General features: G+C 71.9%; 55 protein-coding genes (2 of these 55 cut by a window edge). 30 read left to right on the forward strand and 25 right to left on the reverse strand.

Annotated elements, in window-relative coordinates; all coding sequences use genetic code 11:
- From GWK15_RS19020 to GWK15_RS19050, 7 genes are all read left to right on the forward strand, one after another.
- Positions 1-309, forward strand: the end of a protein-coding gene (locus tag GWK15_RS19020; protein ID WP_168042962.1) for an O-fucosyltransferase family protein. The gene continues 600 nt to the left of window position 1, outside the view; 309 of the gene's 909 nt are visible here — the last part of the coding sequence; its start codon lies beyond the left edge, outside the window; the stop codon is at positions 307-309.
- Positions 310-436: 127 nt separating this feature from the next.
- The gene (locus GWK15_RS19025; protein ID WP_209442302.1) at positions 437-2,998 is read left to right on the forward strand and encodes an arylsulfatase; all 2,562 of its coding nucleotides are present in this window, start codon (positions 437-439) and stop codon (positions 2,996-2,998) included.
- 105 nt (positions 2,999-3,103) lie between these two features.
- Positions 3,104-3,643 (forward strand): hypothetical protein, encoded by a 540-nt coding sequence (locus GWK15_RS19030; RefSeq protein WP_168042963.1) that lies wholly within the window; start codon positions 3,104-3,106, stop codon positions 3,641-3,643.
- 35 nt (positions 3,644-3,678) lie between these two features.
- Positions 3,679-4,536, forward strand: a complete 858-nt coding sequence (locus GWK15_RS19035; protein WP_168042964.1) for a hypothetical protein — start codon at positions 3,679-3,681, stop codon at positions 4,534-4,536.
- A gap of 103 nt (positions 4,537-4,639) precedes the next feature.
- Complete coding sequence (locus tag GWK15_RS19040; protein ID WP_168042965.1) at positions 4,640-7,018, forward strand: tetratricopeptide repeat protein; 2,379 nt, start codon at positions 4,640-4,642, stop codon at positions 7,016-7,018.
- Positions 7,019-7,104: 86 nt separating this feature from the next.
- Positions 7,105-7,452, forward strand: a complete 348-nt coding sequence (locus tag GWK15_RS19045) for a hypothetical protein (protein ID WP_168042966.1) — start codon at positions 7,105-7,107, stop codon at positions 7,450-7,452.
- A gap of 16 nt (positions 7,453-7,468) precedes the next feature.
- Entirely contained in the window at positions 7,469-7,903 is a 435-nt protein-coding gene (locus tag GWK15_RS19050) for a hypothetical protein (protein ID WP_168042967.1), read from the forward strand.
- Positions 7,904-7,925: 22 nt separating this feature from the next.
- On the opposite strand, the gene GWK15_RS19055 is transcribed toward GWK15_RS19050, so the two are convergent.
- From GWK15_RS19055 to GWK15_RS19065, 3 genes are all read right to left on the reverse strand, one after another.
- On the reverse strand, positions 7,926-8,387 hold the full coding sequence (locus GWK15_RS19055) for a hypothetical protein (RefSeq protein WP_209442303.1): 462 nt from the start codon (positions 8,385-8,387) through the stop codon (positions 7,926-7,928).
- 16 nt (positions 8,388-8,403) lie between these two features.
- Complete coding sequence (locus GWK15_RS19060) at positions 8,404-9,813, reverse strand: patatin-like phospholipase family protein (protein ID WP_168042968.1); 1,410 nt, start codon at positions 9,811-9,813, stop codon at positions 8,404-8,406.
- Positions 9,814-9,977: 164 nt separating this feature from the next.
- Positions 9,978-10,502, reverse strand: coding sequence for a hypothetical protein (locus tag GWK15_RS19065; protein ID WP_168042969.1), 525 nt, complete (start codon positions 10,500-10,502; stop codon positions 9,978-9,980).
- 324 nt (positions 10,503-10,826) lie between these two features.
- On the opposite strand from GWK15_RS19065, the gene GWK15_RS19070 reads away from it, so the two are divergent.
- Positions 10,827-11,777 carry an AraC family transcriptional regulator gene (locus GWK15_RS19070; RefSeq protein WP_168042970.1) on the forward strand — a complete coding sequence of 317 codons (951 nt, stop codon included), beginning with the start codon at positions 10,827-10,829 and terminating at the stop codon, positions 11,775-11,777.
- 158 nt (positions 11,778-11,935) lie between these two features.
- On the opposite strand, the gene GWK15_RS19075 is transcribed toward GWK15_RS19070, so the two are convergent.
- The 5 genes from GWK15_RS19075 to GWK15_RS19095 all read right to left on the reverse strand — a co-directional run bounded on the left by GWK15_RS19075 (position 11,936) and on the right by GWK15_RS19095 (position 17,946).
- Positions 11,936-13,771, reverse strand: a complete 1,836-nt coding sequence (locus GWK15_RS19075) for a trigger factor (RefSeq protein WP_168042971.1) — start codon at positions 13,769-13,771, stop codon at positions 11,936-11,938.
- Positions 13,772-13,808: 37 nt separating this feature from the next.
- Positions 13,809-14,657, reverse strand: coding sequence for a sulfotransferase domain-containing protein (locus tag GWK15_RS19080; RefSeq protein WP_168042972.1), 849 nt, complete (start codon positions 14,655-14,657; stop codon positions 13,809-13,811).
- Positions 14,658-14,795: 138 nt separating this feature from the next.
- Complete coding sequence (ggt, locus tag GWK15_RS19085; RefSeq protein WP_168042973.1) at positions 14,796-16,484, reverse strand: gamma-glutamyltransferase; 1,689 nt, start codon at positions 16,482-16,484, stop codon at positions 14,796-14,798.
- 17 nt (positions 16,485-16,501) lie between these two features.
- Positions 16,502-16,807 carry a hypothetical protein gene (locus GWK15_RS19090; protein WP_168042974.1) on the reverse strand — a complete coding sequence of 102 codons (306 nt, stop codon included), beginning with the start codon at positions 16,805-16,807 and terminating at the stop codon, positions 16,502-16,504.
- Positions 16,807-17,946: a toll/interleukin-1 receptor domain-containing protein gene (locus tag GWK15_RS19095; RefSeq protein WP_168042975.1), complete on the reverse strand. Its 1,140-nt coding sequence runs from the start codon at positions 17,944-17,946 to the stop codon at positions 16,807-16,809. Before GWK15_RS19095 ends, GWK15_RS19090 begins: the two co-directional genes overlap by 1 nt.
- Positions 17,947-18,067: 121 nt before the next feature.
- On the opposite strand from GWK15_RS19095, the gene GWK15_RS19100 reads away from it, so the two are divergent.
- From GWK15_RS19100 to GWK15_RS19115, 4 genes are all read left to right on the forward strand, one after another.
- Complete coding sequence (locus GWK15_RS19100; RefSeq protein ID WP_168042976.1) at positions 18,068-19,789, forward strand: tetratricopeptide repeat-containing protein; 1,722 nt, start codon at positions 18,068-18,070, stop codon at positions 19,787-19,789.
- The gene (locus GWK15_RS19105; protein ID WP_168042977.1) at positions 19,786-20,505 is read left to right on the forward strand and encodes a Crp/Fnr family transcriptional regulator; all 720 of its coding nucleotides are present in this window, start codon (positions 19,786-19,788) and stop codon (positions 20,503-20,505) included. Before GWK15_RS19100 ends, GWK15_RS19105 begins: the two co-directional genes overlap by 4 nt.
- An 8-nt stretch (positions 20,506-20,513) precedes the next feature.
- Complete coding sequence (locus tag GWK15_RS19110; RefSeq protein ID WP_168042978.1) at positions 20,514-21,254, forward strand: M35 family metallo-endopeptidase; 741 nt, start codon at positions 20,514-20,516, stop codon at positions 21,252-21,254.
- A gap of 145 nt (positions 21,255-21,399) precedes the next feature.
- Positions 21,400-22,068 carry a M35 family metallo-endopeptidase gene (locus GWK15_RS19115; RefSeq protein WP_168042979.1) on the forward strand — a complete coding sequence of 223 codons (669 nt, stop codon included), beginning with the start codon at positions 21,400-21,402 and terminating at the stop codon, positions 22,066-22,068.
- Between the two features lie 6 nt (positions 22,069-22,074).
- Here GWK15_RS19115 and GWK15_RS19120 read toward each other — a convergent pair whose 3' ends face one another.
- The 4 genes from GWK15_RS19120 to GWK15_RS19135 all read right to left on the reverse strand — a co-directional run bounded on the left by GWK15_RS19120 (position 22,075) and on the right by GWK15_RS19135 (position 25,538).
- Positions 22,075-23,229: an MFS transporter gene (locus tag GWK15_RS19120; protein WP_168042980.1), complete on the reverse strand. Its 1,155-nt coding sequence runs from the start codon at positions 23,227-23,229 to the stop codon at positions 22,075-22,077.
- A gap of 52 nt (positions 23,230-23,281) precedes the next feature.
- Positions 23,282-24,343 (reverse strand): NAD(P)-dependent oxidoreductase, encoded by a 1,062-nt coding sequence (locus GWK15_RS19125; RefSeq protein WP_168042981.1) that lies wholly within the window; start codon positions 24,341-24,343, stop codon positions 23,282-23,284.
- A 67-nt stretch (positions 24,344-24,410) separates the two neighbouring features.
- Positions 24,411-24,731, reverse strand: coding sequence for a c-type cytochrome (locus GWK15_RS19130; RefSeq protein ID WP_168042982.1), 321 nt, complete (start codon positions 24,729-24,731; stop codon positions 24,411-24,413).
- Between the two features lie 57 nt (positions 24,732-24,788).
- Entirely contained in the window at positions 24,789-25,538 is a 750-nt protein-coding gene (locus GWK15_RS19135) for an SDR family NAD(P)-dependent oxidoreductase (protein ID WP_168042983.1), read from the reverse strand.
- Between the two features lie 91 nt (positions 25,539-25,629).
- On the opposite strand from GWK15_RS19135, the gene GWK15_RS19140 reads away from it, so the two are divergent.
- Genes GWK15_RS19140 through GWK15_RS19160 form a run of 5 tightly spaced genes read left to right on the forward strand, consistent with a single transcriptional unit; the run spans position 25,630 to position 30,549 of the window.
- Positions 25,630-26,397 (forward strand): SDR family NAD(P)-dependent oxidoreductase, encoded by a 768-nt coding sequence (locus tag GWK15_RS19140; RefSeq protein WP_168042984.1) that lies wholly within the window; start codon positions 25,630-25,632, stop codon positions 26,395-26,397.
- Positions 26,398-26,408: 11 nt separating this feature from the next.
- Positions 26,409-27,620: an acyl-CoA dehydrogenase family protein gene (locus GWK15_RS19145; RefSeq protein ID WP_168042985.1), complete on the forward strand. Its 1,212-nt coding sequence runs from the start codon at positions 26,409-26,411 to the stop codon at positions 27,618-27,620.
- The gene (locus GWK15_RS19150) at positions 27,613-28,599 is read left to right on the forward strand and encodes a phosphotransferase family protein (RefSeq protein ID WP_168042986.1); all 987 of its coding nucleotides are present in this window, start codon (positions 27,613-27,615) and stop codon (positions 28,597-28,599) included. The genes GWK15_RS19145 and GWK15_RS19150 overlap by 8 nt, the downstream gene beginning before the upstream one ends.
- Positions 28,589-28,933 (forward strand): DUF6285 domain-containing protein, encoded by a 345-nt coding sequence (locus tag GWK15_RS19155; protein WP_168042987.1) that lies wholly within the window; start codon positions 28,589-28,591, stop codon positions 28,931-28,933. The genes GWK15_RS19150 and GWK15_RS19155 overlap by 11 nt, the downstream gene beginning before the upstream one ends.
- Before the next feature lie 5 nt (positions 28,934-28,938).
- Entirely contained in the window at positions 28,939-30,549 is a 1,611-nt protein-coding gene (locus GWK15_RS19160; RefSeq protein WP_168042988.1) for a long-chain-fatty-acid--CoA ligase, read from the forward strand.
- Between the two features lies 1 nt (position 30,550).
- Here the strand turns inward: GWK15_RS19160 and GWK15_RS19165 are convergent, their stop codons facing one another.
- Entirely contained in the window at positions 30,551-31,273 is a 723-nt protein-coding gene (locus GWK15_RS19165) for a lysozyme inhibitor LprI family protein (protein WP_168042989.1), read from the reverse strand.
- A 120-nt stretch (positions 31,274-31,393) separates the two neighbouring features.
- Between GWK15_RS19165 and GWK15_RS19170 the strand changes: the two genes are divergently transcribed.
- Positions 31,394-32,602: a CaiB/BaiF CoA transferase family protein gene (locus GWK15_RS19170; RefSeq protein WP_168042990.1), complete on the forward strand. Its 1,209-nt coding sequence runs from the start codon at positions 31,394-31,396 to the stop codon at positions 32,600-32,602.
- Between the two features lie 12 nt (positions 32,603-32,614).
- Here the strand turns inward: GWK15_RS19170 and GWK15_RS19175 are convergent, their stop codons facing one another.
- Positions 32,615-33,835, reverse strand: coding sequence for an ABC transporter substrate-binding protein (locus GWK15_RS19175; RefSeq protein WP_168042991.1), 1,221 nt, complete (start codon positions 33,833-33,835; stop codon positions 32,615-32,617).
- 63 nt (positions 33,836-33,898) lie between these two features.
- Positions 33,899-34,666: a substrate-binding domain-containing protein gene (locus GWK15_RS19180; protein WP_168042992.1), complete on the reverse strand. Its 768-nt coding sequence runs from the start codon at positions 34,664-34,666 to the stop codon at positions 33,899-33,901.
- Positions 34,667-34,744: 78 nt separating this feature from the next.
- Between GWK15_RS19180 and GWK15_RS19185 the strand changes: the two genes are divergently transcribed.
- Positions 34,745-35,533, forward strand: coding sequence for an aldolase (locus tag GWK15_RS19185; RefSeq protein WP_168042993.1), 789 nt, complete (start codon positions 34,745-34,747; stop codon positions 35,531-35,533).
- Entirely contained in the window at positions 35,530-36,417 is an 888-nt protein-coding gene (locus GWK15_RS19190; RefSeq protein WP_209442304.1) for a DMT family transporter, read from the forward strand. The genes GWK15_RS19185 and GWK15_RS19190 overlap by 4 nt, the downstream gene beginning before the upstream one ends.
- 106 nt (positions 36,418-36,523) lie before the next feature.
- Here the strand turns inward: GWK15_RS19190 and panC are convergent, their stop codons facing one another.
- On the reverse strand, positions 36,524-37,369 hold the full coding sequence (gene panC / locus GWK15_RS19195) for a pantoate--beta-alanine ligase (protein ID WP_168042994.1): 846 nt from the start codon (positions 37,367-37,369) through the stop codon (positions 36,524-36,526).
- Positions 37,370-37,431: 62 nt separating this feature from the next.
- On the opposite strand from panC, the gene GWK15_RS19200 reads away from it, so the two are divergent.
- The 3 genes from GWK15_RS19200 to GWK15_RS19210 are packed head-to-tail and all read left to right on the forward strand — an operon-like array spanning position 37,432 to position 40,225.
- Positions 37,432-38,625, forward strand: a complete 1,194-nt coding sequence (locus GWK15_RS19200) for a class I SAM-dependent rRNA methyltransferase (RefSeq protein WP_245211753.1) — start codon at positions 37,432-37,434, stop codon at positions 38,623-38,625.
- Entirely contained in the window at positions 38,622-39,074 is a 453-nt protein-coding gene (locus GWK15_RS26065) for a DUF3293 domain-containing protein (protein WP_168042996.1), read from the forward strand. Before GWK15_RS19200 ends, GWK15_RS26065 begins: the two co-directional genes overlap by 4 nt.
- Positions 39,071-40,225 carry an MFS transporter gene (locus GWK15_RS19210; RefSeq protein ID WP_168042997.1) on the forward strand — a complete coding sequence of 385 codons (1,155 nt, stop codon included), beginning with the start codon at positions 39,071-39,073 and terminating at the stop codon, positions 40,223-40,225. The genes GWK15_RS26065 and GWK15_RS19210 overlap by 4 nt, the downstream gene beginning before the upstream one ends.
- Here the strand turns inward: GWK15_RS19210 and GWK15_RS19215 are convergent.
- The 6 genes from GWK15_RS19215 to GWK15_RS19240 form a co-directional block, all read right to left on the reverse strand.
- Entirely contained in the window at positions 40,222-40,965 is a 744-nt protein-coding gene (locus GWK15_RS19215) for an SIR2 family NAD-dependent protein deacylase (RefSeq protein ID WP_209442305.1), read from the reverse strand. The two genes, GWK15_RS19210 and GWK15_RS19215, sit on opposite strands and share 4 nt — an antisense overlap.
- Positions 40,966-41,114: 149 nt before the next feature.
- Positions 41,115-41,879, reverse strand: coding sequence for a methyltransferase domain-containing protein (locus GWK15_RS19220; RefSeq protein ID WP_168042998.1), 765 nt, complete (start codon positions 41,877-41,879; stop codon positions 41,115-41,117).
- On the reverse strand, positions 41,879-42,949 hold the full coding sequence (locus tag GWK15_RS19225; RefSeq protein WP_338147288.1) for a patatin-like phospholipase family protein: 1,071 nt from the start codon (positions 42,947-42,949) through the stop codon (positions 41,879-41,881). The genes GWK15_RS19220 and GWK15_RS19225 overlap by 1 nt, the downstream gene beginning before the upstream one ends.
- Positions 42,946-43,740, reverse strand: a complete 795-nt coding sequence (locus GWK15_RS19230) for a 3-hydroxybutyrate dehydrogenase (protein WP_168042999.1) — start codon at positions 43,738-43,740, stop codon at positions 42,946-42,948. The genes GWK15_RS19225 and GWK15_RS19230 overlap by 4 nt, the downstream gene beginning before the upstream one ends.
- A gap of 35 nt (positions 43,741-43,775) precedes the next feature.
- The gene (locus GWK15_RS19235) at positions 43,776-45,203 is read right to left on the reverse strand and encodes a dihydrolipoyl dehydrogenase family protein (protein ID WP_168043000.1); all 1,428 of its coding nucleotides are present in this window, start codon (positions 45,201-45,203) and stop codon (positions 43,776-43,778) included.
- Entirely contained in the window at positions 45,196-45,903 is a 708-nt protein-coding gene (locus tag GWK15_RS19240) for a TVP38/TMEM64 family protein (protein WP_168043001.1), read from the reverse strand. The genes GWK15_RS19235 and GWK15_RS19240 overlap by 8 nt, the downstream gene beginning before the upstream one ends.
- A gap of 191 nt (positions 45,904-46,094) precedes the next feature.
- Here GWK15_RS19240 and rpmH point away from each other — a divergent pair, with 191 nt between their 5' ends.
- Genes rpmH through yihA form a run of 5 tightly spaced genes read left to right on the forward strand, consistent with a single transcriptional unit; the run spans position 46,095 to position 49,371 of the window.
- Positions 46,095-46,229: a 50S ribosomal protein L34 gene (rpmH, locus tag GWK15_RS19245; RefSeq protein WP_076454639.1), complete on the forward strand. Its 135-nt coding sequence runs from the start codon at positions 46,095-46,097 to the stop codon at positions 46,227-46,229.
- A gap of 25 nt (positions 46,230-46,254) precedes the next feature.
- A complete protein-coding gene (rnpA, locus tag GWK15_RS19250) occupies positions 46,255-46,629 on the forward strand; it encodes a ribonuclease P protein component (RefSeq protein WP_168043002.1) in 375 nt (124 codons plus the stop codon).
- Complete coding sequence (gene yidD / locus GWK15_RS19255; protein ID WP_168043003.1) at positions 46,626-46,865, forward strand: membrane protein insertion efficiency factor YidD; 240 nt, start codon at positions 46,626-46,628, stop codon at positions 46,863-46,865. The genes rnpA and yidD overlap by 4 nt, the downstream gene beginning before the upstream one ends.
- An 11-nt stretch (positions 46,866-46,876) precedes the next feature.
- Positions 46,877-48,661, forward strand: coding sequence for a membrane protein insertase YidC (yidC, locus tag GWK15_RS19260; protein ID WP_168043004.1), 1,785 nt, complete (start codon positions 46,877-46,879; stop codon positions 48,659-48,661).
- A gap of 53 nt (positions 48,662-48,714) precedes the next feature.
- The gene (gene yihA / locus GWK15_RS19265; RefSeq protein WP_168043005.1) at positions 48,715-49,371 is read left to right on the forward strand and encodes a ribosome biogenesis GTP-binding protein YihA/YsxC; all 657 of its coding nucleotides are present in this window, start codon (positions 48,715-48,717) and stop codon (positions 49,369-49,371) included.
- Positions 49,372-49,610: 239 nt separating this feature from the next.
- Here yihA and GWK15_RS19270 read toward each other — a convergent pair whose 3' ends face one another.
- Positions 49,611-50,915, reverse strand: a complete 1,305-nt coding sequence (locus tag GWK15_RS19270) for an LLM class flavin-dependent oxidoreductase (RefSeq protein WP_211844100.1) — start codon at positions 50,913-50,915, stop codon at positions 49,611-49,613.
- A gap of 226 nt (positions 50,916-51,141) precedes the next feature.
- On the opposite strand from GWK15_RS19270, the gene argB reads away from it, so the two are divergent.
- Positions 51,142-52,032, forward strand: a complete 891-nt coding sequence (argB, locus tag GWK15_RS19275) for an acetylglutamate kinase (protein ID WP_168043006.1) — start codon at positions 51,142-51,144, stop codon at positions 52,030-52,032.
- A 6-nt stretch (positions 52,033-52,038) separates the two neighbouring features.
- Here argB and GWK15_RS19280 read toward each other — a convergent pair whose 3' ends face one another.
- Positions 52,039-53,247 (reverse strand): DUF2336 domain-containing protein, encoded by a 1,209-nt coding sequence (locus GWK15_RS19280; RefSeq protein ID WP_168043007.1) that lies wholly within the window; start codon positions 53,245-53,247, stop codon positions 52,039-52,041.
- On the reverse strand, positions 53,244-54,644 hold the full coding sequence (locus tag GWK15_RS19285; protein ID WP_168043008.1) for a GGDEF domain-containing protein: 1,401 nt from the start codon (positions 54,642-54,644) through the stop codon (positions 53,244-53,246). The genes GWK15_RS19280 and GWK15_RS19285 overlap by 4 nt, the downstream gene beginning before the upstream one ends.
- Before the next feature lie 78 nt (positions 54,645-54,722).
- Here GWK15_RS19285 and dapD point away from each other — a divergent pair, with 78 nt between their 5' ends.
- Positions 54,723-55,124: the start of a 2,3,4,5-tetrahydropyridine-2,6-dicarboxylate N-succinyltransferase gene (gene dapD / locus GWK15_RS19290; protein ID WP_168043009.1), read on the forward strand. It continues 435 nt past the right edge of the window; only the first 402 of its 837 coding nucleotides appear in the window; its start codon is at positions 54,723-54,725; its stop codon lies off the right edge, out of view.

Here is a 55,124-nt window from a genome sequence, read left to right on the forward strand (position 1 = left end):
ATCATCGAGGAGTTCCGCCAGCGCTACGGCCGGCGTGTCCATGCCGGCGTCAGCAAGGGGTTCAACCGCGGCAGCGTGGCCGACCTCCAGCAGGCCTATGCCGACATGGTCCTGATGTCGCGCTGCCGCGCCATCCTCGGCGGGCTCAGTGCCTTCAATCGCGCCGCCGCTGCGCTCGGGGGCCAGCCGCTCTTCAACATCGTCCGCTCGGCACACCCGTCCCAGACGCCCGCGGCCCGCGCCGTCGCCGAACTCGAAGCGCTGGGCGACAGCGACCTTCTGGGCCGATTCGCGTCGGACCACATCTGATCCGGCTGCGAAAAAAGGATAGCGAATGTCTGCATGCTCTCGTCATTCTTCCAACTAGGGTTAACGGCCCGGCGCACTGACTGACGATCAGCGCGTCGTCGCGGGCGGATTACGAGGGGGAAGACGGATGACGATGCGACGCCTGCCGGCCATGCTGGCTGTCCCCCTCCTTGCCGCAGGCGTTTGCATCGGCGCTTCCGCCCAGGCCCAGCAGATCCGCGGCACACCCGGTGCCCCGAGCGCGGTGATGACGCCGGATGGCACTCACCTGCCCGCGCCCACGCCGCCCTTCACCGGCAGCATCATGCCGAATTCCGTGGACAGCACGGCCGCCTGGCCGCCGCAGGTCATGCCGCCCGAGGGCGCGCCCAACGTCCTGCTGATCCTCACCGACGACGTCGGCTTCGGCGCGCCGGGCACCTTCGGCGGCGTGATCCCGACCCCCACGCTCGACCGCGTGGCCGCCGCCGGCTTGCGCTACACGCAGTTCCACACCACGGCGCTGTGCTCGCCCACCCGGGCTGCGCTGCTGACCGGGCGCAACCACCACAATGTCGGCTTCGGCAACATCTCGGAGCTCTCGGCTGGCTACCCAGGCTACAACTCGATCATCCCGCCCGAGGCGCAGACGGTCGCCGCGACGCTGCAGCGCAACGGCTACGCCACCGCCTGGTTCGGCAAGAACCACAACGTGCCGCCGTGGGAAGCGTCCGCCGCCGGGCCCTTCACCAACTGGCCCATCGGCATGGGCTTCGACTATTTCTACGGCTTCGTCGGCGGCGACACCTCCCAGTGGCAGCCGGGCAACCTGTTCCGCAACACCACGCCGATCCACCCCTATCTCGGCCAGCAGGGCTTCAACCTGATCACCGCGATGGCCGACGACGCCATCACCCACATCAGGACGCAGACCGAGATCGCGCCCAACCGCCCCTGGTTCGTCCACTACGCGCCGGGCGGAACCCATGCGCCGCACCACCCGACGCCCGAATGGATCGCCCGGATCGAGGCGATGAACCTGTTCAACGACGGCTGGGAACGGTTGCGCGAGCGCATCTTCGAGAACCAGAAGCGCCTCGGCGTGATTCCGGCCAATGCGGTGCTGCCCCCCTGGCCGGACTTCCTGCCGCGCTGGGACAGCCTGAGCGACGCCGAGAAGCGGCTCTTCATCCGCCAGGTCACGGTCTATGCCGCCTACCTGGCCTATGCCGACGCCGAGATCGGGCGCGTCATCGCCGAGGTCGAGCGGCTCGGCCAGCGCGACAACACGCTGATCATCTACATCAGCGGCGACAACGGCAGCAGCGCCGAGGGCTCGCTGAACGGCACGCCGAACGAGGTGATGTACTTCAATGGCGTCGCACTCACCGCCGAACAGCAGATGCCCTTCATCCCGGCCTGGGGCAGCGACCGCACCTACAACCACATGGCGGTGCCGTGGACCTGGGCCTTTGGCACGCCCTATCGTTGGACGAAGCAGGTCGCCTCCCATTTCGGCGGCACGCGCAACGGCATGGCGATGTCCTGGCCGCGCCGCATCACGGACCGCGGCGGCATCCGCCAGCAGTTCCACCACGTGATCGACATCGTGCCGACCATCCTCGAGGCCGCGGGCATCGAGCAGCCTCAGGCGATCAACGGCATCGCGCAGCGCCCGCTGGATGGCGTGAGCATGCTCTATACCGTCCCGCGCGAGGCAGCCGCCGTCGCGTCCCGCCGCACGACCCAGTACTTCGAGATCCTGGGCAACCGCGCGATCTACCATGACGGCTGGATCGCCAGCACGACGCCGCCCGCGCCGCCCTGGGAAGGCACCGCGCCCCGCCCGGCGGATGCGATGAACGGCTTCCGCTGGGAACTGTACAACCTGGCCGACGACCCGACGCAGGTCCGCGACCTCGCCGCCGACCAGCCGCAGCGCCTGCGGGCGATGCAGGACCTCTTCACCATGGAGGCGACGCGCAACCAGGTCTTCCCGCTGAACGCCAACGGGCTGTCGGGCATGCTGGTCTCGCGCCCCGGCCCGGCGGCCGGCCGGCGCCAGTTCGTCTACACCGGCCCGTCCTGCTGCACGCAGGGCAATGCGGCGCCGAACATCCTCAACCGGTCCTACCGGATCACCGCCGAGATCGAGGTGCCCGCGGGCGGCGCGAACGGCGTGCTGGTCACGCAGGGCGGCCGCTTCGCCGGCTGGGGCCTGTACCTGCGCGAGGGGCGCCCGGTCTTCACCATGAACCTGCTCGACATCCAGCGGGTGAAGTGGGAGGCGCCGCAGGCCCTGCCGCCCGGCCGCCACACCGTCGTGTTCGACTTCGCGCTGAACATGCAGGGACCGATCCCCTTCGGCCACGGCGGGACCGGGACGCTCTCGGTGAACGGACAGCAGGTGGCGCAGCAATCTATCCCGCGCAGCACGCCCTTCACCTTCGCTTGGGACGAGACTTTCGACGTCGGGCAGGACACCGGCACGCCGGTCGATGACCGCGACTACCAGGTGCCCTTCGCCTTCACCGGGCGGATCGGGCGCATCACCATCGACCTGGGCGACGGGTCGGTGACGCCCGAGGCCATCCGCGACTTCGGCGAGATGATGGCCCGGCGTGCGCGCGACGCGGAACGGCCCGCACCGGGCACGGCGCCGACGGCGGCACCGGCTGCGCCCTCGCCCGCGCCGCAACGCCGAAACTGAGGCAGGCCTCCCCGGGCGCCTGTCGCCCGGGGATCCGCACGTGACTGATACGAACCGCTCGCCCAGGCCATAGGGCCCGGCAGCAGCGTCAGAAGGACGAGCACCATGCCAACACGGCGCAATCTCGCGGTGACTGCAGCCGCGACGGCGGCCCTTGCTGCCGCCGCCGCGCCCGCGCGGGCGCAGACGGCGCCGGCGGGCGAAGCATCCGGCAACGCCGACTTCCTGTTCGTGCAGACCGCCCGGCGCATGACCTTCGACCGTGCGGCCAGCCGGCTGACTCTTCACGATGTCAGCCCGGTCACCCTGTTCTTCGCCGACCGCCCGGACCGCATCGCCGGTAACATGCGCACCGCGGCCTTCGTGCCGTTCTGGAGCCAGGGGCGCGATAGCTTCCTGTCCGATCCGCCGAACGCGGATCTGTCGATCGTTGAGGGCGGCGAACTTCGTCAGGTTGTCGTCGTGTTGCGCGATCCGGTGTTGGACGGCGGCAACCTCGCCTACACGGTCCAGGTCCTGGCTGGCACGATGCCCAGCGCCGGCGAGGAGGTTTCCGTCTTCATCGATATCATCGGCATGCCACGCACGCCGGTATCCTTCGCCGGCGCCGCACGCCGCGGTTATCGCCGCGCGTGGATGCGTTAGGATTGCGAACCGACCAGGCAGAAGACAGACCGAACATGACACATCACTTCGTGCGCAACGTTGCCGCAGCAGCTGCGCTCATCGCCATCGGCGCCTCCACCGACGCCGCGGCACAGGATACAGGTCTCCGGCCGGGGTGGAGCTTCGAGATCGCACCCTATATCTGGCTGCCATCGGTCAGCGCGAACCTGCGCTACAACGTGCCGTCCAATTTCGGCGGGACGGCGGACGTCAAGGCCAATGCCGACGACTACTTCGCGAACCTGAACGCGGCCTTCGCGCTCGCGGGGACGGTCCGCTATGACCGGTTCTCGCTGCTGACCGACATCATGTACGTGAGCGCCAGCGCCGGATCGAGCCGCGTTCAATCCGTGAATCTCCTCGATGTCGGGCGTGACCCGATCTCCAGCACGGTGGACGCGGCTGGCAACTCGACCCTCAAGACAACACTCTGGACGCTCGCTGGCGGCTATACCGTCGCGTCCGGCACGTGGGGCAATGTCGATGTGCTTGCGGGGTTCCGCTACCTCGGCATCGATTCGACCACCGATTACAGCGCGGCGGTTACGCTGGTCGGCCCCCGCGGCAATGCCGGCCCGACCTTCGGCGGCGCCGGGCGCCTGTCCGGCAGCGACAACATCTGGAATGGCATCGTGGGGGTGCGCGGGCGCATCAACATCGCGGAGTCCGGATTCTTCGTCCCGTATTATCTCGACATCGGCGCGGGCGACTCGAACTTCACCTGGCAGACCTTCGCGGGCATCGGCTACCAGACCGGCTGGGCCGGCGTTCAGGCTGGTTGGCGCTACATGTCCTACGACCAAGGCGGCAATCGGCTGGTGCAGGACATGACCATGAGTGGCGCGTATCTGGCGGTGAATTTCAGCTTCTAGGCGGGCACCTTGGGGTCATCAGTCGCGCTGACGGCGGCACGCTGGGCGCGCGCCAAGCCGTCTTGGTTTGATGCGAGGATGACAGAAGCAGGGACGGCACTGCGTGGCGCGCGACCTTAGCGGGGCCACGTCGGCGCGGCGGCATAGCGGGCTGCAGGGCCTGTGCCTCGCCGCCGCCATCGCCCTACCGTTCCTGCTGGCATCGCTGCTGACAGGCGGCGCGCGCCTGGTCGCGACCGAAGGTGCCCGCACCGGCTTCGCCGGATCCGCCACCTGCGCCTCCTGCCACGCCCCGCAGGCCGAAGCTTGGCGCGCCAGCGACCATGCCCGCGCCATGGCCGCCGCCGCGCCGCGCAACGTGCTCGGCGACTTCTCCGGCCAGACGGTCACCGATGGCCGCCACACCGCGACCTTCCTGCGCGACGGCGACCGCGTCCTGATCCGCACCGATGGCCCCGGCGGCATCGTCGCGGACTTCCCGGTCAGCGAGACCTTCGGCGTCGACCCGCTGCAGCAATACCTGGTGCTGTTCCCCGATGGCCGGCGGCAGCCGCTGCCCTGGGCCTGGGACAGCCGCCCGCGCGAGGAGGGCGGCCAGCGCTGGTTCCACCTGATGCCGCAGGAGGCGCTGCGCGCCGGTGACCCGCTGCACTGGACCGGCCGCGACCAGACCTGGAACTTCATGTGCGCGTCCTGCCACACCACGGGGCTCGAGCGCGGCTACGACGTGGCGCGCGACGCCTATGCCACGCGCTGGACGGAACACGGCGTCGGCTGCGAATCCTGCCACGGGCCAGGTGCGGCGCATGTCGCCTGGGCGCGTGGCGGCGCGGGCACGGACGTCTCGGGCCGCGGCCTCGCGGTCGCGCTGCGCGATGCCTCGGGCGGCGCCTGGCGCTTCCATGCCGACGACCCGCGCGGCATCGCGCATTGGGACGGGCCGCCCCGCCAGACCGCAGCGATGCAGGTCGAGACCTGTGCGCCCTGCCACGCCCGCGCCCGGCCGATCGTGGCCGATCCGCTGCCGGGGGCGCGCTTCCTCGACACCCATGCGCCGATGCTGCTGCAGCGGGGCGAATACCAGGCCAATGGCCGCATCCAGGGCGAGGTCTTCGAATGGGGATCCTTCGCGCAGAGCCGGATGCAACGTGCCGGCGTGGTCTGCGCCGACTGCCACGACCCGCATAGCGGGCGCCTGCGCGCCGAAGGCAATGCCGTCTGCGCGCAATGCCACCTGCCGACGCGCTTCGATACGGCCGCCCACCATCATCACCCGGAGGGCAGCCCCGGCGCGCAATGCGCGTCGTGCCACATGCCGGCCTCGACCTACATGGGCGTGGACCGGCGGCGCGACCACGCCTTCTCGCTGCCGCGGCCCGACGTCGCGGCGGCAGTCGGCGCACCCGATGTCTGCACCTCCTGCCACCAGGGCCGCAGCGCGGGATGGGCGGCGGAACGGATCGTCGAATGGTTCGGCCCGCGCCGGCGCGACGACCCGCATTGGGCGCTTGCCATCCAGGCCGGACGGGACGGGCGGCCCGGCGCCGATGCCGCGCTCGCCGCCATCGCCACCGACCGGGCGCATCCGGCGATCCTGCGTGCCACCGCCGTGTCGCTGCTGCCCATGCCGCCCTCCCAGGCGAGCGCCGGCGCGATCGGCGCCACCCTGCTCGACCCCGAGCCGCTGGTGCGCGCCACCGCGTTGCGCGCCCTCGAAGGCCTCGATCCGCGCAACCGGCTGCACGCGGTGCGCTTCCTCTCCGACGAGTTCCGCCTGGTGCGCATCGAGGCCGCCCGCGCGCTGGCACCGGTGCCGCTCGAAGCGATGCCCGCCGCCGCGCGCCCGGCCTTCCAGCGCGCCTGGGAGGAACTCCTTGCGAGCGAACGCGTCGCCGCCGAACGGCCCGAGGCACAGGTGAACCTCGCCGCCCTTCTCGCTGCGCGCGGCGACGTCACGGGGGCGGAAGCGGCCTATCGCGCCGCCCTGGCGCGCGATCCGGACAACCTCGCCGCCCTGGTGAACCTCGCCGATTTCGAAGCGCGCCGCGGCCGGCCCGAGGCCGCCGAGGAGGCGTTACGCCGCGCCGTCGCCGCGCATCCTCGCGAGGCCGAGCCCCATTTCGCGCTGGCGCTCGCTCTCGCGCGGCGCGGCCGCACCACCGAAGCCCTGGCGCCGCTCGCCGCCGCTGCCGCGCTGCGCCCGGACGAACCCCGCTACGACTACGTCCGCGCCATCGCGCTGAACGACCTCGGCCGGCGGGAGGAGGCGGTGGGCGTTTTGCGCGGCAACCTCGCCCGCAACCCGCGCCATCGCGAGAGCCTGATCGCGCTGGCGACGATCGAGCGCGACCGCGCCAACTTCGCCGAGGCCGAGCGCCAGGCGCAGGCGGCGCTCGCCCTCAATCCCAACGACCGGGAGGCGGCGGCGCTGCTGCAGCAGTTGCGCGGCCTGCGCCAGCGCACTGGGCCTCTGCCGCGCTGACCTGCGGAATCGGGACATCGATTTGGTCTCGCATCGTGCTGCCGCCGCGCTAGGCTCTCGGCAATTCCCTGTCACAGGACATGTCCATGCGCATCCTCGGACCGGCCCTTCTCGGCCTCGCCCTCGCCACCGCCGCCCAGGCGCAGACCCCGCAGGGGCCGATCACGGCCGAAGGCCTGGACCGCGGGCTGTCGAACCTCGGCCTGATGGCAGGCCACGCGGTGCAGTGCCTGGCGGAGGCCGAGCAGCCCCGCGCCCAGCGTGCCGTGCTGCTGTTCAACAGCATGCTGGTCGCCGAGCTCGGCTCGAACGCCGCCTTCCGTTTCGCCTCGGCCTTCGGGGCCGGGTCGTCGCACGCGGTGGACCGGTCCTTCTGCGAACGCAGCCTCGCGGACTGGCGCAAGCTGGTCCAGGATCACGCCCTCGATCGCTGAGACGGAGGACCGGATCATGCGGAAGCTTCTCATCCTCGCCGCCACGGCGGGCATCGTCGCGCTGCCGGCTGCCGCGGCGCCGCCGGAAACAAGCCAGGCGCTGCGGCTGGCGCTGCGGGCCAATGCGCCGGGTGCGCAACTCGTCTGGTGGCATGCCGGCGGCACCACCGCCTGGGGCAACCACTGGCACGCGGGCGGCACCGGCTACGGCGCCTATCACGGGGCCTATGCCTATCACGGCTATGGCGGCGCCTATCACTATGGCGGCATGTACCGTCCGCCGGTGCCCGTCGCGACGCCCTGGTACCATCCGGGCGGCGCCTTCGCGGCCGGGGCGGTGATGGGCGGCGTCGCAGGTGCCGCGGCAGCCAGCGCGGCGCGGCCCGCGACGACCACCGTCTACAACTACGGCCAGCCGCCGACGGTGGTGAACAACTACTACGGCAACTGAAACGGCCGCGCGGCCGGGGCGGTCACTTGTCGCGCCCCGGCCACGCCCGCTGGATCATTCCGTAGAGAAAGGCCGTCGTCAGGCCGAACAGGATCAGCCCGGTCAGCGATTCGAGCGCGCCGAGCATCTGCCAGTGGTCCTCGAGGTAGACCTGCGCGTGGCCATAGGCCGTCATGGCGCTGATCGAATAGAGCATCGCGGCATGCGGATTGGGCATGGCGCCGATCAGCAGGAAGGCCGCGGCCCAGATCGTCGCCTCGACCACGTGCAGCCCGGTCACGAGCGTTACCGTGAGCCACATCACCATTGCGAAGTGATAGAGCGGGAATCGATGGTAGCGCTCGCGGTCCTTGAAGGCGCGGGCGAAGGCGGCACGGATAAGGCCGAGGCCGAGGACGTGCACCACCACCGTCAGCGCGATCAGCGGCACGCCGACCAGCCAGGACTGGCCCCAGAACCCCACATCCTGGATCTGCGAGGACACCTGGGCCAGCCCGTCCTCAGCGCCTCGGCCGCGCGCCGGGGCCGGCCACGACCGGCTGGCCCGGCGGGTTCAGCCCGGCGGCCGCCGCCACGGCGCGAATCGCCGGATGGTCGCGGACCAACTGCTCGCCATACTGGACCAGCGCATCGACATCCGCGTCGGGAATGGTCAGGCCCGTGGGGATGCTCTCGAGCCGCTGCCGCCAGGTCGGGTCGTCGATGCCGCCGAGCGAGACATGGACCACCTGGCCCTGGACGTCGTCGCAGGGGCGGCCGTTGACGGTGCGGCCGGCCTCGCAGCGGATGCGGCGGAACTGCTGCACCAGGTTCGCCACCATGTCGGTCGTCACGGCCAGCGTCTCGAAATTGTAGGAATCGATCTGCGTGCCGCTGACGGCCGAGAAGATCTGCCCGATCCCGCTGACCACGCGCTGGCGGCCGAGGCTGCGGTCCGGCGCCGCCTCCCCGTCCACGCTCAGCACCAGGATGCGCCGGGTGCGCATGGCGGCAGCGCGGTAGAAGGCGTCCTCCGGCGTCAGCGAGATGAAGACGTTGAGCAGGCCGCGCAGCGCCAGGTTGTCGGCGATGCCGCCATCCATCAGGTGGACGTAGCGCGTCACCGCGGGGTTCTCGTAGACGTTCACCAGGCGCGCGAGTTCGGCGCGGCGGGCCGTGGAGCTCGCCGGCTCGGCCGCGGAGGCCGGCGGCGCGCCAGGCGGGCGCTGGCCGCGGCATTGGGCTGCGTGGCTCTCGAGGGTGATCGGGCTGAACAGGATCGGGAAGCCGTTGCTCGCCGCCACCGCGCGCGCGATCGGGAAGCTGTTCAGGTCCGAGCACAGCGCGCCGAAGGTTCCGCCGAGGAAGGGGAAGGAGACCTCGTTGGTGATGTCCGTCGCGTTCACCGACACCACCGGCGGGCCGCGCCGCCGTAGGTCGGCGAAGGTGGCGCCACGGAACATCAGCCGGTCGTAGACCTGCGCCATGTAGTCGTTGGTGCCGACGGTCGGGTTCGCCAGCCAGTCCCAGTTCCAGGGCAGCAGGTAGATGCCGAAGATGTAGGCGTTGATGTCGCGCTTGAGGAATTCCTCGGCGAAGGTCTCGAAGTGGCGTTCCCTGTAGAGGCCGTAATGCGCCGCGGGGAAGCTGCCGCCGGAGACGCCGGCCATGTAGTCGACGTCCTGCAGCAAGGTCCATCCGGCGCTGCCCGGCGGCTGCACCTGGATCGCGCGCAGCCCGCGCAGCGCGCCATGGCCGAAGGAGGAGGACCGCTTCCCGCCGCCGGAGAAGGCCACGAAGACGAGCAGGTCGCTCTGCGCCGCCGCCCACTCCGGCGCACCGGCGATGGCCTGTGCTTCGAAGTTGCCGACGCCGTAGTTGGACGCGAAGTCGGGCGTGCCCTCCGGCGTCATCGGCAGCGGACGGTTCATCTGCACCTGCAGGCTGGTGCATCCGGAGAGGAATATCAGGCCTACGAGAAAGGCGGCGAGGCGTCGCGTCATCGTCGTCCGGGGGCGGTGGGTTGCGCGGTCGTGATCCATCCTGGCCGGGCGATGCGCCGCAATCGGCGCCGCGCCGCGGCAGGGCGGCGTGTTCAGGGCTGGAGGGTGACGGTCGCGCCGCCGGTCGGCACGGTGAGTTCGGCCGCGGCGGGCGAGGGACGCAGCACCATCAACACCAGGTTGTCGTTGCCGATCCTGAACCTGCCGCCGAGGTCCGTCGCCGCGGCCCCGACATCGCGGTAGGTGCCGGCGAAGTCGCGGCTGCGCTGCAGCCCGTAGACATTGCCGGTGACCGTGATGCGCGCCGGCGCGGGCCCCTGCGCGCCGAGCCCGGTGATGGTGAATCGGAAGCGCTGGCCGTTGGTGTCGAGGTTGCCACGCGCGGTGCCGCCGTTGCGCGGGATCGTCACACGCACCGTCCCGTCCGGAGGCGTGCCGGGGGACAGGACAAAGAGGCTCGGGTCGGGGCCAGTGCCAGCGCCGGAACCGGCGCCGAGGCCCGGCCCGGGCAAGGCGTCGGCGGGCGGCGGCGTCTCCGGCAGGTCGGCGGCGCAACCCGCGAGCATCAGCAAGCCGAGCGTGCTCCCGGCCAAGGCGCGACGGGCGAGGTTGGTCATGCGAGGTCCCTGGAAACTGAGGCCAATGGCCCTGCGGGCCGGATTCTGCGGCAGGTTAGCGTCTGCGCGGGCCGGCCGCGAGACGACCCGCCGGCCCGTGAAGATGCATCGATGACGGCGCCATCCACCGCAGCGATGCCCGATACTGGCCGGACAGGCACCATAAAATCATCCGCGCGACGCTGCCGGCAGCGCAATAATCCTTGTCCGTTTTTGGCAGGTTGGCCAATAGGAGGCGACCGGGACCGTGCTCACCTCTGCCCCGGGGTTTCCCCGTCGCGGGGCCACCCCCGACGGCGCTGCTTCGCTCTGGACGACGCCACGATGGATCAGTTCGCGGCGCTGCCGCTCGTGATGCAGTTCGACGATCCTGCCGAGGTCGCGGCCGCGCTGCGCGATGCGTCGGTCGAATACCTGTCGCAGGCGCCAGGCCGCTTCAGCGCGACGCTCACTGCGGCCTCCTTCGCCGGGGTCCAATTGCAGATCATGTCGGACGGCCCGCATCTGAGCCGAGGCACCATAGCGCCCGGCAGTTCGGCGTTGCTCTTCATGCTCGGCGGGGCGCCGGGGCGACCGGTCGTGAACAGCCATGCGATGTCCCCGGCGGAACTCATGCTGCTCGGCCCCGATGGCGCCGTCGAAAGCCAGGTCGCGACGCCGATCGAATGGGCGGCGGTGTCCTTCGATGCCGATGCCTTCGCCCGCCTGGTCGGCGACGACGACGCGCCGGGCAGGGGGGACTTCGCCCCGCGGCACTTCGCCGCGACCGCGCGGGCCGGCATCGAGGCCCGCGTGCGCGAGATCGGGGCGATCGCGGCGGCCGACCCGCACCGGCTGCTCGTCGATACCGTGCAACAATCGATCTCGGACGAGTTCCATCATTTTGCCCGCCACGTGGTGCAGTGGAAGGATGTCGACAGCGCCAGCCTTCGGGCCCTGCGCCGGCGCGTGCAACTGGTCCGCCTGGCCGACGAGTACATGGCGGGGCGGATCGACCAGCCTCTCTATTCCGAGGAGGTGCGCGCGGCGCTCGGCGTGCCGATGCGGACCCTTCACGATGCCTTCGTCGCGGTGCATGGCATGTCGATGCATCGCTACCTGCGGATCCGCCGGCTCAACCTTGCGCGGCAGGCGCTGCGCGCCAATCCCGGCGGCGGCCAGACGCAGGTGAAGGCGGCCGCGCTGCGCTTCGGCTTCTGGCATTTCGGACGTTTCGCGCAGGCCTACCGCGCGCTGTTCGGGGAATTGCCGTCGGAGACGGCCCGGCCGGCCTAGAGCCGCTTCCGTTGGCCTGCGCTCACGGCAACGTCGCCGGTCAATTCTTCGCGCGGGCATATTCACCGGATGTGGTCGTTCCACCTGATCGGGATCGGCTCTTGCGGAATTCCCGATGCGCGGCAGTGCGGGCGGGCGCCGTCGGGTCGGCGGCTGCTCTACGCCGGCGCCCGCGCGTCCGCCGCCGTCACCCGTCGCTCGGCGACGGTGCTGCGGCCGATGACGAAATCGATGATCCGGTCCTCGAGCAGCGGCCCGCGCAGCGCCTCGGCCGCCGAGGGCGTGCGGCGGTAGAAGTCGATGACCTGTTCCTCCTGCCCTGGGTAGCGGTTCGCCTCGCGCCGGATCGCGCGCGCCATGTCCTCGAGCGGCACCTGCACGTCGTGCGCGCGGCCGATCTCGGCGAGCAGCAGGCGCAGGCGCACGCGGCGTTCGGCCAGCGCGCGGTATCGCGCCCGCAGCGTCTCCTCGGGCGTCGTGGCCTCCGCAACGCTGACGCGCCCGCCATGGCGTTCGGCCTGGAAGCGTTGCCACACCTCGGCGAACTCCAGCTCGACCAGCCCTTGCGGCACGTCGAAGTTCGCCTGCACGGCCAGCGCGTCGAGCACGGCGCGCTTGAGCACCTGCCGCGACCGCAGGTCGTAGTCGCGCTGCAGCGCCTGGCGCACCTGGTCGCGCAAGGCGCCGAGGTCCCCGGCCCCGACCGCGCCCGCGAGGTCGTCATCCACCGCGCGCCGCTGCCGAACGCGCAGCGCCCGCGCGGCGACGTGGAAGCGCGCGCGCCGGCCGGCGAATTCGGCCGCGGCATGGTCGGACGGGTAGACGATGTCGATCTCGCGCGTCTCGCCGGGCGCCATGCCCTCCAGCAGCGCCGAGAGGCCTGGCGCCGGACCCGCGCCGCCGATCTCGATCGCGACGTCGCGCAGCGTCCCGCCGTCGAAGGGCGGCACCTCGGGTTCCGTCGCGCCAACAAACAGCCGCGCCGGGCCGATGCGCAGCACGAGGTTCACCGCGCCCTCGTTCGGCAGCGAGATCTCGAGCAGCGGCCGCACCAAGGTCAGCGCGCGGTCGTCGGTCAGGGCGATGGTCGCGCGCATCTCGCCCGGCCCCGGTTCGACCGGCACGCGGGAGGCCTTCAGGATCGCGTTGGCCGCACGCTCGTTGAAGCCCAGGCGCACCGTCGCGCCATCGGGCAGCGCGCCGGCGACGATCTCCGCCTGCAGGCACAGCGTCAGCACCTGGCCTGGCGTCGCGGGCACGCCGGCCGCTGCACCGGGGAAGACGCGGATGAAGCCGCCGCGGCGCGCGGTGCCGCGCACCATCATGTCGAAGAAGGGCAGCGTCCCGTTCGTCCCGGCGATGACGACCGCGCGTTCGAGCCCCGGCGAGACGTCGAGCCCCCATTTCGACGGCGCCACCCCTGGCTGCCCAGCCAGTGCCCCGAGCGCGGGCCCGTTCTGCAGCAGGTCCGCCGGCAGGTGGCCGGTCACGTCGCAGACCAGCACCTCGCCACGCGCGGCGGGCCGCGCCTCGACCTCCACGAAATGCCCGTGCCGTTCCGCGACCTCGAGCAGGGCGCGCTCCACCGCCTCCGGCGTCGGCTCCACGACCAGCCGCTCGAGCCTGATCGCGCCGAAATCCGGCAGCCGCACCTCGGGCAGCACCTCGAGCTCCATGCGGAAGGCAAGCTCGCCATCCTCGGCGAAGCGATGGATCTCGATGCGCGGATCCTGGGCGGGCCGCAGGCCGTGATCGGCAACGACGCGGGCGGAGGCCGCCTTGACCTGTGCCTCGATCACCTCGGCCAGCACGGCCGCACCGTAGCGGTCCTTCACGGCGGCGACGGGCACGCGCCCGGGCCGGAAGCCGGGCATGGAGACGGTGCGCGCGATCTCGGCCAGGCGCGCGTCGCGCCGGCCGGTGATCTCCTCGGCGGGAATGATAACGTCGTAGCCGCGCCGCAGCCCGTCCCGCTCGGTTTCGGTGACTTCCATCGCCGCGCCCCGGTCCCGCGCCGCGTCCTTCACGCGGTCAGGCGACCTGCTGCGGCTGGCCCGCGGGTTCCTTCGCGTAGCGGAAATGGTCCATCGCCCCGGCGCATCGGCGTTCGATGTAGGCGATGGCCTCCGGCGTCAGGGAGTCGCGGAAGCCGCCGGGATGGACGCGGCGGATGTGCTTGGACGGGTCTTCCTTCTCGGGGAAGACGTCCTCCTTCGCGACGATCGCGGCGATGCGGTCCTCGGGCAGGTCGAGCTGCAGCTGGGCCGCGATGTCCTTCGCCCAGTCGAGCTTGCTGTAGATGACGTCCTCGTAGCGGTAGATCTTCCACTCGCCCGAGGCCTTGCCGCGCGTGACGTTCGCGTAGGCGTTGAAGTTCGCGAAGACGCCGTCGACGCCGCCCTGCAGCACGTAGTCCGATGGGCCCTTGGTCGCGGCCTCGTTGCGCATGCCCATCAGCGTCTCGCGCACCGGGCCGTCGGCAGGGACCGAATGGCTCTTGGCCATCGAATGGTAGAAGGAGATCGCGATATCGCGCGGGTCGCGCACAAGCATCAGCTTGCGCGAGGCGCGGAAGCGCCGCAGCAGCATCATCTGCCACAGCCCGCGGAAGCCCGAATAGACGAAGCCGGGCCGCCCGCAGAAATCGAGCAGCAGGTGGTCGCAATGGCCGAAGTTCAGGCCCTGGCGGAACAGCTGCCCCTCGACGTCGAGGTAGGATTGGCCTGCCGCCGCGCACAGCCCCTTCACGATGTTGTCGAACAGCACCGAGCCGCTCTTGTGGAGCGCGACGCAGTAGAAGGTCTCCGCCCGGGTCGGCGGTTCGAAGACGATCTCGTAGGGTCGCCCCGCGAAGGTCGTCAGCTGCAGGCGTTCGGTCATTCGGTACCAACCCCGTCCGTGCTGGCGTCGCCCCCACGCCGCGCATGATCAAGTCAAGCAACTCGTCTATGGGCGGCCCCCGGCCTTGTCAACCAAAAGGCCAGGAATCCCGCCGGAAACCAAGGATCTGCGCGGGCTTCAGCGCGGCCCCGCGGCGTCCGGCCAGAACCGCGCGCCGGCGCGCGCAAGGCCCCCGCCGACGCCGATCGCCGTGCCGTCGGCGCGCCAGCAGGCGGCCCCTTCCATCACCCCGTCGCCATGGAAGGCGATGGCGCACATCCCGCCGCCGACATGCGGCATGCGCTGCAACTGATGCCCGCGGGCGGCGAGGTCGGCGCGCACCGCCTCGGGCACCGCCGGCTCGATCTCGACGGCCTCGCCCTGGGTCCACAGGCGCGGCGCTTCCACCGCCTCCTGCAGGGTCATGCCGTGATCCACCAGGTTGAGCATCCCCTGCATCACCGAACCGAAGATGCGCAGCCCGCCCGGCATGCCGAGCGCATAGGCCGGCTTGCCCCCGCGCAGCACGATCATCGGCGCCATGGAGGTCGTCACCCGCTTGCCCGGCACGATGGACAGCGCATTGCCCGGCCGCGGGTCGAAGGTGGCCAGGTAGTTGTTCGGGATCATCCCCGTCCCGTGCACGAGGAATCGCGCGCCGAAGGTCGAGTTGATCGTCTGGGTGAAACAGCAGATCCGCCCGTCGCCATCCGCCACGGTCAGATGCGTCGTGTTCGGGCTTTCGGGCGCGACACCCGGCCCCCAGGCCTGGGCCCGCGCCATGTCGATCAGCGCACGGCGCTCATCGGCATAAGCGCGCGAGGTGAGGCGCTCGACCGGCACCTTCACGAAGGCGGGGTCGCCCGAAGCCGCGGCGCGATCCGCGAAGGCAATCTTCAGGCATTCCGCCAGCAGGTGCAGCGTGTCCGCGCTGCCGAAGCCGAGCGCCCTCAGGTCGTAGCCCGACAGGATGTTCAGCATCTGCAGCACATGCACGCCCGAGGAGGCGGGCGGCGGGGGCAGCACCACCTCGACATCGCGATAGGCGCCGCGCAGCGGCTGCCGTTCGACGGTGCGATAGGCGCGGATGTCGGCGGCGGTGACGATGCCGCCCGCCCGCGCGATGCCGTCCCCGATCGCATCGCCCAGCGCGCCGTCGAGCGCGGCCACACCCTCCTTCGCGATGGTCTTCAGCGTCTCGGCATAGTCCGACTGCACGATGCGGTGGCCGGCCTTCAGCTTCTCCCCGCCCGGCACATACAGCGCCGCGATGGCCGGGTCCTTCAGCAGGTCCGGCGCCGCTTCCCCCGCGCATTCCGCGAGGTAGGGCGTCGCGCGGTAGCCGCGTTCGGCGTGGCGGATCGCGGGCGCCATGACGTCGGCGAGCGGGAAGGACCCGAAGCGCTCCAGCATCTCGCACCAGGCCTTGAGGTTGCCCGGCACCGCGACCGACAGCCCGCCCACCGCGTTGGTGCGCCCCACGGATTCGAGGTTGCGCGGATTGTCCGGCTGCGCGGGGGTGAACATGTCCGGCCGCGCGGCGGCCGCGCAGCAGGCCATGCCGTCGATGACCGTGTGCGTCCCGTCCGGCAGGCGCAGATGCGCCGTGCCGCCGCCGAGCAGCCCGACCATCATCGGCTCGACCACCGTGAGCGCGAAGAGCGAGGCGATCGCCGCATCCACGGCATTGCCGCCGGCGGCCAGCATCTCCGCACCCGCGGCCGAGGCCAGAGGATGGTTCGTCACCACCATGCCCTTGGTGCCGGTGGCGGGGCGCTTCTCGCAGGTGAAGCGCGTGCCGGCGCGCGCGGTCCAGTCGCTGGTCATGTTCGGGCGTTTCCTCGTCAGCGGGGGGCGGATGGCACGCGCAGCACGCGCTGCGCCTGGCAGAGATCCTCGCGCGCGTGTTCCTCGACCCGTCCATCCGCGAAGCGGACGCGCAGATCGGCGATGCAATCGAACCGAGCGGGCGGGGTCAGGTGCAGCGCGCTGCCGGCCGGCAGCTCGATGCGGCCGATCAGGGAGGGGCCGTATCGCTGTTCGCCCGCGGGCGACAGCTCGACGCCGACCACTGCCTCGGGGCCGAGGTTCATCAGCATGAAGGGATGCGGGCGGCGGTCCTGCGCGAAAGCGAGCGGCGTCGCCGCCACTATGGCCGCGACGACCGTGCCAAGGCCTTCCCACCCTCGAAACGCAACTCGCCGGCGGCGCACAGATCGACTCCGGGACGGTCCTCGGTCCTGCCGCCAATGTAGACGACGCGGATGTTGAACAGGCAACCCTGCCCCTCCGGCGCGCGGACCAGCACGGCGTTGCCGGGCGTGACCTGCGCGCTGCCGAGCCAGTCCTCGCGCCCGATCCCGTCCTCGGCGCGCGCGACGAACAAATTCGTGATCGTGCTGTCCGCGGTGTTCATCAGCCGCGCGGCCAGGGCCGGGCGGGGTGCCGGGGCCGCCGCGGGGGGCGCCGCGGCGAAGGACCGCGGGGCCGACGACGGGGGCGCGGCCGCGACCTCCGCCGTGGGTGCGGTCGCGGGTGCCGAGGCCAGTGCGCCGGCCGGCGCCGTCGGCGTCGTCGTGCCGAGCAGCGCGCGAATCCGCGGTTCGTACATCCAGGCCGCCGCCCCCAGGGCGATCACCAGCGCGACGATGATGAGGCCGAGCGCCACCGTCGCGCCGCGTCCCGCGCCCGGCTGCGGGGTGTGAGGCGCCGGGTCGGCGGCCTTCTTCGCCGCCTTGCCGGCGGGCGCGGCGGGGGGCGGGGCCGCGGGCCGCTGGGACGGCCTGTCCTGCGCGACCGGCCCGGGCGGCGGCCGCTGCGCGCTGCTCGCCCGCGCCGCGGCGACCAGCGCTGCCGCCTGGCCGCGCGGGATCTCGATGGTGGCATCGGCCGCGAGCGCCAGCCGCACGCCCACCGCCAGCGCCTCGGCATGCTGCTCGACCGGCGGGGGATAGACGTTCAGCCAATGCGACCCGGCCAGATGCAGGCGGAGCGCGCCGCCGGGCTGGCAATCCTCGATGCGCACGGGCACCAGGGCGAGGGACTGGGACACCGCCGTCACCACCTCGTTCCTGACATGGACGGAGGAGGCGGTGTTACGCGACAGGATCAGCACCATGGCGTGCGCCCGGCCGATCGCGGTCAGGATCGCCTCGCCCCAGTCGGCGCCGGCGGGCACGTCGCGCGGCGCCATCCAGCAGACGATGCCGCGCGTCTCCAGCGCCGCGCACACCGCATCTGCGGCGGCACGGTCGGCTGACGCGTAGCTCAGGAAAACGTCATGCGGCATGGGCGGCGTCCGGGGACGTCGTTTCTGGCACAGCATGGCCTTTCGCGCCATGCGCCTGCATAGATTGCTGCCCATGGGCCCGACCCGTAGACTGGATTCCCCACCCCGCGGCCGAGGCCAGATGTCCGACCCGCTCGCGGAGGTCCTGGCGATGGAGGCCGAGGGCCTCCTGTTTTCCGCCCATGACCGGGCCATGGCCGCCCTGGCCGAGCGCCCGGACGACGTGGCGCTTCGCTACCGCGCGACCCTGACCATCGCCCGGGCCGGGGCGACGGGCATGGCGCTCGACCTGTTCCATCGCCTGCACCTCGATGCCGAGGCCGACCCCGAGGTCGCCGCCCTCGGTGCCCGCCTGATCAAGGACCGGGCCTTCGAACGGCCGGCGGCCGAGCGCGGCCCGCTGCTGGCCGAGGCCGCCCGGCGCTACCAGGGCCTCTGGCAGCGGAGCGGGGAGGGGTGGCACGGCGTCAACGCCGCCGGGCTGCGGCTGATCGCCGGCGAGCCTGGCCCGGCCGCGGAGATCGCCGAGCAGGTGCTGTCGGGCCTGCGCGACAGCGGGGACTACTGGTCCGCCGCGACCAGGGCCGAGGCGCTGCTGGTCGCCGGCCGGATCAGCGAGGCGCATCGCGCGCTCGAGGAAGCGGAACAGCGCGCCGGGAGCGACCTGTCCGCCCGTGCCACCACGCGGCGCCAGATGCGGCGGGAGGCCGCCGCACTCGGCCTGCCGCCCGCCTTCGTCAACGTGCTGCGCGTGCCATCGGTGCTGCACTACACCGGCCACATGCCGAGGCCTGGCCAGGACGACCCGGCGGTGGAAGGCGAACTGGCCGCGAGCCTCGATGTCGCGATCGCGGCCGAACGGGTCGGGGCGGCCTTCGGGGGGCTCGCCGCCGGTCTCGACATCCTGGCGGTCGAGGCGCTGCTGCGCGCCGGCGTGACGCCGACGGCCGTGCTCCCCTGCGACCCCGACACCTACGAGGCCTCCTCGGTCGCGCCGGCCGGGGAACGCTGGGTGCCGCGCTTCCGCGCCCTGCTGGCCAAGGTGCGCATCATCCAGCTGGACGAACGGCCCTTCCCCGACGACGACCTGCACCTGGCGATGGCGGCGCGCCGCGCGATGGGCCTGGCACGGCTGACCGCCCGGCACCGGGACGGGGAGGCGGTCCAGGTCGCCGCCTGGGATGCGCTGCCGGCGCGCGGCGCGGCCGGCACCGGGGCGGATGTGCGAACCTGGACGGCGGCGGGCGGGCGTTCGCTGCATCTGGGCTGGCCCTGGCGGCGCATCGGCGTCGGCAACGGTCCGCCGGAGACGCGCCGCCGGCCGATGGCGGTGCTGTTCGGGGACCTGCCACGCTTCAGCGCGCTGGACGATGCGGGTCTCGAGACCTTCTACGACGGGCCGCTCGCCGCCATGGGCGCCGCGCTCGACCGCTATCCCGCGGCCTATCGCAACGCCTGGGGCGACGCCGTGCAGGTCGCCTTCGAGGATGTGCGCGACGCCGCCTGCTGCGCCTTCGACATGCGCGCGGCGCTGGCGGCGCAGGAACCGCCGATCCATCCGCGCTTCGCGCTGGATTTCGGGCCGCTGCTGCCGGTGCGCGACGCCGTGCAGCAGGCCGACAAGTTCTCGGGCCGCGCCATGACGCGCGCCGCCCGGATCGAGCCCGTCACCCCGCCCGGCCGCATCTTCGCGACTGAGGCCTTCGCCTGCGAGATCGCGCTGCTGCCCCGCAGCGCCGGCCTCGCCTGCGATTATGCGGGGCGCATCCCGACCGCCAAGGGCTTCGGGTCGCTGCCGCTCTACGCATTGCGCCGCGCGGGCGCCGAGGAGGAACTGGCATGAGCGACACGCGTCTGGCGGAGGAACTCGGCCGCATCGGCCTGTTCCAGGCCCTGCCGGCAACCGCCCTGGCGCGCCTGGCCGAGGGCGCGCGGCGGATCGCGCCGGCCGACGGCGCGCCGCTGTTCGGCCAGGGCGATCCGCCCGATGCCGTCTACGGCGTGCTGGAAGGCCGCGGCCGCGTGCGCGTCGGCGCGCCGGACAACGCGGCCAAGCGCCTGATGGTCGAGGTCTTCCGCGCGGGGGACATCTTCGGGGAGATCGGCGTCCTCGACGGCGCGCCGCGCAGCGCCGATGCGGTGGTGATCGGGGAGGTGAAGCTCGCCCGCATCCCGGCCACGGCCTTCCTCGAGACCGCGGAGAGCGAGCCCGCGCTCGGCCTCGCGCTGGCGCGGCTGCTGTCGTCGCGCCTGCGGCGCACCTTCGGCCTGCTGCAGGATGCGACCTTCGCGCCGCTCGAGGTCCGGCTGGCGCGGCAGGTGATGTACCTGCTGAAGGCGGACAGCGTGAAGACGGACAAGGGCATCCGTCTCGCGGCGCGGTTCCGGCAGGGGGACCTTGCCGACCTGCTGGGGGCGACGACGCGCAGCATCATCTCGATCCTGAATGCCTGGCGCGCCTCGAACCTCGTTTCCTACGACACCGAGAAGGCGTTCCTGTTCGTGCTCGACGAGGCGGGGCTGGCGGCGGTGGCGGCCGGGCCGCGGGACGGAACCTGACGCGCCGCATGGGACAATGCACGGCGATCGGCGGCATGGGCCGGCAGTGGCCGGTCGCGGCGGCGATGCTGGTCCTGTCCGGGTCCGCCCTGGCGGAGGGGCCGACCGCGAAGCCGCAGCCCTTCGGCGGCATCCCGCTGGTCAGGCCGCATGCGGGCGGACCCGTTTCGTCGGCACCGGCCTCGCTGGCCGAAATTCCGGGGCCCGCCTGCACCATCCAGCAGATCCCGGTGTTCAACGCGGCACTGGTCGAGGCGCGTGCGCGCCTCGCGGTCGCGGTGCGCCTGGTCCGCGACGAGCCGGCGCATCCCCATGTCCGGCAGTGGTTCGGCAATGCCCCGCCGCAGGTCGTCCTCGGCAGGCTGCAGCGTACGGCGACGCGGCTTGCGAACACGGCTGGGTTCGACATCCATTGCAACGATCCGGCCCGATGCAACGCCGGTGTCGGCGGCTATGTCCAGGTCTGGTCGCGCGTCCTCCACGACGCGCAGGGGCGGCCCGCCGTCTCCTACCGCGTTGATGAAGGGCAGGTGATCGGTGTCTGCCCGCCCTTCTTCCGCGCCACGATGGACGGGGTGGGCACGCGCTGGGGAATCCTAATCCACGAGGCGTCGCATGTCGCCGCCGAGACCCATGACCATGCCTACGTCCGGACCGACAGCCTGGCCCTGGCGCGCGCGAACGGCGCGCGTGCGGCGGAGAACGCCGACAATTTCCGACTGTTCGTCGAGACCCTTCCCCGATCGTGATCGGCACTGCCCGCCGATGCGACGTGCAGCGGTTCATGGCGCGGTGGATCGCGACGTGCTTGGCTGGTGGCCGACCATGCGAATGACGCCAATATCCTCGCTGTGCCGACGAGGTCTGCCCGCAGTCGGGCTTTTGCTCGTCGCTGTGCCTGTGCTGGCCGATGTGCCGAGCGGGAAGCCGCCGCGCGACGCCAACGCACCCGTGGCCCAGGCCGACCTGCCGACGACCAAGCCGCCGGCGCTCGAGCCGCCGCGCCAAGTGCTGCAGGTCGAGGCGCCGACCGCGAAGCCGCCGCCGCTCGAGCGCGGGCTTGCGGACATTCCGGGCCCCGCCTGCACGCCGGAGCATCGCGCGGCGATCGACGAGGCGCTTGCCGCCGCGCGCCCGCGCCTCGCCGCGGCGCTGCGCATGGTGCGCGAACAGCCCGACCATGCGCATGTCCGTCGCTGGTTCGGCGATGCCTCGGCGAAGGTCATCGGCATGACGTTGGAACTCACGGCGGCGCGCCTGGCCGACGTGTCGAACATCGAATTCCAGTGCAACGATCCCGGCGCCTGCCCCGGCGGGCGCTTCGCCTATGCGCGGGAACGCGACCTGGTCCTGGGCGTCTGCCCGCCCTTCTTCCGCGCGCGGATGGACGGCACCGATTCCCGCTGGGGCATCCTGGTCCATGAGGGATCGCACATCGCGGCGAACACGCGCGACCACGCCTACCGCCCGAACGGGGCGATGCGGCTGGCGAAGGAGAATGCCGCCCGGGCCGCCGAGAACGCCGACAACTACGAGTATTTCGTGGAGACGCTGCCGGAGTAGCGGCGTTCAGCGCGCCCGCAGCACGAACAGCGCCGCGACGGCGGCAAGGCCCAGCCCTGCCGTCAGCAGCAGCGACTGCGCGCCATAGGCATCCACCAGCAGCCCGAAGAAATACGGCGCGAAGGCCTGCGAGGCCCGCGCCGGCGCCGTGATGAACCCCTGCCGTTGCCCGTAGCCGACCGGGCCGAACAGCGCGAGCGGCAAGGTGCCGCGCGTGATCGTCAGCATCCCGTTGCCCGCCCCGTGGATCAGCACGAACACCGCCGCCATGGGCGCCCCGCCGGCCAGCAGCACGGCCACCGCGATCGGATGCGCGGCCGCCGCGATGCGTGCCGACACCAGCGGGCTGATCTTCCGCAGGAAGCCGAATTCCAGGATCCGCGCGCCCACCTGCGCGGGGCCGAGCAGCGTGCCCGCCGCCACCGCCGCCGCCGCGGTGGTCCCCGCCGCCTGCAGCAGCCCCGGCAGATGCGCCCCGAGTGCCGACGCGCTGAACCCCGCCGTCGCGAGCACGAAGGCGAGCAGCGCCATGTCCGCCATCCGCGGCTCCGGCCCGGCCGCGGCAGTGACGGCGGCGGCGCGTTCCGGCGGCGGGACGCGCGGGATCAGCAGCCGGTTCAGCGGCAGGCCGAGCACCACATGCAGCACCGCCCAGCCGTAGCAGGCCCCGCGCCAGCCCCATTCGGCATCCATCAGCGCGGTCAGCGGCCAGCCTACCGTACTTGCGAAGCCCGCGATCAGCGTGATGCCGGTGATGCTGTTCCGCGCGTCCTTGCCGTAGAGACCGGCGAGGGTGGCGAAGGCGGCGTCATACAGGCCCATCGCCATCGCGACGCCCAACACCGCCCAGGCGAGGCCGAAGACGACCGGTCCCGGCGCGAAGCCCATCAATGCGAGCCCCGCGGCGAAGACCAGGTTTGAGACGGCCAGCACGTCCCGCCCGCCCCGCGTGTCGATCGCGCGGCCTGCGGCGGGGCCGAGCAGCGCCGTCAGCAGCAGCGCGACCGAGAAGATGCCGAAGACCGTCGCGCGGCTGATGCCGAACTCGCCGGCGATCGGCGTCGCGAGGATGGCGGGCAGGTAGTAGGACGACCCCCAGGAGAGGGTCTGCGTCGTACCCAGCACGGCGACGGTGAGCGCGCGGTTGGCGGTGGCGGTCATCGCGCCATCCTCCCGCCGCGGCGCGCCGCCGCCAAGCCGGACAAGCGCCCGATCAGTCCGTGATCGGGCGGCCCAGCGCGGCTTTGTAGCGTTCGGCCACGCGTGCCTTGACCTCGGGGTTGATGATGCGCGGCGGGAAACGGCCGGCGGCGAAGGCGGAGAAGGCCTCGGCCGCGATGCGGGTGATCATCGCGCGGCTTTCATGCGTCACGCCCGCGGTGTGCTGGGTGCAGATCACCGCCGGGTGGGAGAGCAGCGGGTGGTCCTTCGGCGGCGGCTCCTGCTCCCACACGTCGAGGCCGGCAGCCGCGATGTGGCCCTTCTGCAGGGCGGCGAGCAGCGCACCCTCGTCATGGATCGACCCACGCGCGGTCGTCACCAGCACCGAGCCCGGCTTCATGGCGGCGAAGGAATCCGCGGCCATCATCGCGCGGCTCTCGGGCGTCAGCGGGCAGTGCAGGGAGACGATGTCGGACTGCGCGCAGAGCTCGCGCAGGCTGTCGATCTTCTCCGCCCCGCGGTCGGCCACCGTCGCGGCATCGACATAGGGATCGTAGGCGAGGACGCGGCAGTGGAAGGCGGCGTTCAGGATGGCCGCGGTGCGTGTGCCGACATTGCCGATGCCGACCAGGCCGACCGTCTTGCCGTAGAGGTTGCGGCCCATGAATTCCTCGCGCTTGTGCGCGCGGCCTTCGCGCATCGCGGCGTGGCATTCGGGGAAGCGCTTCAGCAGGGCGAGCATCATGCCCACGGCGTGTTCCGCCACGGCTTCCGCATTGCCGCCGGCCTGGTTGACCAGCAGCACGCCCGCCCGCGTGCAGGCGCCGGGATCGATGGTGTCGTAGCCCGCGCCCTGGGAGGCGGCCATCAGCAGGTTCGGCAGCCGCGCCAGCAGCGCGTCGTTGATATGGAACGTCTTCGGCAACTCGTCGCGCGAGGCCTTCACGTAATAGCCCTGGCAGGTCTCGAGGATCCTGAGCGCCGCTTCCTCGCCGTCGTCGAGGGTCATCCGCACCACCTCGAGCGCCGGATCCTTCGCGGCCGTCTCGAGGAAGGTCGGGTGCGGCACCCGGATCAGATAGGCGAGACGGAAGCGATCACTGGCTGCGGACACCTGGCGTTTCCCCTTTGCGAACCGCGCCCTGGGTAGCGCGGGACGCCGGGATGCGCCAGACGGCGGGTCAGCGGCGGAGCGACAGGATGTAGGCCACCACGTCGTCGATCTGTTCCCGCGACAGGCGGTAGTCGGGCATGTTGCCGTGCGGCGACTGCAGGAAGACGCGCAGCGACATCGAGGTGGTGGAAACCATCTGCGCCACCGCAGGGAAGGGTGGTGCGGCATCGTTCGCCGAGCCGGGGCCCCCGACGGCGATCTGGTGGCAATTGGCGCACCAGGTCGTCGCCAGGCGCTGGCCGGCCCGGACGTCCCCGGGTTCGGGCTGCGCCAGGGCCGGCGTCGCCGCCCCGAGACCGAGAAGCACCAGACCCGTCGCGACCCGCATCGGAACCTCCGTGACTGCGCATGAATGCTGCCGCGCCGCGGCCCGCCGGTCCAGCGGTCAGGCCATGTAGGCGCCACCGTTGATGTGATAGACCTGCCCAGTCACCCAGGCCCCGGCATCCGAGGCGAGCCAGGTCATCAGGCCGGCGATCTCCTCGGGCCGGCCCATGCGGCCGAGCGGCAGGGCCTTGGCCATCTCGGCCAGTTCGGTCTCGGAATTGCCGTGGCGCGGCTGGGCCGTGTCGGTCAGGCCCGGCGCGATGGCGTTGACCCTGATGCCATGCGGCGCCAGCGCCAGCGCCATGGACCGCGTCAGCCCGATCACGCCGTTCTTCGTCGCCGAGTAATGCACGCCGAACACCGCGCCGCGGACCGCGGAGGAGGAGAGGTTCAGGATCGTTCCGCGAATGCCCGCGGCGACCATGTGCCGTGCCGCCGCCTGGGCGCAGAAGGCGCTGCCCTTGAGGTTCACGCCGAGCACGCGATCCCATTCCGCTTCCGTCATCTCGAGGAAGGGAACGCGCGGGAAGATCCCGGCATTGTTGACCAGCACCTCGATGCGGCCGAGCCCGGCGACGGCGGCGTCCACCAGCGCGGCGCAGGCGGCGCCGGTGCCGACATCGCCCTGCACCAGCACGGCGCGGCGGCCAAGGGCCGCGATCTCGGCGGCCAGTGCCTCGGCCGCGGCGCGGTCGTCGAGCCAGTTCACCGCAACGTCGTAGCCCGCCGCGGCAAAGCCACGCGCGGCCGCCGCCCCGATCCCCTGCTGCGCGCCCGTGACCAGCACGCCCTTCGTCATCCCGCTCATCCCAGACCTCCAGCCTGGTCGGGAGCATCGCGGGGCTTGCCGGGCGGCGCAACGGGTGGCACCCCTCAAGGAGACGGGAGAAAGAAGCGCCATGGATCTTGCCGGGCTGTTCTCGCTGGACGGGCGGCGCGCCTTCATCACCGGCGCATCGGGCGTGCTGGGCGCGCATTTCGCGCGGGTGCTGCACGGTGCCGGGGCGCAGGTGGCGCTCGCCGCGCGGCGCATGGATGCCGTCGCGGCGCTGGCCGCGGACCTCGGGCCGCGCGCCGCCGCGGTGACGCTCGACGTGACCGATGCCGCACATGTCGCCGCCGCCTTCGACGCCGCCGAAACGGCCCTGGGCGGGCCCTGCGACATCCTGATCAACAATGCCGGGATCGCCGTGACGAAATCCTTCCTGCAGCAGGAGGCCGCGGACTGGGACGCCGTCATGGCCGTGAACCTCCGCGGCTGCTTCCTGGTGGGGCAGGAGGCCGCGAGGCGCCTGGTTGCCGCCAAGCAGCCGGGGGCGATCGTCAACATCGCCTCGGTGCTGGGCGAACGCGTGATCCCGGGGGTGGCCGGCTACACGGCCGCCAAGGCCGGGCTGCTGCAGTTGACGCGCCAGATGGCGGTGGAACTGGCGCGCTACGGCATCCGCGTGAATGCGCTGGCGCCGGGCTATGTCGCGACCGACATCAACCGCGACTACTTCGCCTCCGAGCCCGGCCAGGCGATGATCCGCCGCGTGCCGCAGCGCCGGTTGGGCAGCCCCGAGGATCTCACCGGTCCCCTCCTGCTTCTCGCCTCCGCCGCCGGCGCCCACATGACGGGCGCGACGCTGACGGTCGATGGCGGCCATTCGGTCAACCCGCTGTAGGACGACGCGCCATGGACTTCACCCTGCCGCCCGAGATCGAGGAGATCCGCCAGCGCATCCGCCGCTTCGTGGACGAACGGCTGATCCCGCTGGAATCCGACCGCGTCAACTACGACGAGCACGAGAACATCGCGCCGCATGTCCTCAAGGAGATGCGCCGCCAGGCCAAGGCCGAGGGCCTGTGGGCGCTGCAGATGCCCAGGCGCCTGGGCGGGATGGAACTGCCCCGCATCGGCATGGCCGCCTGCTACGAGGAGATGAACCGCTCCATCTTCGGGCCCGTGGTGTTCAATTCCGCCGCGCCCGACGACGGCAACATGATGATCCTCGACAAGGTGCTGCCCGAGGCGATGAAGGCCGAATGGCTGCAGCCAATCGTGGACGGGGCGGTGCAGTCGGCCTTCGCCATGACCGAGCCCGATGGCTGCGGGTCGGACCCGAACCTGACCTACACGCGCGCGGACCGGGTGGGCAACGACCGCTGGCGCATCACCGGGCGCAAGTGGTTCATCACCGGCGCGGGCAACGCGCAGATCTTCATCATCATCGCCCGCACCTCGGACGACGAGCGGAAGGGGCTGTCCGCCTTCCTCTTCAAGGCCGAGACGCCGGGCTGGAAGATCGTACGCCGCATTCCGATCATGGGGCCGGAGGAGCATGGCGGGCACTGCGAACTCGAATTCGATGGGCTCGAGATTCCGGACAGCCAGCGCCTGCTGAACATCGGCGACGGGCTGAAGCTGACGCAGATGCGCCTCGGCGTCGCGCGGCTGACGCATTGCATGCGCTGGACGGGACTGGCACGACGCTCGCTCGAGATCGCGATGGAACGCATCAAGCAGCGCGATTCCTTCGGCATGAAGCTGATCGACCGCGAGAGCGTGCAGGGCCTGGTCGGCCAGGCGGCGATGGAGATCGAGATCGGCCGCATGCTGACCATGCGCGCCGCCTGGGCGCTCGACCAGGGGTCCTTCGCGCGGAAGGAGGTGTCGATGGCCAAGATCGTCGTCGCCGACGCGCTGCAGAAGTCGGTGGACACGGCGCTGCAACTGCTCGGCGCGCGGGGCTATTCGAAGGACACCGTCATCGAATGGATCTACCGCTACGCCCGCCAGGCGCGGCTGGTGGATGGCGCGTCGGAAGTGCACCGGATGGTGCTGGCGAACCTGCTGCGCGCCGAGGGCGACGGCTTCTTCCGCTGGGGCCAAGCCGGGCATGGATGAGGCGCGCCGCGCCCGCCTGACCGACTGGCTGCGCGCCGCCTCCGGCGATCCCACGCTGGTCATCGAGAAGATGGCGCTGCTCTCCGGCGGCGCCATCCAGCAGAACTGGGCGGTGGACGTCTCCGACGGCCGTGCTTGGGTGCTGCGCACGGACAATGCGGCGACGCTCGCGGTCAGCCATGGCCGCGCGCAGGAATTCGCGCTGCTCCGCGCGGCCTTCGCCGCCGGCGTGACGGTGCCCGAGCCGCTCTTCCTGTGCGAGGACGCCGCCGTGACGGGCGCGCCCTTCTTCCTCATGCGCCGCGTCGCCGGCACCGCCGCCGCGCATCGCGTGGTCAAGAGCGAGACCCTGGGCGGCGGGCGCGAGGCCTGCGTGCGCGCGCTGGGTCGGGAACTTGCGCGCATCCACACCATCCGGCCGCCGCGGGTGGATCTCGCTTTCCTGGGCGAGCCGCCCGTCGACGCCTGCCGTGCCTTCGTCGCGGACCAGCGGGCGGCGCTGGACCGCCAGCGTACGCCGCGGCCGGTGCTGGAATGGGGGCTGCGGCACCTTGAGCGCACCGCGCCGCCGCCGGTGCCCGTCACGCTCTGCCACAACGACTTCCGCACCGGGAACATCATGCTGGACGAGCAGGGCGTCACCGCCGTGCTCGACTGGGAGTTCTCGCTGTGGGGCGATCCGCATGCCGATCTCGGCTGGCTCTGCGCGAAGTGCTGGCGCTTCGGCAGCGATGCGCAGGAGGCCGGCGGCATCGGCCCGCGGGCGGCGCTCTACGAGGGCTACGGCGAAGTGGACGATGCCCGGGTGCGCTGGTGGGAGCTCGGCGCGCATATCCGCTGGGCGTCGATCGCGGTGGACCAGGCGGAGCGCCATATCTCGGGCGTCGAGCGCAACCTCGAACTCGCGCTCACCGGCCACATGGTCCCGGGCCTCGAATGGGAGATCCTGCGCATGGTGGAGGCCCGCGATGCTGAGTGAGGAACCGGAGGCGGCCGACCTGCTCGCCACGGCGCGCGAGGTGCTGCTGAACGAGCTGCTGCCCGCATTGCCGCCGGACAAGGCCTTCGCGGCGCGCATGGTGGCGAACGCCATGGCCATCGCCGCCCGCGATGCCGCGCAGGACGCCTGGGAGCCGGAGACGCTGGCGCGCATGGCTGCGCTGGCCGGCGACCCCCGCGCATTCGCCGCCGCCATCCGCGCGGGCCGCTTCGATCCCGGCACGCCCGATCACGGCGCGGCAGCCGCACTGCTCGACGACCTGACCCGCGCGCGCTGCGTCGTCAGCGCCCCGCGGGCGCTCGGCAAGGGATGACCGCCATGGAAGACGACCTGCCGAAATCGGCCGCCAACCACGTTCCGCTCTCGCCGGTCTCCTTCCTCGCCCGCGCGGCGCGCATCTGGCCGGGGCGCACGGCGATCGTCCACGGCGCGCGGCGCGTCACCTACGCGCAGTACCTGGATCGCTGCCGGCGCTTGGCCTCAGCGCTGCGCGCGGCCGGGGTGGGGCAGGGCGACGTTGTCGCCGCGCTGCTGCCGAACATCCCGGAGATGCTCGAGGCACACATGGCCGTGCCGATGGCGCATGCGGTGTTGTGCCCCATCAACACGCGGCTCGATGCGCCGACGGTGCGCTTCATCCTCGGCCATTCTGGGGCGAAGGTGCTGCTGCTGGACCGCGAGTTCGCGGCCCTGGTCGCTACGGCGCTGAACGGCATCGCGGACGCGCCGCGCATCGTGATCGTGGATGATCCGGAAGGCCCGGGAGGCGCGGCGATCGCGGCGACGCCCTATGAGGATTTCCTCGGCACCGGCGGCGCCACCTTCCCTGTGGAACCGCCGGCCGATGAGTGGCAGGCGATCTCACTCTCCTACACCTCCGGCACCACGGGCGACCCCAAGGGCGTCGTCGTGCATCATCGCGGCGCCTATCTGAACGCCTGCGGCAATGCGCTCGCCTTCGGCCTGTCGCCGCGCAGCGTCTATCTCTGGACGCTGCCGATGTTCCACTGCAACGGCTGGACCTACACCTGGGCCGTCACGCTGCAGGGCGGCACCCATGTCTGCCTGCGCCGCATCGATCCCGCGCGGATCTATGCACTGATCGCCGAGCATGGTGTCACGCATCTCTGCGCCGCGCCCGTCGTGCTGACCATGCTCATCCATGCGCCGGAGGAGCAGAAGCGCGCCTTCCCCCATCGCGTTGGCATCGCGACCGGCGGTGCGGCGCCGCCCTCGCCGGTGATCGCGGCGATGGAACGCCTCGGCTTCGACGTCACGCATCTGTACGGCCTGACGGAATGCTACGGGCCGTCGCTGCTCTGCGCCTGGCAGCCGGAACTCGCGAACCTCGACCTGCCCGACAAGGCCGCCTTCATGGCCCGCCAGGGCGTGCCGCTGCCGACGCTCGAGGACGCGACCGTGCTCGACCAGGAGACCGGCGCCCGCGTGCCGGCGGATGGCGTGACGCTCGGCGAGATCGCCTTGCGCGGCAATACGGTGATGAAGGGCTACCTGCGCAACCCGAAGGCCAATGCTGCGGCCTTCGTGGATGGCTGGTTCCGCACCGGGGACCTCGGCGTCCTGCACCCGGATGGCTACATCGAGGTGAAGGACCGCGCGAAGGACATCGTCATCTCGGGCGGCGAGAACATCAGCAGCCTCGAGGTCGAGGAAGCCCTCTACAAGCACCCCGACGTGATGGAAGCCGCTGTCGTCGCGCATCCCGACCCGAAATGGGGCGAGGTGCCGCACGCCTTCGTCACGCTGAAGCCGGGTGCGAAGGCGACCGAAGCCGACATCGTCGCGCATTGCCGCGCGAACATGGCGCATTTCAAGGCGCCGCGGCACGTCACCTTCGGGCCACTGCCCAAGACCGCGACGGGCAAGATCCAGAAGTTCGAGCTGCGACGGACGCTGCGCCGGGACTGATCTAGGGCACCCGTGTCGTCGCGGAGGCGACCGCCATGCGCCGCCGCAGCGCCGCCTGCATGTCCTCCATGGTCTCCTGCAGGCAGTCCACCGGCACGCGGCCGGCGGCGCGCTGGCAGGCTTCGCGCTCGCTGAGGTAGCGGACGACCGACGCCTCGATCTCCGCGCGCACGGCGGGATCGAGGGCGAAGCGCGCGCGCGCGGTCTGCACGTCCTGCACCACGGCCGCATCCAGTGCCCGCATCCCCGGCACGGCGCAGATGCGCTGCTGCGCCCAGCCGGCGGGTGCCGCGCAATCCGTCGCGCGCAAGGCGGCCGGCGGCGGCACCGGGGCGGCGGCCGGCTTCGCCGACGGCAGGGCGGAGGCGGACGCCGAAGCGCCGCCCCCCTGCGCCAAGGCATCGAGGTCCCGCGCGCGCGCCTGCATGGTGCGCCGCAGGCAGGACACCGCCTCGCGTTCCACTGGCCCCTGGCAGGCGCGCCGCTGGGTCAGCCAGGCGCGCTGGTCCGCCTGCAGCCTTGCGCGTTCCTCCTCCGACGCCCGCCCGGTCACGGTGCGCCAGGCCGCGGCGATCTGGCGGTCCAGCGCGGCGAGGTCCCCGAAGGCGCAGATGTTGCGCTCGTCCCAGGCGCGGGCGCGGCTGCAGTCGAAGGACGGCCCGGTCTGCGCGAAGGCCGGCAGCGGCAGGGCGAGAAGCGCGGTGATGAGCAGGCGACGGATCATGGCGCGCAGGGCAGCACAGCCCGCCCTGGGGCGTCCACAACCAAGGTCACGCGCCGGATGACCTTTTCGCGCGCCACGACCTGCGCCACCCTCCGCGCGAGGAAACGTGGCGGAGGACACATGGCCGGGGCTCTCGACGGCGTTCGCGTGGTGGACCTGACGCGGGTGGTGGCGGGTCCGCTCTGCGCGCAGATGCTCGGCGATCTCGGCGCCGATGTCGCGAAGGTCGAACGGCGGGGCGACGGGGACGACCTGCGCGCGCTCGGGCCGCCCTTCATCAAGGGCAGCGACGACAGCGCCTATTTCGTCACGCTCAATCGCAACAAGCGCTCGGTCTCGGTGGATTTCGCGAAGCCCGAGGGAGCGGCGATCCTCAAGCGCATGGTCGCCAACGCGGATGTGCTGATCGAGAATTTCCGCCCCGGCACCCTCGCGCGCTACGGCCTCGGCTGGGAGGAACTGCGCGCGGTCAATCCGCGGCTGATCTACTGCTCGGTCACCGGCTTCGGGCAGACGGGACCCTATGCCGGACGGTCAGGCTACGACTTCGTCGCCCAGGCCATGGCGGGGCTGATGGAGGTGACAGGCGAGGCCGATGGCGCGCCGGGCGGCGGGCCGCAGCGTGTCGGCGTGCCGGTCGCGGACATGTTCACGGGCTTCGCCGCGGCGGTCTCTATCCTCGCCGCGCTCCGCCACCGCGATGCGACGGGCGAGGGGCAGTATGTCGAGGTCTCCCTGTTCGAGACCATGATGTCGCTGATCCAGGCGCCGAACTCGTCCTGGCTCAACACCGGGCGCCTGGTGCCGCGCAGCGGCAACGACAGCCCTGTCGCCGTGCCCTATGGCGTCTTCGAGGGATCGGACGGGCGCTTCGTCATCGGCGTTCTGAACGACCGGGAGTTCGTTCGCCTCGCGGCGGCGCTCGGCCATCCGGAATGGTCGGACGATCCGCGCTTCAAGCGCGCGCGCGACCGCGTGGAACACCGCGCCGCGCTGCTCGACCGCATGCGCACGCTGCTGAAGACGCGGCCGCGCGCGGAATGGCTCGCGAAGCTGGAGGAAGCGAAGATCACCTCCGGCCCGATCAACACCGCCGCCGATGTCGAGGCCGATCCGCACATCCAGGCGCGCGGGATGATCATCGACGTGCCGCACCATGCGGCGGGCAAGGTGCGCGTGCCGGCCTCCCCGCTGCGGCTGTCCGCAACGCCCGTGACCTATCGCCACGGCATCCCCGCGCCGGGCGGGGATACCGAGGAGGTGCTCGCCGACTTCGCCGGCATGGATGCTGCGGAGATCGCCGCCGCGAAGGCCGCCGGCGTGGTCTGAACCCGAGGCGGGTCAGCGCACCAGCGGGCAGCCGCCCTCGTTGAGCGGGCGGTACGCCTCGTTGCCCGGGATGGTCTGCACCACCTCGAGCAGGTCCCATTCCCCGCGCGCCTGGGACGGCTGCTTGGCGCGCATCAGGTACATGTCGCGGATGACGCGGCCATCGGCGCGGATGGTCCCGTTCGTCGTCATGAAGTCGTTGATCGGCGTCTCGCGCATCTTCGCCATCACGGGTTCGGATGCATCCGTCCCGGCCGCCTGCACCGCCTTCAGGTAATGCGTCACCGCGCCCCACATGCTCGCCTGGAACATGGTCGGCGGGCGGCCATGGATGCGCTGGAAGCGCTGCGCGAAGGCACGGGTCTGGTCGTTCTGGTCCCAGTAATAGGCCTCGGTGAAGACCATGCCCTGCGCGGTGTCGAGCCCGATCGCCTTGATGTTCGTCAGCAGGCAGAGCAGCGCCGCGGGCTGGATGCCGCGACGGTTCAGGCCGAACTCGCCCATCTGCTTGACGATGTTGATGAAGTCCGTCCCAGCCGCGGCGATGCCGACGACGTTCGCACCCGACCCGGCCGCGCGCACCAGGTGCGAGGAATAGTCCGTCTCGCCCAGCGGCGCGCGCGAGCTGCCGACCACCTGGCCGCCGAGCTGGCGGATCACAGCGACCGCATTGGCTTCCAGCGAATGGCCGAAGGCGTAGTCGGAGGTGATGAAGTACCAGCGCCGTCCACCGCCCTGCACCACCGCGCCCACGGTGCCGCGCGACAGCGCGTAGTTGTCGTAGGTCCAGTGCACGCCATAGGGCGAGCAATCCTTGCCTGTCAGGTCGGTCGTGCCGGCCGCGACGACGACGTCGATCTTCTGCTTCTCGCGCGCCAGGTTCTGCACGGCGAGCGCGACCGCCGAATTGCCCAGGCCGAAGATGGCATCGACCTTCTCCTGGTCATACCAGCGGCGTGCGATGGACAGGCCGACATCGGGCCGGTTCTGCAGGTCCCCGTAGACCAGCTCGATCGGCATGCCGTTCACGCGGCTGCCGAAATCCTCGACCGCCATGCGCGCGGAGACGACGTCGCCCATCCCCTGCTGGTCGGCGAAGACGCCCGACATGTCGTCGAGCACGCCGATCTTCACGACGCCGTCCGAGATTCCGGACTGCGCGCGCCCGACAGACGGACGGATGGCGGCAAGCGGCAGGGCGGCCGCGCCGCCCAGGAGGTGCCGGCGGTTCATTCTGGTTTCACTCCCAACCTTGGTCGTTGTTGGCGCGCATGATGCCATGCGCGCGGCGCGAGGCTAGGGGGGCGGGTCGGTCGCGAAGCCCGCGGCGCGGAACCGCGCGCGCCCGGCCGGGCCGGTCAGCTCCTGCAGGAAGGCAAGCGCGGCCTCGCGCTCCGCCGCGCGCGACGTCACCGCGCCGAGATAGGGCGTCACGAGCTGCGCGCCGTCCGGCAGCGGGCCGAGGAAGGCGACGCCCGGCACCTCGACGATCTCGCTGACCTGGGAGATCGCGAGCGCCGCGCGACCATCGGCGACCGACTGCACCGCCGCGCCCCCGCCCGGGAAGACCAGGGTGCGCGGCCGCATCTGTTCGGCGATGCCGAGCCGTTCGATCAGCCGCGCGGCATGCGTGCCGGCCGTCGCGCCGGTCGAAGGATCGGAATGCGCGATCATCGGCGCGGCGAGGATCGCCGTACGGAGCGCGGCCTCGGTCGAGATATCCGGGCGAGGCGCGCCGTCGCGCACCGCGGCGCCGATCAGCATCCGGCCCAGTTCCCGCACGGTGGCGCCGTCCAGCAGCCCGTCCGCCACCAGCCGCGCCACCTGCTCGGCGCTGTTCAGCATCAGGTCGGCCGCCTCGCCCTCGCGCAGGCGGCGCGCGGCGAGGCCCGCATTGGCGGTGGTGACGACGACCGCCCGTCCGGTCCGCGCCGTGAACCCCTGGGCCAGGTCGCGCGCCGAGGCCGATACCGCGCCCGTTGCCAGGACCCTGAGCGGCGCCAGCCCCTGCGCGCGGAGGACCCCCGGCGCGGCGAGCGCGGCGACGAACACGCGGCGATGCATGGCTTCCCTCCCTTTCGCGCATCTTGCCGGGCCATGCGGGCTGGGGGAACCTTCGCCGCCTCGATCCGGGAGTCCCCCATGGCCCATGCCCTCGGCGCGCCGTCCGCGCCTGCCGTCCTGCGCAATACCGAGCTCGACGCCGATGCGGTGCGCCAGGCGCGGGTGGATCTCGCCGCCTGCTTCCGGATGGCCGCGCGGCTCGGCATGCATGAGGGGATCTGCAACCACTTCTCCTTCGTGGTGCCAGGGCGAGACGACCTGTTCCTGGTGAACCCCTATGGCTGGGCGTTCAGCGAGATCACCGCCTCCCGCCTGCTGGTCTGCGACTTCGCCGGCAATGTCGTGGCCGGGGAGGGCGTGCCCGAGGCCACCGCCTTCTTCATCCATGCCCGCGTGCACAAGAACCTGCCGCGCGCCAAGGCCGCCTTCCACACCCACATGCCCAATGCGACGGCGCTTGCGATGCTCGAGGGTCCGCCGCTGGCCTGGGCCGGGCAGACCGCGCTGAAGTTCTACGGCCGCACCGTGGTGGACGAGGAATATGGCGGCCTGGCGCTGGACGAGTCCGAGGGCGACCGCATCGCCGCCAGCATCGGCGACGCCGACATCGTCTTCATGAAGAACCACGGCGTGATGGTAGTCGGGCCAACCATCGCCGAGGCCTGGGACGACCTCTACTACCTCGAGCGCGCGGCCGAGGTGCAGCGCATGGCGATGACCATGGGCCGGCCGCTCAAGGTCGTGCCGCCCGAGATGGCGCAGCGCACCTACGAACAGATGCGCGAGGGCGACCGCGAGAGCGCGTGCCTGCACCTCGAAAGCGTGAAGCGCATCCTGGCGCGCGAAGAACCGGACTTCATGCATTGACCCAGCCCCCGGCACGCCGGCCGGATGCGACCGGCCTCGTGCTGCTGCTCGGGACCACGATCGGCTGGGGCCTGAACTGGCCGGCCATGAAGGTGCTGCTGGCGGACCTGCCGGTGCTCTCGACGCGCGCGACCTCGGGCGCGCTCGGCTTCTTCGTGCTCGCCGTCGTGGCGGTGTGCCGTCGCGAGAGCCTCGCCGTGCCGACGCGGCTTTGGCCGCGGCTGCTGCTCGTCTCGGCGCTGAACGTGACGGCCTGGATGGGGCTCGCCTCCTTCTCCCTGCTCTGGCTCGCGGCGGCGGAAGCGACGATCGTCTGCTACACCATGCCGGTCTGGGCCTCGCTGATGGCCTGGGCGGTGCTGGGGGAGAAGCCGGGGCCGGCGCGGCTGGTCGGCATGGTGTTGGCGCTGTCGGGGCTGGTGCTGCTGGTGCTCGGGCGCGGGATCGACGTGGGCCTCGCGAAACTGCCGGGCGTCGCCTTCGGGCTGGGTTCGGCGATCCTGTTCTCGCTCGGCACGGTGGTGACGAAGCGCTGGCCGCTCGGCCTGCCGCCGGTCAGTTCGACGGTGTGGCAGGTGGGGCTCGGCATCGCGCCGCTCGCGGTCGCGGCGCTGCTCGTCGACCCGCCGGCGCTGGGCGGGCTGTCGGCGGGCGGCTGGGCGCTGATCGCCTATGGCGGGGTCTTCGCCCTTGGCCTGTGCTACCTGTCCTGGTTCGCGGCGCTGGGGCGGCTGCCGGCCTCGGTCGCCTCCCTCGGCACGCTGTTGACGCCGATGGTGGGCGTGGCGAGTGCGGCGATCTTCCTCGGCGAGCCCTTCGGCTGGCGGGAGGCGACGGCGCTCGCGCTGACGCTGTCCGGCGTCGCCTTCGCGGTGCGCGGCTAGAGGAAATCCCGGTCAGGCGGAAGCACCTGACCGGGTGAAGATGCTCGCGAAAACAAGTGTTTGGAGGCGTTGCCGTGAGCCGTGGCGAGCGGGAACGGCTCCAGGTTCAGCCGACCGGGATGTTGTCGAGCAGCCGCACGGTGCCGAGCCGCGCGGCGGCGACCAGCCGCATCGGCCCGTCCGCGCGGCGCGCGGTCAGCGGCTTCAGCGTCTCGGCCTCGACCAGCGCGAGGTAGTCCGGCACGAAGCCCGCCGACCGCAGCTGCGCGAGCCCGTCATCGAGTGCCGCCGCCACCGCCGCGCCGCCCGCGATCGCCGTCGCCGCCGCAGTCATGACGCGCAGCAGGACCGGCGCCGTCGCGCGTTCCGCTGCCGAGAGGAAGCGGTTGCGCGAGGACATGGCGAGCCCGTCCGCCTCCCGCACGGTCGCCACCGGCAGGATGCGGATCGGGATGTCGAGGTCCGCGACCATGCGCGTGACGACCTGCAATTGCTGCCAGTCCTTCTCGCCGAAGGCGGCGATCTCGGCCTGGGATTGCTGGAACAGCTTGCAGCAGACCGTCGCGACGCCGCGGAAATGGCCGGGGCGGGCATCGCCCTCCCAGCCGGAGCTCGGGCCCCCGACCTCGATCACCGTGGCGCTCCCGGGCGGGTACATCGCCTCGACCGGCGGCATCCAGACCAGGTCGCAGCCCGCCGCCTTCAGCTTCGCGAGGTCCCCTGCCTCATCGCGCGGGTAGCGCGACAGATCCTCATTGGCGTTGAATTGCAGCGGGTTGACGAAGATCGACGCCGACACCGCATCGGCCCCCGCGGCACGCGCGGCGGCAACCAGCGCGAGGTGCCCGTCATGCAGGGCCCCCATGGTCGGCACGATGGCAAGGCGCTGGCCATCCGCGCGCAAGGCAGCGGTGGCGGCGCGGAGCGAGGGCAGGTCCCGGCAGATCTGCATGGCGGCACCCTAGCGGGCATGCATGGACGGGCAAGCCGCGCCTCGGCATGGTCCGCCATGCCATGACCGCAACGCAAGACCGACCGCTGATCCGCCTGCTGCCCGGCCGCGACCGCCGCGTGAAGGGTGGCCACCCCTGGGCCTTCTCCAACGAGATCGCGATGACCCCGGCCGCGAAGGCCCTGCCGCCCGGCAGCGTGGTGCGCCTGGAAGGCGATGACGGGGTGAAGCACGGCGCCTGGCACTTCAACCCGCATTCGCTGATCGCGGCCCGGCGGCTCGACCCCGACCCGGCCGCGCCCTGCGACGGCGCCTGGTTCCGCGCCCGGCTGGCCGAGGCACTGGCGCTGCGCGACCGCCTGTTCGACCGGCCGCAATACCGGCTGATCCACGCCGAGGCCGACGGCCTGCCCGGCCTGGTGGTGGACCGCTACGGCGACGTCGTCGCGCTGCAGGCGAACACCGCCGGCATGGACGCCGCGACGCCGATGATCGTCGAGGCGCTGACGGCGCTCATCGCCCCGCGCGGCATCGTCGCCCGCAACGACGCCGGGGTGCGCGCGCTCGAGGGGTTGCAGGAGGAGGTGCGCCTCCTTGCCGGCGATGCCGCCGGCGCGACGGTGGAGGAGAACGGGCTGCGCTTCCCGGTCGACCTGCTGGGCGGCCAGAAGACCGGCTGGTTCTTCGACCAGCGCGAGCACCGCGCGCGTGTCGCCGGGCTGGCCAAGGGGGCGACGGTGCTCGACGCCTTCTGCCACACCGGCGGCTTCGGCATCGGTTGCGCGGTGGCGGGGGCGACGCGTGTCACGCTGCTCGACCGCAGCGAGCATGCGCTGGCGACGGCGAAGGAGGCCGCGGCAATGAACGGCGTCGCCGATCGCGTGACGACGCAGCGCGGCGAGGCGATGGAGACGCTGGAGCGCATGCTCGGCGCCGGGCAGCGCTTCGGCGTGGTGATCACCGACCCGCCGGCCTTCGCCAAGACGCGCAAGGACCAGCCGGCGGCGCTGCGCGCCTATGGCAAGCTGGCGCGCATCGCGGCGGGGCTGGTCGAGCGCGGTGGCTTTCTCTTCATCGCCTCCTGCTCGCACCACGTCGCGCCGGGGGAATTCGCCGATGCGGTCGCCTGGGGCGTGCATCGCGCGCGGCGCGAGGCGCGGATCCTGCACATGGGTGGCGCCGGACCCGACCATCCGCTGCATCCGATGCTGCCGGAAAGCCAGTACCTCAAGGGCATGCTGCTGCACCTGCCGTGAGTGCCGACCGCGCCCTGCCCAACGTCCGCGTCCTGACGGCGGCGCCGCTGCCGGTCGGGCCGCGGCTCGCGCGTGGCTGGCGGATCAGCGCCTATGAGGCGGCGGGCGCGGTGGCGCGGCTCGGGCGAGGGTCGCGCGCGGTGGATGCGCTGCTGGCGGCGGCGCGGGTGCGGCGGGGGGCCTTCGTCGGGGCCTGGAATCCGCTCAGCCGGATGATGCCGCGCCGCTGGAATGACCGGATGCTGGACCGGCTGCGCGTGTTGGCGCGGCGCGCGGGGCTGCGGTTTCACGACGGCCGCGGCCACGCGGCGCGCCCAGCCTGGGTGGAGGAACACCTGCTGATCCTCGGCGACCTGCGCCCCGTCATCGTGCTGGCGCGCCGCTTCCGCCAGCACGCCGTCCTGCGCGTGCGGCTGCGCGCGCCGAGCCGCCTGCTGGTGCTGCGATGAGGGGCGCCATCCCCTTCCTCTGCGCGGTCTTCGCCGTGCGCGCGGCGCTCGGCGCGCTGTTCCAGGCGCCCGGCGCCGCCGGACCGGTGCTGGTGCCGGAGTTCGGGCTCGACTGGACGGCCTTCGGCACGCTGGTCGGGCTGTTCTGGTTCCCCGGGCTGGTGCTGGTCTATCCGCTCGGCCTCGCGGCGCGGCGGCTGGGGGACCGGACGGGATCGCTGCTCGGGCTCGGTTTCCTGACGCTCGGCGCGCTGGTCTGCGCCGCAGCGGTCGGCAGCGCGGTGCCGCTCTACGCCGGGCGGCTGCTGATGGGCGTCGGCACGGTGCTCGTCATCCTGCTGATGACGAAGATGATGCAGGACCGCTTCCAGGGCGCGGACCTCTTCCTCGCCATGTCGGTCTACGTCCTCGGCTGGCCGATCGGCATCGCCGCGGCCCAGGCTGTGCTGCCGCCGCTGTCGCTGAACCTCGGCTGGCAACTGCCCTTCCTGGTGGCGGCGGTGGCGGGCGCGCTGGCCTTCGCGGCCCTTGCCGCGGCCTCGCGCCAGGTTGCGCGCCCGCCGCCGCCGCCGCCCGGTCAGGTGCGGCTGACGGGGCGGGAGGTGCGGCTGATGTGCCTCGCGGGTGCGTCCTGGGCCTGCGTGAACGGGACCTACATGGTGCTCGTTACCTTCGCGCCGCCGCTGCTCGTCGAGCGCGGATTGTCGGTCGCCAGCGCGGGCTTCGCGACATCGCTGATGTCCTGGGTGAACATCCTCGCCGTGCCGGCGGGCGCGGTGATCGCGCGACGCGCGGCGTTGGTGCTGCCGATGGTGGTGGGCTGCATCACCGCCGCGGCCGTGCTCGCCGCGCTGCTGCCTTTCACCGATGTCGGGCTTGCCGCGGTGATTCTCGCGACGCACGGGCTGCTCTACGCCCTGCCGATCACGATCTTCTCGGCCCTGCCGGCGTTGGCCGTGCCGCCGGAACGGCGGGCGCAGGGCCTCGGCGTGTACTTCATCTTCTTCTACGCGGGCTGTACGGGATTCCCGCCGGTCGCGGGGTGGCTTGCGGACCGCGCGGGAACGGTCGCACCGGTGATCTTCGCCGCCGGGCTGCTGATGGCGGCGCTGGCCTTCTTCCTCGCCTTCCGGCGGCTGGTCGCCCGCTAGTTGATCCCGACCGCGCCGCCCATTGCCTCCCCGATCGGTGCGTTCACCACCAGGTCTGCGAGGTCGTCGAGAGGCGTCGGATCGTTGTTCACGATGGCAAGCCGCGCACCGTTGCGCTTCGCCTGCTCCGGGAAGCCAGCCGCCGGATAGACGACCAGCGACGACCCCAGCACGACGAAGAGGTCCGCCGCGCGTGTCTCGGCCGCCGCACGCCGCATCGCCTCCTCCGGCATCGACTGGCCGAAGGAGATCGTCGCCGTCTTCACCAGCCCGCCGCAGGCGGTGCAGTCGGGCACATCGCCCTGCGCCTCGAACGCCGCGCGCAGGGCGCCGATCTCGTAGCGCGTCCCGCATTCGAGGCAATGCGCATAGGTCGAGTTGCCGTGGAGCTCGATCACCTGTTCCTCCGGAATGCCGGAGGCCTGGTGCAGCCCGTCGATGTTCTGGGTGATGACGCTGCTCGCCTTGCCCTGGCGCACCAGCAGCGCGACAGCGCGATGCCCCCGATTGGGCTGGGCGGCGCGCATCGTCGCATCGCCGTCGAAGCGGCGCCGCCAGGCTTCGCGCCGCGCGGCGGGGGAGGCGACGAAATCCTGGAACATGATCGGCTTCACGCGCGCCCAGGTGCCGTTCGGGCCGCGGAAATCGGGGATGCCGGATTCGGTGCTGATGCCCGCGCCGGTGAAGACGACGATGCGGCGCGCTTCCTCGATCATCTGGCGGAGGGTGGCGACGGACATGAGGCGGACTCTGGCGAGGCCGGGAGCGCTTGTCGAGGAAAGGGCAGGGGGAGAAGGGAACTTCTCCCCCCGAACCCCCCTCAACCTTCTTTGGAACCAAGGAGCCAAAGAAGGGAGGGGGCTCGGGGGAGGTTCTCCTCCCCCGACCTTCACCCGATCCGCGCCAGGATGAACAACCGCCGGAACGGCAGCAGCACCACCCCATCCGCCTGCGGCGGGTAGGCCGCACGCATCGATGCGCGGTAGGCCTCGAGGAATCCCTCCCGCATGTCGCCTTCGAGCGCATCGAGGAAGGGCCGCAGGCTGGTTCCCATCGCCCATTGCACCACGGGATCGTCGCCCCGCAGCACATGGACGTACTCGGTCACCCAGAGGTCCAGCGCCGCGACGCGCGGCCGCAGCAGGTCGTAGTAGTCGCCGGGTGCCAGGATCGGCGGCGCGCTGCCCACGCGGGCCAGCGCCGCAGCCCACGGTCCCTCGCGCGCGATGCGCTCCTGCTCCGCGCGTAGGGGTGCTGCGTGCATGGACGGCATCTGGACCGCGAGCACGCCACCAGGCGCGACGCAGGACAGCAGGCGGGGAAACAGTACCTCGTGCCCGCCCAGCCATTGCAATGCCGCGTTGCTGAACAGCACGTCCACGGGCTCGGCTGGGGACCAGGCCGCGATGTCGGCCTGCGCGGTCGCGAAGCCGGTCGCGGCCGCCTTGGCGAGCATCGCCGCGCTGCCGTCCACGCCCGTCACCGCGGCGCCAGGAAAGCGTGCGGCCAGCAGCGGCAAGGCATTCCCCGCCCCGCAGCCGAGGTCGACGACGCGCTGCGGCGCGGCATGCGGGATGCGCCCGATCAGGTCGATCGCCGGACGCAGGCGCTCATCCTCGAAACGCAGATACTGGGCGGCGTCCCAGCTCCCCATCACAAAAACCTCGCGCGGATATCGACGCTGCTCTCCCGACCCAACTTGTCGAAATGCTCGTCGAGCCAGCTCTCTGCCGCCTCGCGCCCGTAGCGGCGCAGGGTGCAGAGGAAGTCCCAGTCGCCGTTGAACTTCGTGCTCAGCTTGAACTTCCGCATCCGGTCCTCATCCTCGATGAGGTGGATGAAGAGCCGCCGGTACCGCGGCTGCTCGAGCCGCCCGGTGTCGAGCAGCCGCTGGACGAAGTCGATGGCGCGCATCTCGGCCATCAGCGACCCGTTGAAGGTGATCTCGTTCAGCCGGTTCACGATGTCGGAGGCCGTCGTCGGCGCCTCCTCGCGCACCGTGGGGTTGAGCTGCACCAGCACGATGTCCGGCGGCCCGCCCTGGTCATACAGCGGCCACAGCGCCGGATTGCCGAGGTAGCCGCCGTCCCAGTAGGGCTCGCCGTCGATCTCCACCGCCTTGAACACCTGCGGCAGGCAGGCCGAGGCGAGCAGCGCGTCGACCGTGAGCTCCCGCCGCGTGAAGACGCGCGGCTTGCCGGTGCGCACGGAGGTCGCGGAGACGAACAGCTTCGGCGCCTTCGCTTCCATGCGCAGCCGGTCGAAGTCGATGCTGTCCACCAGCGCGTCGCGCAGCGGGTTGTAGTTATAGGGGAAGGGATTGATCTGATAGGGCGACAGCACGCGGGACAGCGTGTCGAAGGTCCGGTAGGCGAAGGACCAGGTCAGGTCGTGCCCCCAGACGAGCTTCTCCATCGGCGTCGCCTGCAGCGGGCTGATGGCGAGCTTGCCCGCGATCGACCGCCAGAAGCGATCGAGGGCGGCGATCGCCGCCTCCGGCCCGCCTTCCAGCAGCCCTTCCACCAGCATCGCGCCGTTGATCGCGCCCGCCGAGGTGCCCGAGAGGCCGTCGACCTCCAGCCTGTCGTCCTCGAGCAGCCGCTCGAGCACGCCCCAGGTGAAGGCGCCATGCGTCCCGCCGCCCTGCAGCGCCAGCGAGATGCGACGCTTGGCCGGCGGCTTCGCGACCGCGGGCGCCGCGGGCTGGCCGTTCGTCTGGCTCACGCCGCCAGCCAGCCGCCGTCGACCGACAGGGCCGCGCCGTTGACGCCGCCCGAGCCCGGCCCGCAGAGCCACAGCGCGAGGCTCGCCACCTCATCCACCTCGATCCAGCGCTTCGACGGCTGCTTCTCGAGCAGGTAGTCGCGCAGGGCGACCTCCTCGCTGACGCCGTGCTTCTCCGCGAGCGGCTTGACCTGCGCCTCGGCGAGCGGGGTGCGCACGAAGCCGGGGCAGATGGCGTTGCAGGTGATGGGCGTCTGCGCGACCTCGAGGGCGACGACCTTCGTCATGCCGACCACCCCGTGCTTCGCCGCCACATAGGCCACCTTGTAGGGGCTCGCGACCAGGCCGTGGGCCGAGGCGATGTTGACCACCCGCCCCCAGTTCCGCTTCCGCATGCCGGGCAGCGCCGCCTTGATGGCGTGGAAGTTGGACGAGAGGTTGATCGCGATGATCGCGTCCCACTTCGCGTCAGGGAACTCCTCGACCGGGCTGACGAACTGGATGCCCGCGTTGTTGACCAGGATGTCGCAGGCGCCGAGCGCCTTCTCGCAATCGGCGACCATCGCCCGGACCTCGTCGGGCTTCGACATGTCGGCGGCGGAATAGGGGGCGTCGCCGCCGCCCATCGCGACGCCGACCTCGGCGCGCGCCGCTGCGATCTCCTCCGGCTTGCCGAATCCGTTGAGCATCACCTTGGCGCCCGCGCGGGCCATCTGCATGGCGATGCCATGCCCGATGCCCGAGGTGGAGCCGGTGATCAGGGCCGTGCGGCCCGCAAGCGTCTGTTCCATATCGGCAAGGTCCTGCGTGGGGACGGCATCAAGGCTCAGGGGCGTCGTTTGAGCAAGCCGACGATGCGCTTCGCGATGGGGGAGAGGATGCGCGGCGTGTAGAAGTCGCCCGCCGCGCGCTTCGCGGCCTCCTGCGCGGTCGGGTAGGGCAGGACGGCGCCGGCGAGGGCCGAGAGCGCCAGCCCGCGCCCGATCATCAGCGCGAAGATCCCGGCCATGTCCCCCGCGCCCGGCCCGACGACCGATGCGCCGAACAGCCGCCCCCTGGAATCTGCGACGAGCTTCACCAGGCCCTCCGCCCGGCCCTCGGCGACGAGGCGGTCGTTCTCCGTGAGCGGCCAGCGCAGGATCACGAGGCCGGTGCGGCCCCCCGCGCGCAACTCGGCCTCGGTCGGGCCGATCTGGGCGATCTCGGGGTCGGTGTAGGTGACGCGCGGCAGGGCCTCGTAGGTCACCTTGGCCGGCAGGCCGAAGAGCATCGCGCGGGCGATGACCCCGGCATGCTGGGAGCAGACATGGGTGAAGGCGCGCGGCCCGAGGCCCTCCGGCGCCGCAATGTCCCCCGCCGCCCAGACCCGCCGGTTGGTGAGCGATCGCAGCCCGCGATCCGTCGTGATGCCGGCCGGGGAATACGCGATGCCGCCTTCCTCGAGCCCGAGCCCGGTGAGCCGCGGCACGCGCCCGACCGCGACCAGCAGGTGGCTGCCCGCGATGCGCGTCCCGTCCGCGAGGCGCAGGGCGATGCCGGGCCCGTCGCGCTCGGCCGCGGCGACCTCCACCCCCTCCAGCATGGTGACGCCGTCTGCCTGCAGCGCCTCGCGCAGCGGGGCGACGCATTCCGGGTCCTCCCGCACCGCGATCGCCGCGCGCTCGAGGATGGTGACGCGGCAGCCAAGCCGGGCATGGGCCTGCGCCATCTCGAGCCCGATCGGCCCGCCGCCCAGGATCACCAGGTGCTCCGGGCGCTCCGGCAGGTGGAACAGGCTCTCATTGGTCAGGAAGGGGATGTCGGCGAGGCCCGGGATCGGCGGCACCGCCGCGGCCGAGCCCGCCGCGATGACGGCCCGGCGGAAGGTGAAGCGCCGCCCGGCGGCCTCGATGGTGCGCAGGCCGGCGAAGCGGGCATGGGCGCGCACGACCGTGACGCCCATGGCGGTGAAGCGTTCCTCGGAATCGTTCGGCGCGATGGCGGCGATGGCGGCGGTCACATGCGCCCGCACGCCCGCCCAGTCGATGTCCGGTTCCGGCAGGCGCACGCCGAACCGCCCGGCCCGGCGGGCGGCGGCGGCGGCGTGCGCGGCGGCCAGCAGCGCCTTGGACGGCACGCAGCCGGTGTTGAGGCAGTCGCCCCCCATGCGCCCGCGCTCGAACAGCGCGACCTTCAGGCCGAGCCCCGCCGAGATGGCCGCCACCGACAGCCCTGCCGCGCCGGCGCCGATCACCGCCACGTCGAAGTCAGGCATCACGCTTCCTTTTCCGCCACCAGGCGCCGAGCAGGGACAACGCCGCCAGCCCCAGCAGCGGCAGCAGGATGCCGGGCGAGAGGATGACCGACAGGTCCGGCCGCCCGCCCGCGTCCAGCACCTCCCCGAGCCCGGCCCCGATGCCCGAGAAGACCGCCGTGCCGGGGATGATGCCCAGTGCCGTCGCCGCCGCGAAGGGGGCGAAGGGCATGCCGGCCAGCGCCGGGGCCAGGTTCACCAGCCAGAAGGGCACCACCGGGATCAGCCGCAGGGTCAGCAGGTAGAAGAATCCATCCTGCTCGAGCCCCGGCCGGACGATCGCGACGAGGCCCGCCGCCCGGCGGGAGACCAGCGGCCCCAGCACGCCGCGCGCGGCCAGGAACAGGATGCAGGCGCCCCCGGTCGCGCCCGCCACCGCCAGCGCCGTGCCGATCCAGGGGCCGAACAGGAAGCCGCCGGCCAGCGTCAGCACCACCGCCCCGGGCAGGGACAGCGCCACAGCCGCGACGTAGACCGTGACATAGGCCAACGCCGAGCCGACCGGACGCTCGGCCACCCAGCCCACCAGCGCCGCCCGGTGACGGGCCAGGGCGTCGAAGGACAGCAGGTCCGCGACCCCCGAGGCCCAGACGGCGACGAACAGGGCCAGCAGGGCGGCCAGCGGCCAGGCGCGGCGGAGGAGGGAGCGGCTGTTGTCCATGGAATAGGAGCGGATTCGACCTTTCCGGGGCCGGCGTTACATGCTTTCGGCCCCCGCGCGGTTGACGCCCGGCAATCCCCCTCCCTATACGTCGCCCCCTCGCCGGGGCGCCCCTTCCATCGGGGGGCCGCCGGCCCGTTTTGCTGGCGGCAGGCTGCGATCGCCGGCCCCTAGGTTCTAGGAGACTTGTCGTGAAGCGTACCTACCAGCCCTCGAAGCTTGTCCGGAAGCGCCGGCATGGGTTCCGGTCCCGCATGGAGACGGTCGGCGGCCGCAAGGTCCTCGCCAACCGCCGCGCGAAGGGCCGCAAGCGCCTCTCGGCCTGACCGCTTCCGCCGCGCGGAGGGTCGCATGTCGGGCCACGCCGAACAGGCCGAGCCCCGTCCGGGCGCGCCCGCCGGCCGGCTGAAGAAGCGCCGGGAGTTCCTGCGCGCCGCCTCCCGCGGCAAGCGCGCCGCGCGCCCGGGCCTCGTGCTGCAGGCCGTGGCGGGGGAGCCGGGCCAGGTGCGCGTCGGCTTCACCGTGACCAAGAAGGTCGGCAACGCCGTGGTGCGCAACCGCGCCCGCCGCCGGCTGAAGGAAGCCGTCCGGCTCAGCCTGCCGACCGACCAGGCGGCGGGTTGGGACCTCGTGCTGATCGGGCGCGACGGCACCGGCCAGCGCCCCTTCGCGAAACTCATCGAGGACCTGCGCGGCGCGCTGAAGCAGGCCGGGGTCGTCCGATGAGCGCGCCCGCCGTCATGCTGAAGGGCTGCGTCCACGCCTATCGCTACACGCTGCGCGGCGTGATCGGCGCCAATTGCCGCTTCTATCCGTCCTGCAGCGACTACGCGCTCGAAGCGCTGTCCGCGCATGGTGCGGCGCGCGGCAGCCTGATGAGCGCGAAGCGCATCCTGCGCTGCAACCCCTGGCACCCGGGCGGCTACGACCCGGTGCCCCCACCGACACCGCCGAAGGGCTGAGACGTCTCCCGATGGACCAGAAGCGCCTGTTCGCCGCGATCGCGCTCTCGATCGGCATCCTGCTGATCTTCGACGTGTGGAACCGCACGAACACCCCGCCGACGCCGCCGCGCCCGCAGCAGCAACAGGCCCAGACGACCACGCCAGCGGTGCCCGCGCCTTCGGCCGGCACACCCGCGCCGGCCACCGGCGCGCCGGGCGATCAGGCCGCCGCGCCCGCCACCCCGCGCCCGCCCGCTGCACGCGTTGCCATCGAGAACCCGCGCGTCGCCGGCAGCATCAACCTGCGCGGCGCGCGCATCGACGACCTGGTGCTGACCACCTATCGCGAGACGCTGGCGCCGAATTCCCCGCAGGTGCGCCTGCTGGACCGCCGCGATTCCTTGAACCCCTATTTCGCCCAGTGGGGCTGGACCGCCGCCGACGGCCGCACGCGCGTGCCGGACAACGAGACCGACTGGACCGCGACCGGCGGCCCGCTTGCCCCCGGCCGCCCGGTGACGCTGACCTGGGACAACGGCCAGGGCCAGGTCTTCGAGATCGTCCTCAGCCTCGATGCCGAATACATGGTCACGGCCGAACAGCGCGTGCGGAACGACGGCAGCGAGCCCGTCTCCCTCCTGCCCTGGGCGCGCGTGCGCCGCGAGCACACGCCGCAGACTGCCGGCTTCTACATCCTGCATGAAGGCTTCACCGGCGTGCTCGGCGGCCGCCTGCGGGAAGTGACCTACAGCGACGCGAAGTCCGAAGGCGCGCGTCGTGGCGGCATCGCGATGGAGCAGGAGACGACCGGCGGCTGGGCCGGCTTCACCGACAAGTACTGGCTCGCCGCCATCATGCCGGCCGCTCCGGACCAGACGCTGCGCACCGCCTACCGCCATGCGAACGACGGCGGCGGCGCCGCGGGCGACCGCTGGCAGGTGGACATGGCGCTGCCCGCGCCTGTCTCCCTCGCGCCGGGCGCATCGACCCAGATGGCCACGCGCCTGTTCGCCGGCGCGAAGGAGGTCCATCTCCTCGACAGCTACATGAACCGGCTGAACATCACCGACTTCGACAAGGCGATCGACTTCGGCTGGTTCTACTTCCTGGTGAAGCCCTTCTTCCTGGCGCTGGACTGGATCTTCCGCCTGACCGGGAACTTCGGCGTCGCCATCCTGATCTTCACCGTGCTGATCAAGGCGGCCTTCTTCCCGCTGGCCAACAAGGCCTACCACTCGATGGCGCGGATGAAGGCGCTCGCGCCCAAGATGACCGAGATCAAGGAGCGCTATAAGGACGATCCGCAGAAGGCGCAGTCCGAGATGATGGCGCTGTACCGGACGGAGAAGGTAAACCCCGCCTCCGGCTGCCTGCCCATCCTCATCCAGATCCCGGTCTTCTTCGCGCTCTACAAGGCGCTGTTCGTCACCATCGAGATGCGGCACCAGCCCTTCTTCGGCTGGATCCACGACCTCTCGGCGCCGGATCCGACGAACCTGTTCAACCTGTTCGGCCTGCTGCCCTTCCAGCCGGAGCAATGGAGCCACTTCCTGCACATGCCCGCCTGGGCCGTGATCATGGGCATCACCATGTTCGTGCAGCAGAAGTTGAACCCGCCGCCGCCGGATCCGATCCAGGCGAAGATCTTCCAGTGGATGCCGATCATCTTCACCTTCATGCTCGCGAGCATGCCGTCGGGGCTGATCATCTACTGGGCGTGGAACAACACGCTGTCGATCGGGCAGCAATACTACATCATGCGCCACGACCGGGCCGCGGCGAAGGCCGCCAAGGCCACCGGCAAGGCGAAGTAGGACCTGGCGGGGGAGGAATCCTCCCCCGCGCCGCGCCCGGCGAGAGGACCACCATGACCGGACTTGCCGAGGCACGTGACGACGCCGAGCGCGATGCCCTCATCGAAGCGGGGCGGCTGCTCTTCGCGCGCCCCTGCACCTTCTTCTACGCGGCGCAGAAGTCGGACCAGTTGCCGCCGCCCGGCCTGCCCGAGGTCGCCTTCTGCGGCCGCTCGAATGTCGGCAAGTCGTCGCTGATCAACGCGCTGACAGGGCAGAAGGCGCTCGCGCGCGTGTCCCAGACGCCGGGGCGCACGCGGCAGCTCAACTTCTTCAACCTGGCCGAACGCCTCGTCCTCGTCGACCTGCCCGGCTATGGCTACGCCAAGGCGTCGAAGGACATGCAGCGCGACTGGCAGGGCGTCATGTTCGACTACCTGCGCGGTCGGCCGAACCTGATGCGCGTCATCCTGCTGCTCGACGCGCGGATCGAGACAAAGGCCGCCGACCGCGCCGCGATGGACCTGCTGAACGTCGCCGCCGTCGCCTTCCAGATCGTGCTGACCAAGGCCGACGATGTCGGGCCGCAGAAGCTCGCCGCACGGTTCGAGGAGGCGAAGGACCTCGCGCGCAAGCACACCGCGGCGCATCCGCTGGTGCTGGTGACGAGCAGCGAGACCGGGCAAGGCATCCCGGAACTGCGCGCCGAGATCGCGTCGCTGGCGGCGTGACGCGGGTCGGGGGAGGGCCCTGCTCTCCCCGAGCCCCCACCCGCCAGAGGCCGAAAGGCCTCTGGACACCAGGACTTGATCGGGGATTTCGGGGAGGGGCATCGCGGGTGCATCCTTCGCGACGCGCGCGCCATGCCGCTCCCCGACATCCCCGATGAAGTTCGAGGTTTCCAAAGGCCCTTAGGCCTTTGGTGGGGTGAGGTCCGGAGAGGGGCAAAGCCCCTCTCCGTCTGACGCCATCACGGCCGCGCCAGGTTCTCCCGCAGCGTCGCCCCCGCGTACTCCTTCCGGAACAGCCCTCGCCGCTGCAGTTCCGGCACCACCAGCCGGCAGAATTCCTCGAACATCCGGGGATGCACGGTCGGCGTGATGATGAAGCCGTCGCAGGCGCCGGAGGTGAAGTAGTCCTCCAGCGTGTCCGCCACCGTCTGCGGCGTGCCGACCAGCAGCCCGCGCGGCTTCTGCGTCGCCTCGGTGAAGGTCAGTCTTTCCTGCAGCATCACCTGCATCACGCGGTCGATCGATCCGCTGATGCCCTGGTTGCCCATCGCCGCGGCGAAGCTGGTCACGTCCTGGTGCTTGGACAGGTCCGCACCCATCAGGGAGGAATTCAGCATCTGCTGCGCCTCGGGATCGATGAGCGATTGCAGGTACTCGTACCTCTCCTGCGCAATGCTCTCGGTCTCGCCGATCACGGTCATGAAGCTCGGCAGGATCTTGCAATCCTCGGGCGCGCGGCCGTGCTTCGCCATGCGCGCCTTCACATCTGTGGTGAAGGCCAGGGTATCGGCCTTGCTGTGGGGCGTGCAGAAGATCAGTTCGGCCCAGCGCGCGGCGAAGTCGCGGCCGCGATCGGACGATCCCGCCTGCATGAACACCGGGCGGACCTGCGGGGAACGCGGCATGGCGAGCGGCCCGCGCGTCTTCACCCATTTGCCTTCAAAATTCGTGTAGCGGACCTTGGACGGGTCGATGAAGACGCCGCCCTGCTTGTCCAGCACGAAGGCGTCCTCGTCCCAGGACTCCCACAGCGCGATGCAGGCCGCGAGCACCTCATCGGCGCGATCGTAGCGTTCGTTCTTGCCGGGGATGCCGTCCATCCCGAAGTTCTTCGCCTCGAGGTTGGTCGCCGAGGTGACGATGTTCCACGCCATCCGCCCGGCCGTCAGCAGGTCGAGCGAGGCGAGGGTCCGCGCGATCCAGTAGGGATGCAGGAAGGTCGTGGAGAGCGTCGCGCCGAGGCCGAGATGCTTCGTCACCCGCGCCATGACCGGCAGCACCACCAGCGGATCGAGATACGAGGTCTGCCCGCCGAGCCGCAGATAGGCATCGAAATTGCCGCCATGGATGTCCGGCAGCCCGAAGGTGTCGGCATAGAAGCAGGCATCGAAGCACGCTTCTTCCAGCACACGCGCGATATGCTCGTAGCGTTCCGGCCGCAGGATGTCGTCGAGCGGCGCTTCGGGGTGGCGCCAGGCGCCGGGGTGGTTCGCGGTGGGGCCGGTCTTAAGGTAGGCGACCAGGTGCATCCGGCGCTGGGTCACGGATGGATGCCTCGTGGCGATGCGGCGGCGGTAGGGGCCATGGGACCTCCGGGTGCGTGGCGGCCGTGGCGGTTATTCTGGCGCTTGGCCGGGACTATGCGGGCCGGGTCACCGGGCGGCAAGGCGCGGAACCGTCATGGGGCCGGGCGATTTCCAGCCGGCCCGATCTGCTCTAAGGGGTTCGGCCCACGGCCATCCCCGGCCCCGCCAGAACCACGAGCTGCGTATGACCGAAACGTCCGACATGCCCGACGCCATGCAGATCCTCGCCGGCGCGCTGCCTTTCCTGAAGCGCTACGACGACGCGACGGTGGTGGTGAAGTACGGCGGCCACGCGATGGGCGAGGAGGAAACCGCGCTCCGCTTCGGCCGCGACATCGCGCTGCTCGAGCAGGTGGGCGTGAACCCGGTCGTGGTCCATGGCGGCGGGCCGCAGATCAACGCCATGCTCAAGCGCCTGAACGTGAAGTCGACCTTCGTGCAGGGCCTGCGCGTGACGGACGCCGAGATGCTCGACGTCGTCGAGATGGTCCTCGCCGGTCCGGTCAACAAGCAGGTGGCCGAGGCGATCACGCGGGCCGGCGTCATGGCGGTCGGCATCTCGGGCAAGGATGGCGGGCTGATCCGCGCGCGGAAGCTGCAGCGCACCTACCGCGATCCCGACAGCAACATCGAGAAGGTGCTCGACCTCGGCTTCGTGGGCGAGCCGGAACACGTCGATCCCAAGGTGCTGCAGCTGCTGATCGGGGCTGACATCGTCCCGGTGGTCGCGCCGGTGGGCGTGGGCGCGGACGGGCAGACCTACAACATCAACGCCGACACCTCGGCCGGCGCCATCGCCGGCGCACTCGCGGCCGAACGGCTGCTGATGCTGACCGACGTGCCCGGCGTGCTCGACCCCGAGAAGCGCCTGATCCCCGAGATGACGGTCGCCGAGGTGAAGGCCGGCATCGAGGCGGGCTGGATCTCCGGCGGCATGATCCCGAAGGTCGAGACCTGCATCTACGCCATCGAGCGCGGCGTGAAGGGTGCGGTCATCCTCGACGGCCGCGTGCCGCATGCGGTGCTGCGGGAGCTCTTCACCGATGGCGGCGCGGGCACGCTGATCCGCGCCTGAGGCGTCCTACCGCGCCGCGGCGCGGGCGAGGGCGTCGATCCGCCACTTCAATTCCCCGTCCCCCACCAGGGCCGGGGCGACGGCGGTGACGCCCGGCATGCCGGGGGCGAGCAGCCCGGTCACCGCCTCGGCCGCCGCGGCGTCGATGCGCCCCTGGCGGCACATCCCGGCGATGGATTTCGCGCAGCGCGTCGCCACGGCCTGGTCGATGGCGTGGCGCGGCAGGCGCGCGCGTTCGGCGAGCGCGGCCGCGATGAAGGCGCTCTCCCCGCGTTCCGCCGCGCGCTGCAGGATCCGGTCGTCGAGCGCACCGGCGCGCTGCAGCGTCCCGGCCCGCGCAGCGGCGTCGGCCGCGGTCTCGCCGGGCCGCGCCTCGCCCGCCAGGCGCCGGGCGACGCAGGCGCGCAGATGCGCCTGCAACTCGCGCGGCAGGTCGGTGCGGGCGGCGAGCGTCGCGAGCAGTTCCTCCGCGACGAAGCCGGCCAGCGCCATGGCGGCGCGCGGCGGCAGGGCGGGGCGGCGGACCAGCGGTTCCTGCCAGGCGGTGCGCTCGGCCGCCTGGACCACCAGCGCGTCGATCGTGCTCTCCCGGATCGCCGCGGTGCCGTTGCCGAGCAGCGCGCCGATCGCGATCTCGTCCCCCGTGTGCACCAGTGCCTCGGCGACCGCCTCGCTGATCGCCGGCCGGCGGGCGATGGCGGTCAGCGTGGCTGCGACGGGCGGTGCGGCGACGAGGCCGAGCAGATCCTCCTCCGTCAGCAGGGGCGAAAGGCGCAGCACGGGGGCGGCGACCGCCGCGCGCGGGTCGTGGGCGAGGGCGAGCACCAGGTCGCGCGGTGCGGCCGGGATATCCTTCACGGCCTCGGCGATGGTCGCGGCGATCTCCTCGACCGCATCGGCGGCGAGGCGCGCGAGCGCCGTCCAGGCCATGTGGGCCAGCCGGTCGGTCTGCGGCGCGGCCAGGCCGGGCGCGATGGCGGCGAGCCGCCTCGCGAGCGCGCCGCGCACCGTCGCCTCCGCATCGGTCGCGAGCACGGCGAAGCTCTGCGCCGGCGTCGCCGGATTGGCGGCGACCGCGGCGCGCACGCCCGCATCGGCGTCGCCCATCAGGTAATACAGCGCCTCGGGCGGCGCCGCGGCGTCGGCGGCGAGGCTCCGCCGGGCTGCCGCCGGTCCCTCGCCCAGGATCCGGGCGACCTCGCCACGGCCCGTCATGCCCTGGGCTCCGCCAGGCGCCAGCCGCCGCGCCCGTCCCGCTTGGCGGCATAGAGCGCGGCGTCGGCGCGGGCGAGCAGGCGGGAGATGCCTTCCTCCCTCTCCGGGTCCCAGGCCGCGATGCCGAGGCTGAAGCGCGGCGCCCAGGGGCTGTCGAGCGCCTCCGCCGCGCGCAGCAGCGCCTCGGCGCGGGTCGCCACTTCCGTGCCCTCCGCGCCTTCCAGCCAGATCACGAACTCGTCGCCGCCGAGCCGGGCGACGATGTCGCCGGTCCTTGCCGCCTCCCTCAGCAGCCGCGCCGTGACGCGCAGCGCCGCATCCCCGGCCTCGTGGCCATGGGCGTCGTTCAGCGGCTTGAGGTTGTCGAGGTCGAGGAAGGCGAGGGCGCCGCCGCGGCCGGGCTCCCGCGCCATGCGGGCCTGCAGCGCGCCCAGGAAGGCGCGGCGGTTCGCAAGGCCCGTCAGCGGATCGGTCGTCGCCTGGCGCTCGAGCTCCTCCTGCAGCCGCTGGAAGCCCAGCACCGCGCCGAGCGTCGCGGCCATCGAGCGCAGCACCGCCAGGTCCTCGGCATCCCAGGTCCGGCCGTGGCCGGTGCGCCAGGCAGCGAGCACGGAGCGTGCCGGGTGCCGCCCCTGGTGGTGGAACAGCGCGGCGGGCAGGCCGGAGCCGAGCAGGCCGGTCCAGTCGGCCTCCCGCCCGAAGGCGCGGCAGGCCTCGGCGAGCAGGCCGGGCGGCACCTCGCCCACGGCGGCGGCCACCTCGGGCGTGGGCTCCCCAGGCACGATCAGCGCGGTGCCGCCGCAGCCCAGCGCGTCGCGCAGGCCGGCAAGGCCGCGCGCCACGGCCTCGGCGGCGGTGCCGGCGTGGCGGATCGCCTCGGCCAGGGCGTCGAGCAGCGCGGCGCGGCGCAGGCCGGCAGCGGCGGTGGCGGCGGCCGTCTCCTGATCGGTCACGTCGTGGGCGGCGCCGCGCAGCCCCGCGAAGCCGCCCCGCGCATCGCCCAGCGGCGCCAGCGAGAGCGACAGGCAGCGCGGCTGCCGCGCTGCATCGGCGACCCAGGCGCGGTGGTGCCGCACCGCCTGGCGCAGCGCGAAGGGGTTGGGCCCGGCGCCGAGCAGCAGGCTGTCCGCCCGCCGCCCCAGCAGCGTCGCGGCGCGGTGGCCCAGCACCGTGTCGGGCCAGAGGAAGGTGAATCGGCCTTCGTTGTCCGTCTCGAACACCAGGTCGGCGGCCAGGGCGGCGAGGTCCTGCCACCGCTGGCGGGATTCGAGCAGCGCGCCATGCAGCGCCCCGGCCGCCGCCGCGGCGGGCGGTACCGTCACCGTCCGGTCCCCAGGGCGGATCGCCGTGTCCATGCCGCGATGGAAGCGCCACAGCGGTGAATCGCGCGTTAGCATGCGGCGCAAAGCCGCGTTGACAGCGGCACGCCGGGGCCGCAAGGAGCGCGGCCACCCCAGGAACGCCCGAGGACGCCCATGGACGCCACCGCCCTTCAGGCCCGCATCGAATCGCTCTGGCAGTCGCGCGACCGCGTGAACCCCGGCACCGGCGGTTCCGACCGCGCGGCGATCGAGGACGCGCTCGAGATGCTGGATTCCGGCAAGGCGCGCGTCGCCCAGCCCGACGGCAAGGGCGGCTGGCACGTCAACCAGTGGCTCAAGCAGTCCGTGCTGCTGTCCTTCCGCCTGACCGATTCCGCGCCGATGGACACCGCCGCCGGCGCCTACGACAAGGTGCCGCTGAAGTTCGCCGGCTGGGGCGAGAACCGCTTCCGCGAGGCCGGCTTCCGCGCCGTGCCGGGCGCCGTGGTTCGCCGTTCCGCCTACATCGCGCGCAACGTCGTGCTGATGCCCTCCTTCGTGAACCTCGGCGCCTAT

The organism is Neoroseomonas oryzicola, assembly GCF_012163135.1.
GTDB classification, from domain to species: domain Bacteria; phylum Pseudomonadota; class Alphaproteobacteria; order Acetobacterales; family Acetobacteraceae; genus Neoroseomonas; species Neoroseomonas oryzicola.

What these genes read in the sequence shown, in the direction of transcription:
- GWK15_RS19155 (WP_168042987.1), top strand. Translation starts at nt 28,589, where the DNA reads ATGCTGAGTGAGGAACCGGAGGCGGCCGACCTGCTCGCCACGGCGCGC.
- GWK15_RS19070 (WP_168042970.1), top strand. Translation starts at nt 10,827, where the DNA reads ATGGATCAGTTCGCGGCGCTGCCGCTCGTGATGCAGTTCGACGATCCT.
- GWK15_RS19160 (WP_168042988.1), top strand. Translation starts at nt 28,939, where the DNA reads ATGGAAGACGACCTGCCGAAATCGGCCGCCAACCACGTTCCGCTCTCG.
- rnpA (WP_168043002.1), top strand. Translation starts at nt 46,255, where the DNA reads ATGTCGGGCCACGCCGAACAGGCCGAGCCCCGTCCGGGCGCGCCCGCC.
- GWK15_RS19110 (WP_168042978.1), top strand. Translation starts at nt 20,514, where the DNA reads ATGGGACAATGCACGGCGATCGGCGGCATGGGCCGGCAGTGGCCGGTC.
- GWK15_RS19135 (WP_168042983.1), bottom strand. Translation starts at nt 25,538, where the DNA reads ATGAGCGGGATGACGAAGGGCGTGCTGGTCACGGGCGCGCAGCAGGGG.
- GWK15_RS19075 (WP_168042971.1), bottom strand. Translation starts at nt 13,771, where the DNA reads ATGGAAGTCACCGAAACCGAGCGGGACGGGCTGCGGCGCGGCTACGAC.
- GWK15_RS19165 (WP_168042989.1), bottom strand. Translation starts at nt 31,273, where the DNA reads ATGATCCGTCGCCTGCTCATCACCGCGCTTCTCGCCCTGCCGCTGCCG.
- GWK15_RS19045 (WP_168042966.1), top strand. Translation starts at nt 7,105, where the DNA reads ATGCGCATCCTCGGACCGGCCCTTCTCGGCCTCGCCCTCGCCACCGCC.
- GWK15_RS19060 (WP_168042968.1), bottom strand. Translation starts at nt 9,813, where the DNA reads ATGAACCGTCCGCTGCCGATGACGCCGGAGGGCACGCCCGACTTCGCG.
- GWK15_RS19035 (WP_168042964.1), top strand. Translation starts at nt 3,679, where the DNA reads ATGACACATCACTTCGTGCGCAACGTTGCCGCAGCAGCTGCGCTCATC.
- argB (WP_168043006.1), top strand. Translation starts at nt 51,142, where the DNA reads ATGACCGAAACGTCCGACATGCCCGACGCCATGCAGATCCTCGCCGGC.
- panC (WP_168042994.1), bottom strand. Translation starts at nt 37,369, where the DNA reads ATGCAGATCTGCCGGGACCTGCCCTCGCTCCGCGCCGCCACCGCTGCC.
- GWK15_RS19130 (WP_168042982.1), bottom strand. Translation starts at nt 24,731, where the DNA reads ATGCGGGTCGCGACGGGTCTGGTGCTTCTCGGTCTCGGGGCGGCGACG.
- GWK15_RS19140 (WP_168042984.1), top strand. Translation starts at nt 25,630, where the DNA reads ATGGATCTTGCCGGGCTGTTCTCGCTGGACGGGCGGCGCGCCTTCATC.
- GWK15_RS19215 (WP_209442305.1), bottom strand. Translation starts at nt 40,965, where the DNA reads ATGTCCGTCGCCACCCTCCGCCAGATGATCGAGGAAGCGCGCCGCATC.
- GWK15_RS19120 (WP_168042980.1), bottom strand. Translation starts at nt 23,229, where the DNA reads ATGACCGCCACCGCCAACCGCGCGCTCACCGTCGCCGTGCTGGGTACG.
- GWK15_RS19150 (WP_168042986.1), top strand. Translation starts at nt 27,613, where the DNA reads ATGGATGAGGCGCGCCGCGCCCGCCTGACCGACTGGCTGCGCGCCGCC.
- GWK15_RS19235 (WP_168043000.1), bottom strand. Translation starts at nt 45,203, where the DNA reads ATGCCTGACTTCGACGTGGCGGTGATCGGCGCCGGCGCGGCAGGGCTG.
- GWK15_RS19145 (WP_168042985.1), top strand. Translation starts at nt 26,409, where the DNA reads ATGGACTTCACCCTGCCGCCCGAGATCGAGGAGATCCGCCAGCGCATC.
- GWK15_RS19095 (WP_168042975.1), bottom strand. Translation starts at nt 17,946, where the DNA reads ATGCCGCATGACGTTTTCCTGAGCTACGCGTCAGCCGACCGTGCCGCC.
- GWK15_RS19105 (WP_168042977.1), top strand. Translation starts at nt 19,786, where the DNA reads ATGAGCGACACGCGTCTGGCGGAGGAACTCGGCCGCATCGGCCTGTTC.
- GWK15_RS19025 (WP_209442302.1), top strand. Translation starts at nt 437, where the DNA reads ATGACGATGCGACGCCTGCCGGCCATGCTGGCTGTCCCCCTCCTTGCC.
- GWK15_RS19240 (WP_168043001.1), bottom strand. Translation starts at nt 45,903, where the DNA reads ATGGACAACAGCCGCTCCCTCCTCCGCCGCGCCTGGCCGCTGGCCGCC.
- GWK15_RS19080 (WP_168042972.1), bottom strand. Translation starts at nt 14,657, where the DNA reads ATGACCGAACGCCTGCAGCTGACGACCTTCGCGGGGCGACCCTACGAG.
- GWK15_RS19100 (WP_168042976.1), top strand. Translation starts at nt 18,068, where the DNA reads ATGTCCGACCCGCTCGCGGAGGTCCTGGCGATGGAGGCCGAGGGCCTC.
- GWK15_RS19185 (WP_168042993.1), top strand. Translation starts at nt 34,745, where the DNA reads ATGGCCCATGCCCTCGGCGCGCCGTCCGCGCCTGCCGTCCTGCGCAAT.
- GWK15_RS19230 (WP_168042999.1), bottom strand. Translation starts at nt 43,740, where the DNA reads ATGGAACAGACGCTTGCGGGCCGCACGGCCCTGATCACCGGCTCCACC.
- yidC (WP_168043004.1), top strand. Translation starts at nt 46,877, where the DNA reads ATGGACCAGAAGCGCCTGTTCGCCGCGATCGCGCTCTCGATCGGCATC.
- yihA (WP_168043005.1), top strand. Translation starts at nt 48,715, where the DNA reads ATGACCGGACTTGCCGAGGCACGTGACGACGCCGAGCGCGATGCCCTC.
- GWK15_RS19280 (WP_168043007.1), bottom strand. Translation starts at nt 53,247, where the DNA reads ATGACGGGCCGTGGCGAGGTCGCCCGGATCCTGGGCGAGGGACCGGCG.
- GWK15_RS19285 (WP_168043008.1), bottom strand. Translation starts at nt 54,644, where the DNA reads ATGCTAACGCGCGATTCACCGCTGTGGCGCTTCCATCGCGGCATGGAC.
- GWK15_RS19180 (WP_168042992.1), bottom strand. Translation starts at nt 34,666, where the DNA reads ATGCATCGCCGCGTGTTCGTCGCCGCGCTCGCCGCGCCGGGGGTCCTC.
- GWK15_RS19050 (WP_168042967.1), top strand. Translation starts at nt 7,469, where the DNA reads ATGCGGAAGCTTCTCATCCTCGCCGCCACGGCGGGCATCGTCGCGCTG.
- ggt (WP_168042973.1), bottom strand. Translation starts at nt 16,484, where the DNA reads ATGACCAGCGACTGGACCGCGCGCGCCGGCACGCGCTTCACCTGCGAG.
- yidD (WP_168043003.1), top strand. Translation starts at nt 46,626, where the DNA reads ATGAGCGCGCCCGCCGTCATGCTGAAGGGCTGCGTCCACGCCTATCGC.
- GWK15_RS19170 (WP_168042990.1), top strand. Translation starts at nt 31,394, where the DNA reads ATGGCCGGGGCTCTCGACGGCGTTCGCGTGGTGGACCTGACGCGGGTG.
- GWK15_RS19210 (WP_168042997.1), top strand. Translation starts at nt 39,071, where the DNA reads ATGAGGGGCGCCATCCCCTTCCTCTGCGCGGTCTTCGCCGTGCGCGCG.
- GWK15_RS19065 (WP_168042969.1), bottom strand. Translation starts at nt 10,502, where the DNA reads ATGACCAACCTCGCCCGTCGCGCCTTGGCCGGGAGCACGCTCGGCTTG.
- GWK15_RS19220 (WP_168042998.1), bottom strand. Translation starts at nt 41,879, where the DNA reads ATGGGGAGCTGGGACGCCGCCCAGTATCTGCGTTTCGAGGATGAGCGC.
- GWK15_RS19175 (WP_168042991.1), bottom strand. Translation starts at nt 33,835, where the DNA reads ATGAACCGCCGGCACCTCCTGGGCGGCGCGGCCGCCCTGCCGCTTGCC.
- GWK15_RS19030 (WP_168042963.1), top strand. Translation starts at nt 3,104, where the DNA reads ATGCCAACACGGCGCAATCTCGCGGTGACTGCAGCCGCGACGGCGGCC.
- GWK15_RS19200 (WP_245211753.1), top strand. Translation starts at nt 37,432, where the DNA reads ATGACCGCAACGCAAGACCGACCGCTGATCCGCCTGCTGCCCGGCCGC.